Genomic DNA, 57671 nt, shown 5'->3' on the forward strand with positions numbered 1-57671 from the left:
CATCACGGAATATTACAGCAAGGTCAGGCCACATCAATATAACGGTGGTTTGACGCCAAATGAGTCAGAACGGTTATTCTGGAATGACTCTAAAACTGTGGCCAATTTTACTTGACCACTACAGTTTACTTCTTCTGAACCTTCTGCAATTCCCCCCACACCCGATCGGACTCTTTCTTGTTCGATTCCGTTAACCACTTCCCATAGACCTTGGCGACCATGGTGATGTCGGCGTGGCCCATTTGCTGCGCCAGGTAACTGACATTGACGTTCGCGTGGGTGATCATCCAGCTGGCGTACGTGTGCCGCAACTGGTACTGATTCCGGTGTGGAATGCCGGCCTTTTGGCAGAGGGCTTCCCAAACTTTGCCTAGCGCGCGTTTCCGTAATAGTCGTAGTCGCTGTAAATCTTTCTACAAGGGAAAAAGCGCCACTACTGCCCCTCATAATCAAAGCATTGCTGTTTCAGCCAGCGGCCCAGGGCGATGATTTCACGCTGTCTTGCCCGTGATTTTTTATAGGTGAAGTAGAGCTTGTCGCCAGTCGGCAATTCATGGGTGGGGATGCGCACCAGATGTTGCCGGTCCTGATCATTGAGGAAGTAGTCGTTGAGAAAGGCGATGCCTTGATGATATTTCGCAGCTTCCGCGGCGAGAACCATGTGACTGAAATAGCTCATGTTGGCACTCGCAGGGAGTTCGAACCCGCCCAGTTTACACCAGGCTTTCCAGTCGGCCCCTTGCTCTGAATTAAAGATAGAATGCACGGAGAGTAAAGGCTGTTGCCAGATGGCTTCCGGAAGCGGTTGATCCTGTATTTTCTGCCACAGCTTCTGGCTGCAGAACGGGTAGAGCGTTTCCTGATACAGGAACTCGGCGGTAAAGTTCTTACGGGGTGGGTGCGCCGTAACAAAGCAGTCCGCACACTGGTCGGTGAATTCCGGCTCTTCAGTGACCATTTTTAAGGTCAGCTCGATCTCCGGGTGAAGCTGACGGAAATTTTCCAGCCGCGGCACCAGCCATTTCACGGCAAGCGAGCTGTACAAGGCCAGCCGTAGCCGTCCACATTCACCCTCGCGGATCTGCTGGCTGGACTGAGAAATACACTGGAGCGAGTGGGAAATATCTTCAAAATAGCGCTCACCCAGCACCGTGAGGGAAAGTTTGCGTCCGCCGCGAATAAACAGGCTTTCACCCAGATATTCTTCCAACAGTCGCACCTGATGGCTGACGGCACTTTGGGTGACGTTCAGGGCAACAGCAGCTTGCGAGAAGCTGTTCAGTCGGGCCACGGCTTCAAAGCACTGCACGGCGCGAAGGGGCGGTAATTTCATTATTAGCTCAGCTCATAAATAACCAATAAATATCATTACCATCGATACTAACGTATCAACTAAGCTTCTGCCATTGGATGATTAAAAGGAAATGAGGACGGCTGATCCGTCCTCAATGGAGGAGTTATGCCAGTGATGTCTGTCGGGGTGGCGATGACCCTGCTGGTGGTGGGTAATTTGATCGCCGTTTTCTCGGATGCCCTGGTGAAAACGCTGGGGGAAGAAGTGGCGGTGTTTCAGTTTGTGTTTTTCCGCCAGATCACAGCCGTGATGATTTTACTGCCGTTTTGTCTTCACCACGGCAGGGCGGGTTTTACGGATGGTTTGAAGTGGCACACGCTGCGGGCCCATGTGTGGCTTTTGGGCGCGGTGTTTATGGTGGTGGCGATTAACGCTATGCCGCTAGCGACTGCCAATGCGATTTTCTATGCTGCGCCATTGCTGATGCTGCCGTTGGCCTACTTGTTGTACAAAGAGCAGTTGTCTCGCTATTCCATGCTGGCCGGATTGGTTGGCTTTGTCGGGGTACTGGTGATTATCCGTCCTACGCAAATTGACTGGGCGGCGATCGCTGCGTTGATCGTCGCGCTGACGCTGGCCGGGAATAACTTGCTGATCCGCAAATTGCCGCCGTATCAGAGCGTGCCCCAGACGCTGTTGCTGACCAATGCCGCAGGCATTCCGGTCTCGCTGTGTCTGGCCTTGTGGGAAGGAGAGCGTTGGGACTGGAACCTGCTGATGACAGCCGCGGGATCCAGCGCGTTTATTCTGGTCTATGCCGGGATTTGCGTGGCCACCTACCGGCGTGTGGAGAGCAACAAGATAGCCAGTGCCGAGTATACCGGTTTGCTTGGCGCGGTTGGGATCGGGCTGATCTGGTTTGATGAAATTCCGGACATGGCCATGCTGGCGGGAACCGCCCTGATTATTGTTCCGTTGATCTGGCTGGCCCGGGTAGAGAAGCAGAACAGTCGCAGGCTTCACGCCAGTCAGACGTCTGTGACCGAAAACTCACCCTGATGGGGCGCGGTGTTTTTGATGGCGGCACAATAACATGGATCCATAGATGATGTAGATCACGAAACCTGATATACTCCCCCGCGTTCACAAGGCAAAAGCTGTCGGTCCGGCAGCTTTTTTCATGCTTGTTAAATATATCAACATTGGAACAGTACATTGATTTCTACCGCAAATATCACAATGCAGTTTGGCGATAAGCCATTGTTTGAAAATATCTCAGTCAAGTTTGGTGAAGGCAACCGTTACGGCCTGATCGGCGCCAACGGCTGTGGTAAGTCGACGTTCATGAAAATTCTGGGCGGCGAGCTGGAGCCTTCTTCCGGTACTGTTTCCAAAGATCCGAACGAGCGTATGGCGAAACTGGGCCAGGATCAGTTTGCCTTTGAAGAGTACACGGTTGTCGACACGGTGATCATGGGTCACAAAGAGCTGTGGGCAATCAAAGAAGAGCGCGATCGTATCTACGCCATGGCGGAGATGTCTGAAGACGACGGCATGCGCGTTGCTGATCTGGAAGTTGAATTTGCGGAAATGGACGGCTATTCAGCCGAAGCCCGTGCCGGGGAGCTGCTGTTGGGCCTGGGGATTTCTGAGGACATGCACTTTGGTCTGATGAGCGCGGTTGCACCGGGCCTCAAAGTTCGGGTTCTGTTGGCGCAGGTGCTGTTTGCCAACCCGGACATCATGCTGCTCGACGAACCGACGAACAACCTGGACATTCACACCATTGCCTGGTTGGAGCGCGTGCTGCTGGAGCGTAACTGCACCATGATCATCATCTCGCACGACCGTCACTTCCTGAACAGTGTGTGTACTCACATGGCGGATCTTGACTACGGTGCGCTGCGCTTGTTCCCGGGCAACTACGATGAGTACATGGTTGCTGCAACCCAGGCGCGTGAGCGTCTGCTGGCGGACAATGCCAAGAAGAAAGCTCAGATCGCAGAACTGAATACCTTCGTCAGCCGTTTCTCGGCCAATGCCTCGAAAGCGAAGCAGGCGACTTCTCGTCAGAAACAAATTGATAAGATCCAGCTGGAAGAAGTGAAAGCGTCCAGCCGTCAGAACCCGTTCATCCGTTTCGAGCAGGAAAAAGAGCTGTTCCGTAACGCGCTGGAAGTGGAAGGTCTGAAGCAGGGCTACGGCGATAACATCCTGATCAACGGCGTCAAACTCATGGTTGAAGTCGGTGAGCGCATCGCGATTATCGGTGAAAACGGTATTGGTAAGTCTACGTTCCTGAATACTCTCGCTGGTGCCATGGACCCGATGGACGGGATGGTCAAGTGGTCTGAAAATGCCAATATCGGTTTCTATGCTCAGGACCACTCTGATGACTTCGACACAGACATGAATCTGATTGACTGGATGAGCCAGTGGAAGAACGATGGGGACGACGAGCAAACCGTTCGTGGCATCCTGGGTCGGATGCTGTTCTCGCAAAACGACATCAAGAAATCTGTGCGCGTGATTTCCGGTGGTGAGCAAGGCCGCATGCTGTTTGGTAAGCTGATCATGCAAAAACCAAACATCCTGCTGATGGATGAGCCAACCAACCACATGGACATGGAATCGATCGAATCCCTGAACCTGGCACTGGAAAACTACAAAGGCACTCTGATGTTTGTATCGCACGACCGTCAGTTTGTTTCTTCAATCGCCACGCGGATCATTGAGATCACCAAAGACGGCGTTGAAGATTTCCACGGCACGTACGATGAGTACCTGGCGAAGAAAGGTCTGGAAGGCTAAGGTCACAACGTCTGGTTGTTGAACCTTTGATGCTTTGAAATTCAGAAAGCCGCCGTCAAGGCGGCTTTCTTATACGAGAGAATAAACGATGAAGATTTGGGTAGACGCCGATGCGTGTCCGAATGTGATTAAAGAGATTTTATTCCGGGCTGCCAATCGGGTTGCGATTCCCGTGACACTGGTGGCCAACCATTTTGTCCGGGTACCGCCGTCACCGCATATCCGCTCGATTCAGGTCGAGTCGGGTTTTGATGTCGCAGACAACTACATTGTCCAGCAAGCGGAAGCCGGCGATTTGGTGATCACCGCAGATATCCCGCTGGCGGATGAGCTGATCACCAAAGGCGCTCACGCCCTGAACCCGCGCGGCGAACTGTATACCAAAGACACCATCAAACAGCGTCTGCAAATGCGCGATTTCATGGAAACCATGCGCAGCAGCGGCGTTCAAACCGGCGGCCCGGCGCCCCTGAATCAGGCCGACCGCCAGAACTTCGCCAACAAACTGGATACGATGCTGGCGAAGTACCATAAGAAATAAAACCGTCGCAGGATCTGAGCTTTAGCACGGTTATTGCTGTCTGGAGGAAACAGATATTCTGTCAGTGGGGATCTGAACGACTATACTTCGCCAGAGATTTGTCGCTATCCAGACGGCATCACCGGGGGATGGGGGTGTTATGTCGTTTTTAACTGCGTTCATGCCGCTGAGCACGAGAAGGGCAGTGGCTTAACGAATAAGAAGAGGTTGATACCCGATGAAGCATTAACGTATCCCCAGATAACGCGAGGGTAAAAGAATGACGAATAAACTCACAAAGTCCATGCTATTGCTCGGGCTCGGAGTAACGCTCAGTGGCTCTGTCCTGGCCAATCATGCCACCCCAAGATCAACCAATCTCTCCGCTGCACTGGACGGCTTTCAAGAAGTCCCCGCCGTCTACACGAAAGGCTCCGGGAGTTTCAGTGCTTGGTTAAGTTACGACAAGTTGTATTTTTCCTTCCGGTATAAGTATCTTGCCGGACCCATTAAATTTGCACATATCCATTTTGGTAAGCCCGGGACGAATGGGGGCGTGATTGCATTTATTTGTAGCAATGATGCGGCCAGCGCACCGGCGAATGTACCGTCTTGCCCGGAGCCCGGGGAAAGACTCCAAGGGATGATTACCAGCGATGATGTGGTGGAGAACGCAGCCCAGGGGATCAGTGCCGGTGATTTTTACGCGCTGAAACAGGCCATCATGAATGGCGCTGCGTACGTGAATGTCCACAGTGATGCGTTTCCTTCCGGAGAGCTTCGCGGCAACCTTGATTATCAAGCAAACAGTAGCGCGAAGACTCCTGAGAAGTCCGATAATTATTCCGAGAAGTCCGATGATTCATCCCAAACGTATAAGAAGTATCCGGACAACACGGATGACGATGAATCGTCCAAGGAGTCCCATCGCAAATACAAATAATGTTGTTCACCCTCGCGCCTGAAGAGGCGCGGGGATTTTCAGTACCTCAAGTTATCAAGCTATCAAGCTTTGTCACTGCCTGCGATCAGGTGCCAGATATCTCGGCGTCGCCGTGAAAGATTAGAGTTGAACCACGTTGACGGCAATGATGATGGGGAGTTCAGAGTCTGACGATAAGCTGTATATCGTATTGATCCCATTACTTTTCTCGGCGGATTTTTCTGCCCGATTGAATTTGATATTCCCAATCGTGAGGGCATCTGAGGTGGTCACCGCGTGTTCAATGGATGCTTTCACGCTCCCCAAGGCGGCCAATTCAACCGTCGGCTGATAAGCCACGATCAGTTCAGATACCCGGCAATGGAGTAGTCCGTTTGCCCCTAAGATGGCGTCCAGACTGGCTCCCCCCTGTAATCCAGGTTTGTTCTGTTTAATGAACGTCAATAAGCTGCTGTCGAACCAGCTCCCCGGGGTGATTTTGATGCGATTCCACGCCTGCGCGCTGATTTCCAGATAGTCGCTTTCGGTATGCAGCGGCAGTTCGAGCGGATTGGTGTGCCCTATTTTCAGCGAGATCGGGCTTTGTATCGGAATGCGAATGGTTTGGGGGTTCGATCCTTTGGTGATTTGTGCAACCCATTCGTCGGACCAAAGACTGACACTGTAGGCCGGAGTCCAGCGCAAAATGCCGGAGCCGTCTTTGGTTTTGGCCCAGCCTTGGGGCGCATCACCGTCGTTGGCAGGAGACTGGGTTGGTGGTGTGATTTTCTGCCGCGCATTGAGCAGAAGTTGCTTGGGATGAAAGCTGTTCTCATCTATTAAGTTCAGCAGCAGGCTGTAGCTGTTAAACAACCGCTCCGTACCAAATGCAAACGTACCGCTGGAGCATGAAGCCGGTAGGGTGTCACTGAAGTTGACCATACTTAGAGGCAAGGTTCCGGTTGTCGTCTGTTCCCAGGACCAGGTCTTACTGGGGATGAGCACCTGTCCCTGGATGGTCAGCACCGGGTCGGTGCTTTGGTTTTCATGGATTGTGAAAAAGGCCATCGTCAAAACCAACAATGTAAAAAACGTGAGGTATACGAGCGGGCTTTTCCTGACTGTGTGATTCAGCAATGTCATCGCTCTATGGGCTGAGTTCGGGGCAGCCAGGCTGCCCCGATGATGGTGAAGATTACACTTCTGCCAAATCTGCCGCAGATTTGGATTTGTTGGCGTTGGGGGAGACATTCCCTGGGAAGCTCACAACCACCCCTAGAATTACAGGATTTTCTGAGGTTGTTTCTCCTTCGAACGTATTATTTCCGGATGTACTGTGGACATACTCGCTTTCATGGCCACCATTGCCGCCAAAGTTAAATGGCCCAATACGGAAACCGCCACCGCCGTTGAACTTCTCGTAGTTCCGGTTGTAGGTCGCTTTACTCATGGTCACTTTAAAGCTTGGTTTGTAAGCGACGAGCAACTGAACAATACCGGTGGTCAGAATGCCGTACTGACCAAACAGTGAGCTGCTTCCTTGCGGACCATTCGCAACCCAAGGACTGACGATGGTAAATCCCTGGCCGGATTGGCCCTGCGTGGCATTCGCCAGTTCATTGAGGAAGCCGCCGTCGTACCAGTCGCCGGGTGAAACATCGACCAAGGTGCTGCTTTCGACTTTGATCTCCGCCTTGAGGCTGGAATCTTGTGAACTGAGATCAATTTTCTCCCAGCCGCCGCTGCCGTGTACGCCCCAGAAGAAGGTGCTGTAGCCCGCGCTCCCGCCAGCCCAGGAGTGATTCATGGCCGAAGACTGTTCACTGGCATCGAGCGTAATGGTAAATGCGCCCTGGCTGCCGTTGGTTAACTCGTTGCGCCAGTCCTGGCCGGACTTGCCAATCTTAAATTCCGGCTGCCATTCCAGGATGCCGCTGCCGTTCGGAACCTTGACCCATCCGCGCGGTGCAGTTGCTGAAGCGGGGTTGGATGTTGGCATGACCGTCGCCTCAATTGCATTTTGCAGGCTTTGCGGCATAAAGGCTTTTTCGAGTTGTAACTTAAATGCCAGCGCTTGATTGAACGCTGCCGTCGCATCCTTGACAGCTGTTTGATAGCTTTGCGCCTGGGGCGATGCTAGCCAATCGCTGATGGTGGGGTATTGTGCTTCAAAAATCACGCCGCCATTTTGCTTGGCGGCCAGGTAGGCTTGGTTCATATTACTTTCAGCCTGGACAATGGCATTTTGTTTTTGGGTCACCTGATTCGTCGCGTCTGTCACCGCTTGTTGCTGTTCCGGGCTGACTTTAAAAGTAACATGCGAGAAAATTTGTTTGTAGGCATCAAAAAAACGTGTGGCGGTGGGGGAGAAGTTACCCACGGGGGACCAGTTCGGCATCGCGCTAATCATTTGATAGGCTGTTGGATCCATTTGTCCCGTCGGCGCAACATTCCAGGTAAAGTTTTGTGGCGTACCGTTCATTTGCAAATACTCAATGCCGAGTTGAGTGCTGAGTTGCTGATATATCTGACTGAATAAATTCTCATTATTAGACATAAACCTTTTTCCTTGTTGGTGTTCAGGTGGTTAGTCGTCATTCATGACTGAAATAGCCTAATGAATATTTGAGTTTGAGTTCAGATACTGACTTGAACTTACTTTTCGTTCGTACTGCCGCGGAAAGTAGTTTAATCCTAGGGGATGCGAGGCGTTGTACAATTAATATATCGTGATATCTGATCCAGAATGAGATGTAAAAATGTAATTGCGATTTTTATTTTTAAAAGTTATTGAAAAGACAAAATAATAATTTCAATCGGCTTGAACGACAATGGTTGAGCTATTTTATATACATGGTGAAATTGTCCGTTCACTAAGCCTGGTTTTGTTGTTTAAATTATTAATAAAATAAGTTGAGTTTAAAACACAAGGGTTCTCAACGGATTGAATTCGTTGAATATGTTATTTCCTCGCGGGTGTTGTTTAAAAGTCCCTGAGTATCCGCCGTTTTGAGGCTATTGGATTTGATCTCGCTTAAAACGACGCCGAATAATCAGGGTACCAGTGAATTAAATCAGTAGCTTAAATTAGTGGCTTAGTCATAAAATGCAATTGCCCCTGTTCGGGGTAGTTCTCCAGGGTCATTTGACATTGATAGCCATGCTTCTCGTAAAACGGCCGCGCTTAGAAACTGAGGGTATCGACCAGCGCATGCTGACACCCCAGGGTAAGCGTTTTCACCGCTTGATGTTATCGCGGCAATTGTTCCCATTCTGATTTCAGGATCGCGAGGACAACCGTATCCCACCACTGGCCCTTGAAAAAGCGGTGCTGGTGAAAGTGTGCTTCCTGGCGCATCCCTAAGCGTCGGCACAGGTGAATTGCAGCTTTGTTTTCTCCGATGGTTTCGGCGTAGATGCGATGGATATTGAGCTCCTGAAACCCGAAGTCAGCCAGCGCCCGAGCAGCTTCTATCATCAGGTTCTGTCCCTGATGATGCCGGGACAAGCCGCAACCCATGGATGCCTGACGATTGTCTTCCAGACGCAAGCAGACCGTGCCGATGAATGCACCGGTCGCTTGATGTTCGATTGCCAATTGATAGCTCCGACGCGGTACTTCGTTGGCTTGCGCGATAAACAGCTGGGTCAGCTTCCGATATTTGTTCGGGTCACAATCGGATTCATCGTAAAAGCGCTGATACTTTTCATCCTGAGAAATCGCCACGAAAGCGTCCTCGTCTTCGGGACGCATATCGCGGATGAGCAAATGTTCGGTCTTGAGTTGAAACACAGACAGTCCTTATCTGTTGGGTGATCCCGGGTTCAGGATTCGTTGTTGATCAGCTTGTAGGTAATGGCATAGAGCTGATCGATATCCGGATAAATTTCACGGATCAGCGTTTTGAGTTTGGACAGCTCCAGCGCTTCCTGCTCGGCATGAAACTCGTTAATGTCGTCAAACTGGAGCGGCTCGACGGAGAGGATTTCGATGTCACAGACCTTCTCGTCGGTTTCCAGCGTAAAGACTTCAACCTGAGTGCCGGGAACATAGTGACTTTCAGATTCGTCCCGGATGGTGATGGTCTTTTTCCCCGAGACGATCAAAGGGGTCAGCATCTCGAAAAAGGTGATCTTGGTTGGGGGCGTTGTCATGGGGTATTTCCTTACAAGGCAGCGAATGAGCGCCGGTTGCGGGCGAAGCTTCAAGGTTGAACGACAGGGGACAATCAGAAATTGCCCGTAATCGTCATGAATACGCAGCAGTTTAATGGAGTTCCAGCACCAGCCGCAACATGTCTTTATGTTGAATGCCGTGCTCAAAAATAGCGTCCTCGTAATGCTCGATAAAGAAGTCTTTGATGACGCCATCGACCCGAAAGCCTAGCCGCTGGTAGAACGTCAGCTGATAACCGAATGTTCCGGTCCCTAAGACGATTTGTCGAAATCCGAGCGCTTTGACTTCAGCGATCACAAAACGGAGCAAAGCAGAGCCGACCCCTTGGCCTTGAGCGTTTGGGCTGACCGCAATATTGAAAAGCTCAATCCGTTCATCACTGTGCGCCTTTAACACGCATGCGCCGAGCGTTTCTTCAGCCTGACGGGCGATAAAACACAGTGAGCCGTGAAGATAGGTTGCGATTTGTTTTTCGCACGGATCAGCTTCGAGCAGCAATGCGATGGGGATGCACTCTGCGTTGGCTCTGCCCAGCAACAGTTCCGTCTCTAGCGTCATTGATAACTCAGTTCCAAGGTGATAATAATTCGTGAAATCATTGCGTTGGTCTGGTTTTTACAGCAGATGTTTTTATTGCGCAACCGCCATACGGAAAAGCTGTTAACTCAGCTTGTATTTATGTGTGCGGTTGCGCAATGTCGGGTTCTGCGGTCGAATTCGTGACTTAAATCCAGCGGCGGACTTTCTGGCAATAGGCGTCATACTCAGCACCAAAAGTGTTGCGCATCATTTGCTCTTCAAAAGCGATGTACCATCGGTCCGTGATCCACAGGAAGAGCGCGGTCAGCAGCAAGGCGATGATGGAGCCCCCAATGAGGATGGCGACACCGGTTAACGCGATGCAAAAGCCCAGGTACATCGGGTTTCGCGTGTATTGAAAAATGCCGTCGGTCACTAGAACATCCGGCTGCCCGAAGGTCATGATATTGGTGTTGCGCTGACGAAATACTTTTTTGCCTGTGGCAGCCAGAGCAAGTCCGCCGAGGAGGAGGGGCAGCCCGGCAACATGGTAAGGGGTTGGAATCAGGTGATTCATGCCAAGCGCCCAGCAGATCACGCACATGGCCGCAATAAACATCACAAACAGTATTGGTGGTAATAACTTTCTCATGGTGAGTCTCCTGTCAAAGGGGACTCAACCATAAAAGGAGATCACGATCGGTGCCTTAACCTATGTTAAGTCCCTGCGCGGTCAGGTTCATCTCCCGGCGGATCCTGGACAGGGTCACATCGGTGATCCCCAGGTACATGGCGACATGTCGCAGCGGGATCCGGACGCTATCTTCACCGAATTCATTCAGAAATTGCTCATAGCGCTGCCGTGCACTGAGCAGTAAAAAATCCGCTTCTCGTTTCTCTTTTTTCAACACCAACCGCTCATAGATCCGGCGCAGGAACACCGACCAGGTGTGATGTTGTTCGCTCAGTTCGATCAACGCAGGGTAGTTGATTGAGGCGACCGTGCAGTCGGTGATGGCTTGGGTATAAAACGGGCTGCCGTGGCCTTCGACCAGTGAAATGACACTGGCAAACGCTCCCCCTTTTCTGACTAAGGATTTGTTGCGCTCGGTACCGGAAGCATCGATATAGAAATAGCGGCCGATCCCGTCCAGTAAAAAGTGAATCTCACACACACGGTCCCCGGCTACGAAAATGTCAGTTTTGGGGGCGTAATGGCGGAAAGTAAACAGGGGCAGGGCTGCTTGAAACTCCGCCTGGCTCAACGGTGAAATGGCTGAAAAAGTGAGTTCTAACAGTGTTTGGTGATGACGGTCCATATGTATCCTTACCTGACGTTGTCATGCAAACTATTTCACGTGGTGGTCGGGTTTGCAAATGGCAACGGCTTCGATTCGACTGAGGGGGCGGATCCTTCGGGGCAGAACACGTCATTTTTATGAAAGTATGCGGAGAGATATGATATAAGGCGGCCTTTGCCGCCTTGAGGAGAAGCCGTGTGTTTAGCTCGCTTCGCTAAGTGCCGGCTCTTTGTTCATTTTGAGAGCCAGAACCAGGCTGGAAATCGAGACCAGGCTCAGGCCGATGAGGCCCCAGGCCGCGGACGTGCCGGCCTGAACCAAAAACCAGACACAGATCGCGGAGGCGACAGTTGCGGAAAGGGTTGCCAGGGGTTTCAGCTGAAACCAGGCGGTGATTGCGCAAGAAGCGGAAGCGAAAAGGAGGAAGTAGGCAATCCCGCCGATGTGATGACCGGCTTGGTATAACTGCACGCCCTTGAACATGCCGCCGAAGCCGCCGAAATCGATATAGGCTAAAGGCATGAACCAGAGGGCCATACCACTGAGACCCAGTAGGAAGCCGATGGTTTTTCTGTCCATTTTGTTTCTCTTTTCATGATTAAACAACAACGCAAATCCACAAGCCGGTTCAGAACGACGGTGATGATGTGATGATCGGATCATCATTGATGCGCGACTTGTAAATATGCGTTTCGGTTTATATCAAATTGTGTGACAAAAATCATGCGATTCATGAGGCCGATGAGAGATAACAGCATATTTTGTTATTCGTTTGGGCGATAAGCACACACAAAACAATGATAGGAGTGTGGTTAAGCAGCATAAAATCTCGATGGATTGTTATGGATTAATGTACTCAATGATCCAGGTATCGGTCGCCGCATCGTAGCAAGTATCGATAAAGGCCAAATCTCCGAGTTGAAAAACCAATCCGGACTCATTGGCGCGGGGCTGGTTGCCGCAAATGACGTTCATCATGGCATTGAGAAATGCACCGTGGGAGACCACGAGAGAAGCCCCGTCTCCCTGGCGAACCAGGTATTGTAGCTCCAGTGCTGCCCGGCAATACAATTCCGTGTAACTTTCGCCGTTCCCGGCACTGACCACATAAGGTTGAAAAGGCGTGACGACATCCGGCTTGGGATAGCGATGCCGGGATTCCGTGAAGGCTAAACCGGCGAGTATCCCGTTGTCGCGCTCCATGAGTCCGTTCCGGACGATGACGTCCAGGTTTAACTGTTTGGCAAGGATGTCGGCACAAGTTCTGGCGCGTTTCAGGGGGCTGGAAAACAGCCGATCAAATTGACGCCCTTGTGCATGCCAAGTTTCGGCGCGCTGGGTGGCTTGTTGCCGGCCCAAGGGCGTTAATGCGCTATCCAGGCGGCCTTCATGGACACCCAGCTCATCGGCCTCGGAGTGACCATGTCGGAGGAGTGTGATTCGGATCATCGTGATTCTTCCTTGTCTTTTGGCTTGATTTGCTTGCCCTTGCCCATGGACGCGTCCGGACGTGAATTGTGTGGGCTACTCCGGGTAGATGCATCCTGCCGACGGCGGCGTTTCAGGCGGATTTGTTTCTCAATTTCCGTCAGCGAAAAAACCGTGACGCCAATGGCCACGATGAGCAGGCCGTCCTGCCAGGGCACACTTTCGGTTTGAAAAACAGACTGTAACCAAGGTACATAGGTTATTGCGAATTGTCCGAGCGTGACGGCGAGAATCGCGGCCCAAATCACGCGGGTTCCGCGGATGGCTTTCCAGGTGAGTGAGGTGCCGTACATATTGCGGATAAAGAACAGGTGGAAAATCTCCAGCACCACCAGTGTATTCATCGCGATGGTGCGGGCCAGGTCTTCGGAATAGCCGCGTATCATGGCGTATTGATAGACTCCGAACACCCCGGCCAGAAACAGGCAGGCGACCAGCACAATCTGCCAGACCAACTCCCGGCTGAGCAGTGATTCATTCCGGTTGCGCGGTTGGCGTCGCATGGTGTTTGTTTCCGTTGGCTCAAAAGCGAGGGCGATCCCTAAGGTGACGGCGGTGATCATATTGACCCAAAGAATCTGGATGGGTGTGATGGGCAGGCTGATCCCGAGTAGTACCGCGACGATGATGGTCATGGCTTCACCGGCATTGGTCGGCAAGGTCCAGCTGATCACTTTTTTAATATTGTCGTAGACAGTTCTGCCTTCCCGGACGGCGGCGACAATGGTTGCGAAATGATCGTCAGTTAATACGATTTCGGCTGCTTCTTTGGCCGCCTCGCTCCCGTTTTTTCCCATCGCGATCCCCACTCCGGCTCGCTTCAGCGCAGGGGCGTCATTGACGCCGTCGCCGGTCATCGCGACCGTCATGCCGCGCGCTTGCAGGGCCATGACCAGGCGTAACTTGTGCTCCGGGCTGGTCCGGGCGAAGATCCCGGTGTCGCAGACGATGTGGTTGAGCGCGGCATCGTCCAGTTGATCCAGCTCGGCACCGGTCAAGACGGTGCGGTAGTTTGTCAATCCCAGTTGTTTCCCGATGGCCACGGCCGTGGCTGCATGATCGCCGGTGATCATTTTCACATCGATCCCCGCATGATGGCACTCGGCGATTGCCGTGATGGCTTCGGGGCGTGGTGGATCAATCAGCCCGGCGAGCCCGAGGAAGATTAATGCGTCAGCCATGTCGTGATGCTCGAGCACGGTATGTTCGGGGGGCACAGGTTTGATGGCGAAAGCCAAAACCCGTTGTCCCTGAGCGGCTATCTGATGCGCCTGTTGCAGCCAGAAATCACGATCGAGCAACTGGGCCTGGGCCGACGCGTGGGTGCCGCGTTCGAGGCTGCACAAGGCCAACAGGGTCTCCGGTGCGCCTTTGACAAAAATAAAGGCGTTGTTCTCATGGTTATGATTCAGGGTCGCCATATACTTGTGGCGGGTATCGAAGGGGATCACGTCTGTTCGGGTCCATTCCCGACGCGACCGGAAATGATCGCCTCCGATTTTTCCGGCCATGGCCAGTAATGCGACCTCCATCGGATCCCCATGACCGGTCCAGATATTTTCCTGGTGGCTGAGTTCGGCGTCATTGCACAAGGCTGCTGTTCGCGCCAGTTCAAGCAATATTGGATGTTCTGCGGCTGTGACCAATTTATCCTGAGTTCTGATTTCTCCGATGGGCTCATAGCCGATGCCGTTAATCTCAAATTGGATGTCACGGCTGATCAGTGAGACGACGTTCATTTCATTGCGGGTCAGGGTGCCGGTTTTGTCCGAGCAGATCACCGATACCGATCCCAGGGTTTCAATGGCCGGCAGGCGACGTACGATGGCGTTGTGTCTGGCCATGGTCTGAACCCCAACCGCCATGGTGATGGTTAGCACCGCGGGCAAGCCTTCGGGGATCGCGGCGACAGACAGCCCGACGACCGTCATGAAAATGGTCGTAAAGTCCTGCGTCTGGATCAGGTAACCAAAGAGAAACATCCCCGCGGCGATGGTCAGAATCGCGAGGGTCAGGCCCTTGGCAAAGATAGACATCTGGGTGAGCAACGGCGTATTCAGGGGCTGGACTTCGGACAGTAAACCGCTGATACGACCAATCTCTGTTTGTACGCCGGTGGCGACCACCACACCGATGCCTTGGCCCGTGGTCACGGTGGTACCGCTAAATCCCATGCAAGTGCAATCGCCCAGGGTGGTGTGCTCGGCAACGGCAGTCGGGTCTTTATCTACCGGCATCGACTCGCCGGTGAGCACGGCTTCCTGAACCTGAAGGCTGTAGGTGTTGAGCAAGCGTAGATCGGCCGGAATTTTGTCCCCGGCTTCAAGCAGGACAATATCCCCCGGAACGAGCACTTCGCCCATCACGGTTTGCCGCTTGCCATCGCGGATCACCGCCGCGCGCTGTGCCAGCATGTGGCGAATCGCGTCCATGGCTTTTTCTGCTTTACCTTCCTGGAGAAAGCCGATGACCGCATTGATGATCACGACAATCCCGATCACCAGCGTATCAGCGATGTGGCCCAGCATCAGGGTGATCAATGCCGCACCCAGCAGCACGTAGATGAGGATATTGTGAAAGTGAGCCAGAAAACGCAGCACCGGGTGCCGGCGGGGTGGGTGCGGCAGTTGGTTGGCACCGTATTGGCTGAGTCGTTGTCGGGCCTCGCCTTCACGGAGACCCGACAACGACGTGTTGAATGCACGTAAGGTTTGCTCAGGCGTTTTGCTATGGAAATGCTGCATGCGGTCTCCCTTTCCCTGTTTGCGCACAATACTGCTGTTTTTTCAACCGTTGGCGCACGTGATTCACCGTTCTGCTCTCTCATTGATATAGCAGCGTAGGGAGTGCCAGGGTATTGCAAGGTTGTGACAGGCTATCTGAGCCACATCACTTGAGCTTCCAGCAGTTCCAGGGTTTTTTGGAGTCCTGGATCGTTTGGAGTTCAGGGGATGAGGCGGGTCAGTCCTGCGGACCCGGGACCATGATCATCCAGGAAATGCCAAACTTGTCAGTGACCTGGCCGTACAGCGGAGACCAGAAGGTTTCAGCCAGCGGCATGTCGACCCGGCCGTTTTCTGATAACGCCTGAAAAGTCCGGTGGGCATCTTCTGCTGTCGGCACCGTGAGTGCCAGACTGAAACCGGTGAAAGTCTGGGCATCGCTGCACCCGTCAGAAGCCATGACGACCATATCCCCGATGGAAAACTCACAGTGCATGATTTTCTCTTCAAACCCCGGCTGAAGCATGCCCTCAGGTAAGGGATCGGGACTTTCGCTGAAACGCATGCGTAGCGAAACTTGGGCGCCCAGGTGCTGTTGGTAGAAAGCCAGCGCTTCGTCACAGCGTCCGCCGAAGAACAGGTAGGTATTTAAACGTGACTGCTGCATCGCGACGGACTGGCGGAGTTGCGCCTCTTGCTGTCTGATTTCACCCGTCGGATCTTCGGCAGCAAAGTCTTCTGCTTCGAACAATGGCCGGATCTCGATCTCCGAATATTCCGCCATCGGATTGGGACATTTTTTCACCCAGTCGATGGCTTCTTCGAGGGAGCGGACCTGCCAAATCCAGTAACCGGCGACCTGTTCTGAAGGGGGGCCGAATGGTCCGTGGTTGATACGACGTTCAGCGCCACTGAAGTGGATCCTAACCCCCTCCCGGCTGGGTTTGAGCCCTTCGCCGCTGAGCATCAAACCGGCGTTGACCAGGTCGCTGTTGAAATTGCCCATGGCAGTGAGCAGTGCCTGGTCGGGCATTTGTCCGGCTTCGGAGCCCGGTGTAGCTTTCACGATCACCATCACTTTCATACATTGCCTCCATTCCTGAGGGGGTTATCGTTCATGATGTGAGTTACACCATAGTTGAACTCCGGCGGCGGCGTGGGAAAATAATTAAAATTTGTTCGTCGCCGTAACGCAGAAAATGCTGATTGGGTTATAGTGAGCAAGCATATGCTGCGGAGTGCGTAACAAGGAGGCGCAAATGAGCAACATGTCCGAACAAAAAGCCGATCAAACATTGCGTGACAGTGCCGGCCAGGTTACCGAGCGTGATATCGAAACCGTGCTGACCAAAGAGCAGGAGATTAAACAGAAAGTCCGCGGCAGCGGGACGCTTCAGGTGTATTTTGATGCCGTGCTCAGCATGTATGCGTTGATCAAAGCCTACTGGCAGGGGGAATATCGGGAAATTCCCTGGTTTACCATTGCCGCGATTGTGGCGGCGCTCTTGTATGTGTTCAACCCGATGGATTTCTTCCCGGATATGCTGCCGGTGGTGGGGTTGATCGATGATGCGATGGTGATTGCCACTTGTGTGAAATTGGTGAAACAGGATTTGGCCAAGTTTGAGCGTTGGCAGCACAGCCCCGAATCACCCGCGGGTAGCCGTGATCCCGAGGCCTGAATTTTGGGGGACTGAAGCGCGCTTAAGCCCCCGGTTCAAGTGACCGATTCAGACGGTGCCTGGCGTAGCGAGATGGATGTAGGGCGTCGTCGTGGCAATTAATTGAAAGCCGTGCTTTTCGACAATCGGCCGGCTCATATCCGAGGCATCAATGGTGAGATATTGCTTGCCGCGCCGTTTGGCATCATTGATCCGCTGATGCAGCAGGGCAGAATAGTAGCCCCGGCCTCGGAAAGCTTCTAGGGTACTCCCACCCCAGATACCGGCAAACGGGCTCTCGTCGCGATAGATAATCCATGCCGAAGAAACGGGCTGACTTTGCTCATAGACCACATAGATGGCGATATCGTCCGGCGTTTGCTGCTTGGTTTGGATTAAGTGCGCCATCTGATGGCTGAAATCACCGCCCCAGACTTGCTCCTGAACCCGGATTGCGTCACGAATACCATCAATATCACTGACCTCGACCACACAGTCCGGTACCGGCATCTGGGCTTCTACGGTTTCCAACGGCAGCACCATGAAGGATTCAGAAGCCTCTCGGGTAAAGCCATGGGTAAGCAACGCTGCACCAAGGTCCGCGGGCTGGTCTGTGCTGTAGGTTTTCCACTCAAAAGATTGACCTAATCTGGCAAAGGCTGCGATCTCGTCGGCGATCCGCTCATTGGTTTCATCGGCAGAAAAACAGTAAAAACTGATAAAGCTGCCGGGGCCGTGTTGTGAAATAAATTTCACTAATTGTGGAGTTTCGACTTTGGTAAAGCCGGAGAACTGTGCGTCCTTGCGTTCATGCTGGTTGTAAGCATGCATCACTTCCGATGGTTTCAAATGGCGCTCCAATAAATTGATGTATGGTGCAAATTGTGGCGTATCGCAAGATTATTCACCAAATATGGCGTCGTTGGCAATTTTGCTGGGTCGCATTATTTATAAGATATTGATTTCAGTGCTATAGTTTCAGCTTGATTTGCGCACTGGTCGGTCGTGTGAGCGCGTGCCGGTGCCCTGTAAGTTTGATGTAGAAAGGAATAGGCGATGAAGTGCCCGAAATGTAAATCTGACTTTGAGCAACTGCATACCCCATTGGGCGACGTGGAGCGTTGCACCGACTGTAAGGGCTTATGGGTCGATATTTATGAATTGGAAGATGTAAAGCCGATTGCTGAAAGCCTGGATACCGGAGATGTCGAGGTCGGGAAAGAGTTTAACAAGATCGGTCACATTGATTGCCCGGTGTGTCCGAACAACCAATTGTTGCGGATGGTTGATCCAAAGCAGCCGCACATCTGGTTCGAAAGCTGCCCGACGTGTTATGGCCGTTTTTATGATGCCGGTGAGTTGATCGACCTGTCCGAGTATACCATCAGTGACTTTTTGAAAAAGTTCACGGTGGAAGAGCGCCATTAATCGAGGCATCGTGCCGCGCTTTATCTGAAGGAATGAAAAGACCGGGTCAATCGACCCGGTCTTTGCTCAATGGAATTGAATATGAATGTGAGAATCGCGACCGCAGATGATATTGAGGCGATTTGCCGCCTGGGCTATCAGATTAACCAACTGCATCATCAACATGTGCCGCATGTGTTCAGCAATCCGGCCCAAAGTGACAGCGGCAGTGCGTTTTGGCTTGAGTTGATGGCGGCAGACAATACGATTTTTTATGTCTCTGAAGTTGAGTCTCGGGTGAGCGGGTTTATCGTTGCGCGCCTCACGCAAAATACCGAGTTGAGTTTTCTGAATACAAACCGAATTTGTCGGGTGAATACCATTGTCGTGGACGAGGAGTGTCAGGGCCGTGGGATCGGTGATGCGTTGATGACGGCGGTAGAGCGGTGGGCTGTGGCAAATCAGGCGGATGAAATGCGGCTGGAGGTGATGGAATTTAACCACCAGGCCCAGCAGTTTTATGACCGCCAAGGGTTTGGGACCCAGTCACGGATCATGAGCAAGTTGCTGAAATATTAAGGAGAGCGGATGTTTGTCGTTTCATTGCACTATGTTTGCGAGCTGCAGGAAGTTGAACAGCACCTCGAAGCCCATGTGGCGTTTTTAGACCGGGAATATGCCAAAGGAACATTTCTGGCATCAGGGCGGAAAAATCCGAGAACCGGTGGCGTGATCCTGGCGCGGGCAGAGAGTCAGGTTCAGTTGGAGTCCATTCTGGCGCAAGACCCGTTTTATCAGCATGGTTTGGCCGAGTATGAGATTACTGAGTTTGTGCCGACCAGAACATCAGCTGAGTTGCGCTGCTTACTCGAAGCCTGACTGAGCGCCGTTTGGCTCGTTGGGCTGTTCCAATGTAAGGCAAAGTGACTTTGACAGGAGGACACGATGGATTTTCGACAACTATCCGAACAGGCGTTATGGGATATCGCCAACCCGCTGATGGATAACCTGATGCAAGGCTCGACCGATATCGATCATGCCCGGCATACCCGTGATTTTACCGAGCGGATGCGCCAAATCGTGATGCCGGAATACCTGGAGCAGATCTGTAAGCAATATCAGGCTGAAAAAGGCTTTTTCACGGCGCGAACCCCGGTGCGTGTGTTCAAGCGACCGGACTCTGCGGCCTTCGTCTGGCAGCAGGGCTTCAGTAAGGTTGAAGGCGAATATGTCGCGGAAATGGTTCTGGTCTATCAGGACGGGCGTTACCTGGTTGATCATGCGATGGTGTTTTGAACCACAATTTTAATTGGCAATGTAAAACTAGAAACTTCATGAAGTTAGATATTTATCAGGTCGATTCATTTACGACATCAGCCTTTGAAGGTAATCCGGCCGGGGTGTGTCTTACATCGTCGGCGTTAGAGCCGTCTCAGATGCGGGCGATTGCCGCCGAAATGGCAGTCTCGGAAACTGCGTTTCTCAACCTGAGCAATGACCAGTTGCGCTGGTTCACCCCGGAAGTCGAAGTCGCCCTGTGTGGGCATGGTACCCTGGCTGTCGCCCACGTGCTGAAAGAAACCGGCCGGGCCCGCGTGGGGGAGACCGTCACCTTTCGTACGTTATCAGGTGCGCTTGCGGTGAAGATCGCCGATACCGAGATCGAGATGGATTTTCCGGCGGCCAGCATTGCCCTGGATGTAGCGGTACAGCAGCCGCTCATCACACATTTGGGTCTGAATGACGATCAGCTGGTGGCTTACGGTGAATTCGACGGCAAAGTGCTGATTGAAGTCACCGATGCGTCGGTTGTCCGCTCGCTTACGCCCAACTTTGACGGTCTGAAACAACTGCCCGGACGCAGTGTGTTGGTGACCGCGCTTTCCGATGAACCGGGTGCTGACTGCATTTCCCGCTATTTTGCGCCCTGGGTTGGTGTGAATGAAGATCCGGTGACCGGCTCGGCGCACTGTGCGCTGGCGCCTTATTGGGCCGCCAAGCTTAACAAAACGGTGCTCAGAGGCTATCAGGCGTCGGCCCGGGGTGGATATGTGAAGATGGCGCTGCAATCGGATAACCGGGTCTTGCTTGCCGGGCAGGCGGTCACGGTGATTCAAGGGACGCTGTTGTTGCCTTCATGACAGGGGCTGGGAACTTAGGAAAACGCCGCGACATGGTGGCGGTAAAAGAACAAGGAGTAATGTGTGGAAATTAGGTTGGCACAACAGAAAGATTTGCCGGGTTTCTTTGAATATCTGGCGCAGCAGTTGAAAGAGAACGGGAGCGACAATACAGCGTTGTTTCATCCGCTATCCCGCGATCAGCTCGAACTCTCTGACGCGATGAAAAGCCGTTTTCGTGATGGCATGGATAAAGTTGTCGGCGAGAACGGCTGGCGTCAGATCTGGCTGGCCGTGGAAGGCGAGCAGATTTTGGGCCACATCGATCTGCGCCATCATGATGAGCCAAACACCCAGCACCGGGCGCTGTTGGGGATGGGCGTGAGTCGTCTGTGCCGGGGACAAGGGCTGGGCAAGCAACTGATCCGGTATGTCGTCGATTGGGCGGCGACCCACAGTGCGTTTGAACATCTTGATCTCTGGGTGCTGTCCACCAATGCCCCGGCTTGTCGTTTGTATGAGCGAGAAGGGTTTACCCAATGTGCTTCGATCTCGGACATGTATCGGATCGACGGACGCTCGGTCTCGTATTTGATGATGACACGGTCTCTACATCAGCCGGATTAAGCGCTCATCTTCATTCCGAAGGCCGATTGTCTGCGGAAGAGTCGTTCAGACTAAGAGTTGTTCAGACGGAGGCCTTGTCAGCTAACATCCAGGGAAGGATATGACATGTCGATTCGAAAATTATTCACAGTACTCCCGATTCTGTGGATGATCAGCCACGAGGTGGCTGCTGATTCTGACAACCCGCACGCGAGCCAGGAAGTAATGACTGTTCAATCTGAAACAGTAAAAATAGAGCAATTTGCTGAGATATACGCGTTGATGAAACGCGCTGAGTTTGATACGGCTGAGCAGGCGCTCGCGCTGCGTTATCAGCAGGACAAGCAAGTTCTGCCGCTGTGGGTGTCGTTGCTGACTGAACTGGAGCGCTTCGACATGCTGCGGGAACTGGTTGCGCAGGGGATCCTGCAGGCCAGCGACGATAGCGCCGTGCTGGCTCAGCTCTACCTTGATCATCCGGCCCCCGCGCTGGAATATCATGCGCCGTCCGGTGACATTCCACTGGAAAGCCATTTTCTGGTCACGTTGCCCCGCGTGGAAGTACAGATCAACGGTAAGACGTTTTACTTTGTGCTGGATACCGGCGCTTCGACCAATGTGATCACCCAGCGGGTTGCAGACAAACTGGGCATTGTCGCCGATCCGCAACACCAGGTTTCGATAGATACCGCCACCGACAATGAAGTGTTTGCCCAACTGACGATTTTGCCGTCTTTCCGGCTGGGGCCGACGGCGCTGCATCATCAGCCAGCGGTGATTGTGGAGAATGAATCGCTTGAGCAGCGGTTGCTGGGCATGAGCTGGTACCAGCTCGACGGGATCATTGGCTGGCCGGTACTGAAAAAGATGAACTTAACGTTTAACTTTGCCGATAAGCGGCTTCTGATTGAACGGCCGGTCAAAAAATCAGGCCCACAACCTAATTTGGTCTGGTTGTTTGATGATCCCATGGTGCTGACTCAGTCCTCGGAAAAAGGCAATTTGCTGTGGTTCTTAGATACCGGAGCGATGCGCAGCCAGGTGACGGAGCGTTATCTGACTCGTCATGCGATCGATGATCTGGACTGGAAGTCCAAGCAGTTCTCCGGACTGGGCGGCAAAGGTAAAGAAGAGAAAACCGCCAATCTGGAGGCGGTTGAATTTACTTTCCCATCCGCCACGGTGATGGTGGAAGACATTGAGGTCCGGGTCGAACATGAAGACTGTAAGCACAGCCTGTGCGACGGTCGGATTGGGATCGATACGGCGAAAAAACGCATCATGAATATCGATTTCTACAACGGCCGTTTTGATGTCCGGGAGATTGAATAGGAAACCCCGCGTCTGATGTTGCCAATCTGCATCTGACGTGAACCATGCGACACTGTTCGGTGTCATCGGGAGAAAAATAAGTAAGATGTATATTGGAGCCGTCGCCAAACAAACCGGGCTCTCGGTGAAAGCCATTCGCCTGTACGAGCAAAAAGGGTTAATTCAACCACCGGCGAGACACGGCCGCTATCGCGTGTATCGTGCTCAGGAGGTGGAAGCGCTGAAACTGATTGTGGAAGCCAAATCATTGGGCGTGACCCTGTCCCGCCTGAAGGATGTGATTGTTTACCAAAATGGCGAGCTGGACTGGCAGCGAATCGGCTTGTTCCTGGCTGAGGTCAAGCAATCGCTTGAGCTGGAAAAGCAGGCTCTGGAAGCGAAAATTGCTCAGGCCGAGCTATGTCTTCAGTCGCTCAATGCTTGTCCGAAAATGCTTGACTCTGCCCTTTAGGGCAGACCGTAGAATCATTGTCTCAACACCGACAGGAGAAAGAGACAATGAAAATAATGGTACTCAACGGCAACCCGAAAACAGACAGCCTAAGCCGTCACTTGGCCGATATTTATGAGGTGGAAGCCAGAGAAGTCGCCGAAGTTCGGCGTTTTAACCTGAGTCAGATGGCGTTCAACCCGAGCCTGGACATCGGATATGACTCGGATCAGCCACTGGAACCTTGCCTGGTTGAGTTTCAGAACGCGTTAACCTGGGCCGATCATCTGGTGATCGTCGCGCCGATCTGGTGGGGCGGCGTGCCCGCGAAACTGAAGGGATTGGTTGACCGGACGTTTCTGCCGGGCTTTGCTTTTCGTTATGCGTCGGGCTCTCCGGATCCGGTCCCGTTGCTGGCCGGTAAAACTGCGCGCCTGATCCTGACCATGGACGCCCCGGATACTTTCCTTGCTGAGCAAGCGGCGCCCGTATTGGCGCAGTTGGATCGCTATACGTTGCAGTTTAGCGGGATTGCCCCGGCTGAGGTCGATCTGTTTGGCTCAGTGATTATGGCGGATGAGGCGCAGCTTCAGCAGTGGGGAGAGACGGTCCGGGCGCATGGGGCCGCTTGTCGTTAACCTCTGACTCGTTTGGGGACGAATTGTCCCAGCTCGCAAAAGGCGCTTAGTCATGAGCGCCTTTTTGATTGTGCATACTGTCAGGAACCCAATCTTCTGAATAACGAGGGAATGGGAATTAACATCAATTTTTGCTTTGTTAACAACTGATTAGCACTACTGATGCGTCTTTTGATAGGATGTTGAAACAGTATCAGACAAGGAGCAGCCACATGACATGGACGAACATTCGTTATCCCCGGCCGTTGGCGCCGGGTGCCACCATTGCGGTCACAGCTTTTTCAGCGGGGGTGCCTGAGGCGTGCCACCCGCGGCTGGAGATTGTACTCGCTCATCTCAGAGCGCAGGGGTTTCGGGTGATTGAGGGTCGGTGCCTGCGCGAGAATATCATGCATGTCAGCGCCCCGAAGGAAATCCGCTCCCGGGAACTGATGCAATTTCTTTGTGACGACAGCATTGATGCCGTAATGCCACCCTGGGGCGGGGATTTTGCAATGGATATTTTGCCGTTGCTGGATTTTGAACGCTTGGCCGCTGCCAGGCCCAAATGGCTGATTGGCTTTTCTGATATCAGCACCTTGCAAATGGCTCTGACGACCCGGCTGGGTTGGGCCACAAGCCATACGGTGAATCTGATGCAGCTGCATCCCGAGGAGCCGGAACCGCTGACGCGTGGTGTGTTGGACTGCCTGAATCACGCAGCCGGTGAAAGTTTTGTCCAGCAGTCTTCGGCAGCGTACCAAATGGTAGGGGAGTCGTTTGCCGACAATCCGAACGCCGTGCTGTCCCTGACGGAACCGACTCGCTGGCAGGTGTTGGGAGAGACGGATACGGCCAAAGTTCAGGGGCGCCTGATCGGCGGGTGTCTGGATACCTTGTGTCATCTGGCTTCTACGCCATATTTAGACCTGGCCGCGTTTCATCGTGCATCCGATGAGAAGGGCGTGTTGCTCTATTTTGAAAATGCCGAAATGCCGCCGACTGTGTACTTACGCACATTGCTGGGGATGAAATATCAGGGCATTTTCAAAGGGCTGAACGGGATCATCATTGGTCGGAATGCTGTGCCGAAGGCACAAGGGAAGGACATCGACAGCGATGAAACGCTGTTGCAGGCATTGGCTGATTTACCCGTGCCGGTCATTTACGATGCGGATATCGGCCACTTGCCTCCGAATCTCACTTTAGTGAACGGTGCCTATGCGCAGCTGCGGGTCGAAGGCGGTCAGGCGACACTGAAGCTGACGCTTTGCTAAACCCCGGTGAGAGGTTCCCGGCTGATTCGCTGGCTGGTCAAGCAAATCATGAAACACTCCCCCCTGATAAGCACGTTTACATCTCGTTAACCACTATTGCGATTTTGTGTGACAAGCAAGCATTGAGTTTGATATGGTTCGGACGTCAACTCAGGTGTATCACCTGAGAAACGGATGGTAAGAGATTGATGATGAACCAGAAAAAAGTCGCAGTGATCACCGGTGCCAGCCGGGGGATCGGTGCAGAAACGGCCCTGCTGTTTGCCCGAATGGGCTACGCGGTTTGTGTGAACTACCGGACGGATCATGAGGCGGCCGAGCGGGTTGCCGACGAGATCCGTGCGATGGGCGGTCGGTGCATCACGGTCCAGGCTGATGTCTCGCAGGCCGATGACGTCGAAGCGCTGTTTGCCCGGGTCGATCAGGAACTGGGCACCTTAACGGTGCTGGTGAATAACGCCGCGATCTTGCAGCCCCAGTGTCGTCTGGATGAAATGACGGCCGAGCGGATCAATCATATTCTGACGGTCAATGTGACCAGCTGTTTCCTGTGCTGCAAAGCGGCGGTGCTGCGGATGTCAACACGTCACGGAGGTCAGGGCGGTACGATCGTGAACGTCTCTTCTGGCGCTGCGCGAAGCGGATCACCAAATGAATATATCGACTACGCTGCCTCGAAAGGGGCGATGGATACCCTGACCAAGGGACTGTCGCTGGAAGTGGCTGCGGAAGGGATCCGGGTCAATGGGGTACGTCCCGGGCTGATTTATACCGACATGCATGCTGCTGGCGGCGAGCCGGGCCGGGTGGATCGACTGAAATCGAAGATCCCGATGCAGCGGGGCGGCGAAGCTCATGAAATTGCCGAAGCGATCTACTGGCTGGCCTCTGAAAAATCTTCATTTTCGACCGGATCCTTTATTGATCTCGCTGGTGGGTTGTAACCCGAAACGATCCCATTGATCACAAGGAGTCACGATGACACCAGACGTTCAGGCCCTGGGGCTGGAAGGGCTGCCTTTACAGCAGGCGCTGGTCGCATCAGCAATCGACGCATTTTATCCGGATGAAGATGTCCTGGCGGCGGTTTTGGTTGGCTCTCTGGCGAAAGGACGCGGTGATCGGGTTTCCGATGCCGATATTATTGTCCTGACGACCCGGGATCGTCATCGCCGGGCGGATGATTTATTCCAAAAGTTTGAAGCCGATAAGGCGATCTTCTATACCCTGACAGGGGAGCACAACGGGACGGTGAGCTTTCGCAAATACCTGTTTGAGGATCTGACCAGTGCAGAAATTCATTGCCTCGATCTCGCTGAGCCGTTCTTGTTCTGTCAACCCTACCGGGTCTTGTTTGATAAAGCGGATCTGATCCGCCAGCGCTTAACCGATGATCCGGTACCCAAGCATGCAGATTTTCCGGCTTATACCTGCGGCGACGACGGCCTGATCTGGGAGCTGTTTGACTGTATCAAGTGGCTCAGTCGGGGCAATACGGATTTGGCGAAAGGTTATCTGAAAAAACTGGCGCACAAGCTGGATGAATAAGCCGGAAATGAATGGCGGCGCGTTGGCATCACATCGGGCGCTGTTGAAAAGTGCGGGGGTGGCCCTGACGGGCGCCGCACTGGGGCTGCTGAGCGGGATCCCGCTGGGCGAGTTGTTTGGTGCGGCGCTGGCGGTTGTCATCGCCAGACAGAGCACAGGGATGCCGACGAACCTTCCGGGGTGGGTCTTGATCGCCGTGCAGCTAATCCTGGGCGTCAGTGTCGGTGCCGTCGTGAAATTCGATCAGCTGGTCACCACCATGACCTGGCCGGCAGTGGTGGGGCTCGGCCTTTGCCTTATCTGTCAGATGGCGATCAATTACTGGTGGCTGTATGCCAAAGAAGGATGGACGCCGTTTGAATCTCTGCTCGGGGCTGTTCCAGGGGCAATGGCCGCGATTTTGATGGTCAGCGAAACGCATGCCAAGCCCTCGGCAAAAATCGTTTTTTCCCACTCGGTCCGATTCTTCATTTTGGTTGCCGTTGCTGCGGTCATTTCCTGGTGGCTGCCGATTGATTCGACGGCGGCTCAGGCACCGTCGGCAATCTTCTGGCCGGGACTGCTTGCGGTGCTGATCGCCAGTCTGCTGCTGGGGAAGCTGGTGGAACGGTTGGGCTTTCCGGCACCGTATATGGTCGCTGCGTTACTCTGTGCTGCGGTGTCGAATTCGCTGTTTCCGGACTGTGTGATCCATGTTCCGGCGATCATGCTGATCCTGGCCACAGCCATGTTGGGCGCGTTAATCGGTAGCCGTCTGGCGCAGACGACACTTCGTGAAGCGATTCGCTATGCCCGGGCCGGTTTGATTGTGACCTTGTTCGGTTTGCTGGTAACGGCCATTTTCGCCTGGGTGTGGTCGCATCTGATCGGAAGCAGTCCGGTGGTCCTGCTGCTGGCTTGGGTGCCGGGGAGTGTTGAAGCCATGACGGCCGTGGCGTTACTGCTGGGGCTGGAGCCGGTCTTTGTGATGGTCAATCATATTGTCAGACTCCTGATCCTCCACGCGCTGCCGGTAGTGCTGAAAACACAACTGGCGCGCGTGGCGAATCATTCATAGCCGAATATGCTCATCCGATTTGCAGGGGTGAACTAGTCAGTCGCCAGCAGGGCGCCGAAGGTCATGAGGCCGGCGCCGCAAACCTGATCGAAGCGCTTTTTGACTTTCTTCAGTCGGGACTGTAGCGGCGCAGAGGTAAACAGCAGGGCAACCAGCGCAAACCAGATCCCGTGCAGTGCCATCATATAGAGCCCGTAACCGATGGCCGTGAGCTGGCTGCTGTCATCCGGAGAGATCACCTGGCTGAAGATACTGAGGAAAAACAGCATGGTTTTGGGGTTGAGGACATTACACAGAAACCCTTGTGACAGGTAGCGTAGCCCGGCGACACGGGCAGTCTCGTTGGCTTGTGTATCCAGCGAATTGTTCGCAGTCAGAATGCCTTTCAAACCTAAATAAATCAGATAGGCCGAGCCGGCATAACGGATGGCGGTAAACAGCGCTTCATTCTGTGAAATAAGGTAACTGATCCCCAGTACGGAATAGCTGATATGGACGCTAATCGCCAGACTGATCCCCAACGCTGTCCATAGTCCGGCGGCTCTCCCTGCTCCGATGCTGTTTTTCAGAACCAAGACAAAATCGGCGCCGGGGCTCATGACAATGAGTAAGCCCAGCAGTGCAAATCCAAGTATCTCCATGAAATCTTCCTGTGATTGTATTGATTGAACGGTATGATTGTAACCAGCCCGGTCGCTCTTTATAATCGAAATTAACTCTCTTGATATGTGAGAAAAATTCACGGATGAGGCATCTCAAAGCATTTCATATTTTCCATGTTGCGGCCGGATCGACGAGTTTCACCGAAGCCGCCAATCGGCTGGCGATCACCCACGGTGCGGTGAGCAAGCAAATTAAGCTGCTGGAAGCGTATCTGTCACAGTCGTTATTTGAACGGCAGGGCAGGCATGTGGTGCTGACCGCCGCAGGAAAGCAGCTGCATCGCTATACGACACAGGCGTTTGAAGCATTGGAGTCCGGGGTCAGCGCGCTCGCACAAAGCAATGAGCGATGTCTGGAGGTTTCCTGTGAGCCGACACTGACCATGCGTTGGTTAATGACCCGGCTGTCTGATTTTTATCAGCAGCATCCCGGTACGGATATTCGTTTATCGACGGCGGGCGGGCCGGTCACGTTGGGCGCGACCGGGCTCTCCATGGCCATTCGCCGGGATGATTTTGATTTACGTGCTGATTATCTCAGCCAGTCCCTGGTGGAAGAGTGGGTGGGGCCGGTGTGTTCTCCGGCCTACTGGCAGTCGATGCAAACAACGCCACAGCACATCAAGTTGCTCCACAGCCAGACCCGGCCACAGGCATGGGCGGAATGGGCAACCAAATCGGGCGCTGGCTGGATTGAGCATCAGGCGCAGCAATCTTTCGCACACTTTTACTTTTCCTTACAGGCCGCCGTCGACGGGCTCGGGATGGCGATTGGCTCTTATCCCCTGGTGGTGGATGATGTGAAGCGGGGAAACCTGATCGCGCCGTTCGGGTTTATTCGTTCGGGGCATCGTTATGTATTGTTGAGCCTGCAAGCGCATCAGGACATCGTGCTGGAGCAGCAGTTTACGGCCTGGATACGGGGCCAGCTCACGGCCTGTGTGCCTGAAGCGCAGGAGTGCGGATCGGGCGACATGCTTGGTTCAGAGAATATATTCGGTTCAGGTAATATACTCGACTCAGGTAATAATCTCGGTTGATGCGTTGCATTAGGGCGCTTGTTCCGCTTTGCTCTTCGCAGCTTCCTTCGTGGCTTTTTCCTTGGTTTCGGCCTGCTCTTTTTCCAACAGACGCTTCGGTGTCGTTTTTTCTTTGAGCGCCCGGCGATAGGCCATGGCCTGATTAAAATCAGAGTTCTCGTCGTCAATCAGGGCTGCCAGTGCTTTGCTGTCAGCCTGGGTCAACTTGCCCATCGCTTTGGCCGTCAGGCCGGATTTGGCGACTTTGGTATCCTCATTTAGGTCGACCATTACGGTGGCCGCCTCCGCCAGTGCGGCGGCGTACTCATCCGGAACGTTGAAGTCATACTCACTAACGTTCATGTGCTTGCGGATTTCCTGGGCCCAGTGGTATTCGAAAAACGGGGGGGCATCGTCAGGTTTCTGATAGCTGATCCCATTAAGGAACTGTACTAGGGACAGGTATTTATCATGCTTGAGTTGCTTTCTGCCCAGGTATTCAGGGAGATCGTCTGGGCTGATTTCATTGCCTTTGGCGTTATACAGCCAGAGTTCATGGTCCTGATTCATCTCCGCCCAGAAATCATCCCCGGAGTCGATCAGGTTATGGGTGACTTTGACGGTCACCGGAACGCTGGTACCACCGTTGGGCATGTCCCAGAAGGTCGACAGCAGGTGATGACCCTTGGTGAGATATAGCAACCCGTCTTCCGAGCCAACCACAACAGTGTTAAGTACGTCTTCTGATTGCCCGGATTTCCCTGTACAGGTATAGGAATCCGGTTTGGTGGGCTTGGATTTTTTGGACCATTCTTTCACGCCTTTTGCGCCATTGGCGCGGCATAAATCGTCGTAGACCAGTTTCGGTTCGTTCTGGTATCGGTTGAGTCTGGCGTACTGCCAGTCATAACTGAGCACGGCTTGTGTCGGCAGTAGTTGGTCCAACGCGACAGTGACAACGTCACCTGCCTGGAGTTTTGCATAGGGGCTTTTTTCCTCATCGGCATGCGCCGGAAGCAGCACTAGACCCATGGTGATGATGAGGGGGTAGAAGCGGAAAAAGTCACGAAGACCTGGCATATCGCAGCACTCACAAAGACGAATCACATCATGAGTCTAGCAATCGATAGCGGCGGGATCGTGTTTAAGAAATAATAAACCCGAGTCACCTGCGATAGACAGGGCGACTCGGGTTTGTCGGGTGTGTTGCCTTCGGGCTGTCAGTTGGCGAGAAGGTTACAGGCCGAGTTCATCCAGCAGGTCGTAGTCAACGTCAACGGTTGCCGCGGTAGCCGTGGCTTTTTCAGCCTGAGCTTTTTTGGCGTTCTCGATAATGCTATCCGGATCGATGTCTTCATGTTGCTCGAAGTCTTCCAACTGGATGAACTCCGTTTTATCCATCGCCAGCTCCAGATAGAAAATGTTGCCTTTCTCGGTCGTAAAGCTCACCCGGCGTGCCTGAGGGCGATCCAGGTTGGTATCGACGGACAGCAGAATTTGCTTGTTCAGCGCCAGCATTTTCGGCTGGTTCTGCATAATCGAGATCCGCAGTTCACGACGGATCTTGCTGGTGAAGTCACCCACCACCTGGTTCATCAGCTCACCCAGGACATCGGCCACTTCGTCGGACGTGTGGTGAATGGCCAGGTCATCTTCGGGGATCCCCATTTTCAGCATGTAGTTCTGGTACAGCTCCAGCGCCGCTTGCTGGGAGAAGTTATTGACGACCAGGCCGGTAAAACCGCCGTCAAACAGAACGAAACAGCCGATATCAGGCTTGAGGCTGGTTTTGTTGATCTTCTGTACCATGGCCGAGTAGCCGACCTGGCTGTCTGTTGCCGTCGATAAGACCGATGCAATGGACTGGCAGAGTTTCAGCAGAATGTCGTCCGTCGTAATCGTTTTGGTTTTTTTCATTGTCTCAGATACCTAGCTAGCTTTGCCTGCAGTGTGCCATAGCGTGTATTCATGGCACAGGCAGGGATAATGCAAATTGATATAGCTCACTGTTTTGGTACATAAACGTGGGCGGGTGTGCCTGATGCGCCTTAGGCGAAGCGTTGTTCCAAATAACTGACGATATCGGCAGATTCATACATCCACTCGACTTCGCCATTGTCCTGCTCGATACGCAGGCATGGGACTTTACGTTTGCCGCCGCCGTTAATCAGTTCCTGCTCCCACATGGTTTGCTTAGCATCACGGGTTTCCAGCGGCAGGTTCAGGCGTTTCGCCGTTCGGCGGACTTTCACGCAAAACGGACACGCTTCAAATTGATACAGATGAATCTGACGCATTTCATCATTGATGCGTTGCTGCTGGGACGCTTCCCGTTTGACGGGTTTAGGTGAGAAAACAGCATTAAAGAGCAAAATCAGGCGTCCGAGGATCCAGCGGATAACTTGCATGGTGGGGCATGTCCTTGATGTGATGAGTTTGGGGAAGGATTGTATTACAAGCGGTTTGAATTGGTAACTAAAAAGTACCCAGTGTTACCGGTGCCCGATTTGATCATCGTTATGTCTAAGATGGGGCTGAATTGGCCGTGATTTTGGGGATATCTTCGCCGAAAAATGTCGTTCCGGGTCATGGTGGATTAGGTCACTCATCTATCAAAAAATGCGATATTGGTTCCCGAAAAGTCGATCCAGCTCACTTATTAAAACTATTTCATAGTGTCAAATTAGGAATATGGCATTGGTGGATTATGATTAGGGTGTCATTAAGAAGAGGGAACGGACGTCAGTGACTACAACGCATAACATTCTTATCTGTGACGACTCTCCGGTCGTGCACCGGGCGATGTCGCGGATCTTATCCGGGCAGCCCGCGGTGTCTCTGTTTTTTGCTGAAAACGGAAAAGAGGGTCTGGAGTGTCTTGCGAGCCAGGCCATTGACATTATGTTCCTTGATTTGACGATGCCGGTCATGGATGGCTTTGAGGTGCTCACAGCGTTATCGACCCAGGCTCACCAGACCAAAATCATCATTTTGTCGGCGGATGTTCAGCGACAGGCCATGGAACGATGTATTGCCCTGGGGGCGCACCAGTTTCTGCCGAAACCATTTGATCCGCTGCATTTAGTCTCCGTTCTGACCCCGCTGGGGATCAGCCTGCAGGAAGTGAAGACGAAGTATCCGGACTTTCCGAGCAGTGACGACTATTACATGCAGGCGTTCAAAGAGGTCGCCAATGTGGCACTCGGGCGGGGCGCGGCCATTATATCAGATCATTTCGGCGAATTTATCAGGATGCCGTTGCCCAATGTGGCGAGCTTAACGCCGGGCGAGTTGGAAATGACGATCGATGACATCCGGCAGCAAAGTGAGCTGGTGGCGATTGCGCAACGGTTTATCGGCGGCGGAATCCATGGCGAGGCCCTGGTCTGTCTGCGGGGTAAAGACGTCGAGAAATTCGGTGCCCGGTTGGGCTTCAGCCAGGTCGATGAGCATAAGAATGAAATTGTTATCGATATCGCGAATCTGATGGTGTCGTCATTTTTGGGCGCACTTTCGGAGCAGATGAATATTCCGTTTTCGGTTCGCCAGCCGATTTTGCTGGAAGACTATATGATTTGGGGGGATAGTGAATCTGTCTCAACCGAGTTGTTTACAGTGGAGTACACCTATCGTGCTGAATCGATGGATCTGGAATGCGACGTGCTGTTTATGATGGATAACAACTCAACCAAAGTCATCAAAAAAGTAATGGATACCTTACATTGAATCAAGTAACGCTTTCAGACTTTCACCTCACCATGCAGGTCTTGGACAATATTGATGCCGGGGTGGTGATCATTGATAAATCACATCAGGTGTGGGCGTGGAATTCATTCATGCAGGCTTACAGTGGTATCACCTCGGATCGCATCATTGGCAAGAACCTGTTTGAGGTTATGACGGATCTCCCGGTTGCCTGGCTGAAGCAGAAAATTGATTCGACGTTCAAGCTCAGAATGCGTTCTTTCAGCTGCTGGGAAGATCGACCCAGCATTTTCCATTTCAAGAACTTCAGTCCGGTGACCGGTGGTGCATCCCTGATGTATCAAAACATGACCCTGACGCCGCTCAAGTCGCTGAACGGGGAATTCAGTCATATCTGCCTGACCGTTACCGATGTCTCTGATATTGCGAAAAGTAAAACCCACCTCAGAGAATCCAACGAGCAACTGACGCATCTGAGCATGACCGACCGGCTGACTCAGCTCTATAACCGGGGACACTGGGAAGCTTGCCTGGCCGAAGAGTTCGAGCGCTGTCGGAACGCAAATATCCCGTCGACCCTGGTGATGTTTGATATTGACCATTTCAAAAAGGTCAATGATACCTTCGGTCATGTAGCCGGCGATGGGGTGATCCGCACCGTGGCCAGTATGTTGCGTCGGACCAAACGCCAAAGCGACATTGCCGGTCGCTATGGCGGGGAGGAGTTCGGGGTGATTTTGCCCGGCACGTCTGCGGAATTGGGCTTGTACTTTACCGAACGCCTGAGAAATAGGATTGAAGACGCGTCTGTCTCTGTGGATGTTCGTAGCATCAATGTCACGATCAGTCTCGGGATCTGTGAGTGGGCGCCCTGGATGCAAGGTTACGAACATTGGCTGGAGCTGTCGGACCGTGCTTTGTACCACTCGAAACAAAATGGTCGCAACCAGACCACAGTTTTCAGCAAGGAGCTGGGTGACGGGTGTACGCGCCACCTTAAGCAGCAAGGGTTCCGTTAACCCGGCTCAGTACCGGCGTGAAATGGAACCGGGCCAAGAGGGGCAAGTCATGAGTCAGGAAACACAAGCGATCCTTTCATTTTTAAAGCAAATTGGGCTCCCGTATGAGTTAGCGCCGCTGCAAGGGAAAACCTTTCTCCCTGGGGTTAAGCTGGTGGCGAGTCGGCTGGTGATTGATGAGGAACAGCTGTTGTATTCGGGTGATATTCTTCATGAAGCCGGGCATTACGCGGTTTGCGATCCCCACGAGCGCCATTTATTAGATGGTGATATCTACAAGAACGGCCTGACTCACGGCCGGAAGAAAGACCGAATGCATGGGGAGGAAATGGCGGCGATTGCCTGGTCGGTTGCGGCCATTCAGCACATTGGTCTGCCGCTTGAAGTCGTGTTACATGCGGATGGATACCGGGGAGCCAGTCAGAGTTTGATCAAGGCGTTTCGCGAAGGCGGCGGGTTTGGCTACCCGTTACTCAATGCCTGGGATATGACGTGTCCGGAGCAGGGGTTTCCCGTGATGCAGCGCTGGATCCGGGAGTTGTCCTGGACGGCGCCAGAGAGTTGAAACCGCGATCTTGCTGACGGTTTTCTGAGAAAGCGTGGTGTTTTAAGCAACTAGGTGACTATTTGGCGTGCTGTGATCACCATTTCTTTTGCGATCTTTTTCCGGAAGCGTCTGCAAGGGTGTTGTAATTTTGCAGAGACTTCTTAGAATTGAAGCAAATACATACTACTACTGCCGAAAAGTGTTATGGTTGTTGAGTCTGAAGGATATCACGCGCTGATAGAATACTTTACTGAGCATTTATCGTTGTTTGAGAATGCCAGTAAAGATGGGAGTAATGAGACAGTTGAAGATGTTGTCACTGATCTGATTGCGACCAATCTCATGGCGGTTTTTTCGCAAAATCCTGACTTGGAAGCGGAATTTCGTTTTAAGTTAATGCAAGAGGCCGATGCCGTGGTTGAGGACTTAAGCGAAGTTCTGGCGGGGGCGTGGCAGTGTTGCCCGACCAATGAGCAAATTTCATTTCTGGAAGATTATATTGGATTGGTGAAAAACCTGTTCGATAGTGCGATAAGTCAACAAGTTTGCCGAGGCTGATAGGCGGCATTCACTGGATTTCATGAAAAGAGAAGGCAGCTTTGGCTGCCTTCTCTTTTTTGCGTGTTTTCTCACAATTTCCTTTGCAACTTAGGTTACATCACGCGTCTTTGGTACAGATTCGTATGTTTTATCGCCGATTTTTCTCTGATTATGTCTCGGCGGCATGCTTTCATTGCAATCCTCATGCAAATCCCCCTGATCTAATTGATAAAAAGCATACTGTGAAATATTTTTGTCATAGTCCTCAAGTAGCTTAGCGGCCGAATCATTGGAACAAGATCACGGTTATGTGCCGGTGGTCTTGCGAGTCCGGCTGAACCATTTCTTCCTCTAATACAGTGGTTTATCGCTATTCAGCCTGATTCATAGCTTATTAAAACTGAAACCTTTGCCAGTAATAATAGCGCCAGGTAAATCAGGGACTTTACTCATGAAACAAACCAAGCTCGGCATATCCAGGCTATCAATTGTCGCTTATATCCAAATCGTATTTTTGCTGCTTGTCTGTATGGGCGGAATGCTGTCGTACTTCGGAAACAAGGGGCTGAATGATGTCTCGAGGGAGTTCGAGACGCTTAGTAAGCAGGCTTTGCCGGTCGCGATGAACAATGCTGAGATTGTTCAGGGTTCATTGCAAACGGCCCAGCGTTTAGCTGAAGTGATTAACAGTACCTCGATAGAGGAGCTGGAAGCGGCTGCGGAGCAGCTCAACCGCGATCAGCAAAGTGTGCTTGCTGCGGTGGATGACCTCGGTGCGCTTGCTGATCAGTATCAAATCGGCTGGCTGATGGAAGATGTGGTTCGGGTCAAGCAGGGTCTGAACCAATTGCGGATGATGTCGCGGACGCTGCGTGAATCTCAGCAGCAAATTCTGGAAACCAAGGTGCAAATTATCAGTGATAAAGCGATGATGAATTATGCGGTTTCCGGGGTTCGGGCCGAAATGAGCCGATTGGGGATGGACTTGTTTGCCGGCAACCCGACGGGCCTGAATCATGTCAATAACTTCGTCAATCATTCCCTGGAGATGGCTAGTAATCTGATCGCCTTGTTGATTGAAACCGATACCGCGAAAGCGGAAAAATTAGCGAAGGGGCTGAAGCGGACCAATCTGGCCGGGATGACCTATGCCTGGCGGGAAATGACGCGAATTGATGGTTCTATCGAAGAATATACCAGCGTCACCGTGCCGTTCGATATGGTGAAAGCTTTGTATGCCGAAGACGGGATTGTCGCGCGGCACCTGTATGTGTTGCAGCTGATGGAAGCGCAGGCGCTGAAAGTAGAAGAAGCGCGCGGACTTATCGCCTCGGTGATGAATGAAGTCGATACCCTAACCGATGGGGCCAATACGATGGTGAGCCAGGGCAAGCAAGGGGTCAGCCAGGCGAGTGAAAAGGCCATTACCTTGTTTGTCACCCTGAGTATTGCCGGACTGATCCTGGCGCTGGCCGCGAGTAGCTGGATCAGCCACACCGTCAGAAGCTCGCTGAAGAAAATTGACCGGGTGGTGAAAGCGACCAGCAACGGGGATTTGACGGTCCGGGCGACACAAAATGCGCCGAAGGAGTTTGCGGTCCTGGGCGGTTTGTTGAATCAGTCCAATATCAACAACAGCCGGATCCTGGGGAAATTGGTCGAAAACAGCAATAGCCTCAACACGGCGGCCGAGAGCAGCCAACAAGCCGCATCGGCTTCCCGGATCGCCCTGAAAGAGCAAAGTGATGAGCTGGCGACGATTGCCACGGCAATCAACCAGCTGGAGTGCTCGATCAAAGAGATTGTTTCCAGTACCTCGGAATCAGAAGCGGAAGCGGAGAAAGCGCATGAGTTGGCATTGCAAGGGGTCCGGATCATCGAACGCAGTACGTCCGGGCTGCGGTCGCTGGATCAGCAATTTATCGTCAACGAGCAACGCATGGCTGAGCTGGGCAACCATGTCAATAAGATCACCGAGGTGGTGGAGCTGATCAGCTCGATTGCCGATAACACCAACCTGCTGGCTCTGAATGCGGCGATTGAGGCTGCCCGGGCCGGTGAGCAGGGGCGCGGTTTTGCCGTGGTTGCGGATGAAGTCCGGAAACTGGCCAGCCAGACCAACCAGCAAACCGAATCGATCCGCAAGACCATTGCTGAGCTGCACCGGGCGGCGAAAGATGCCAACGAAGCCATGGTGGTCAGCCGCTCGGAAATGACCGCCTCGATTGACCTGAGCAGCGAAGTGCAGATTGCCATCGATCAGATCCAGAAAATGATCGCATCGATCAACGACAAGGTGATCACCATTGCTGCCGCGACCCAGCAGCAGGAAAATGCGTCGGTTGAAGTCGGCCGCAGTGTCGAGCAGGTGGCGAACCAGGCGAAAACCAACAGCCGCCAGTTGAAAACCCTGGTGAAAGAAGCCAGTACCGTAGCGGAAGTGGCGCATCAGCAACAGGATCTGTTGTCGAATTATCAGCTGCAATCGGCTTAACCGCGCAGAAGTTTTCATTGCAACCCCGTGAAGCGCCAGTACAATGCTGGCGTTTTTCGTTTAAGCGTTTCTTGTGAGGGGGAGAGCAGCAATGCGAATCCACGCGGTCCACCATTTATATCAGGGGCGTCTGGCACGCTCGACCCGTCCGTATCGGGCGCGCGGCTGCAGCGTTGAGCGTTGCAGCTACTGCATGTTGCGCCCGCATTTATGCATTTGTGACGACAAACCGCACATTGACTCGCAGGCGGCGTTTCTGCTGCTGATGTATGATGACGAGATCCTGAAACCGAGCAATACCGGCCGGCTGATTGCCGATCTGTTTGAGGACACCTTTGCCTATATCTGGTCCCGGACCGAGCCGGATCCGGCGATGTTGGCCCTGCTTGACGATCCGCAATGGCAGCCTTTTGTTGTGTTCCCGGCGGAATACGCAGCGCCTGAGCGGGTCGCTGAAACCGTCGCAATCGCCCCGGGTAAGCGGCCGCTGTTTATTCTGCTTGACGGCAGTTGGGCCGAGGCCAAAAAGATGTTTCGCAAGAGCCCGTATCTGAACGAATTCCCGGTCCTGTCGATTCAGGCCGATCAGCCGTCGCGTTATCAGGTTCGTGAAGCTGCCAAAGTCGGTCAGTTGGGGACGGCGGAAGTGGCGGCGAGAATTATCGATTTATATGGCGAGTCCCAGAATGCCGAAATGCTGGACCTCTGGTTTGATGTGTTTCGCGAGCATTACCTGACCGGCAAGCTGAACCGGCAGTTGCCGGAAGCGTCTGCGATGAAACAGCTTCAGGCCTTTGTGACCACCTGATTTCTGTAATTTTAGAACAGCTTAAGGGCTTTTTATGCAACATCTTGTTGTTTCTTTCGGCAAACGCGAGTCAACTCGATAGGGCGGCTGACTAAATTTGTGGTGTATCACAGTCTGTAGGTGTAGAACTGTGGATAATTTTTTCAGTTTTATGTTTTAGTGATTTGATTGCGGAGTGTGCAGGATGTACTACGGCTTTGATGTGGGTGGAACCAAGATTGAGTTTGGTGCCTTTGATGAAAAACTGGAGCGCGTAGCCACCGAGCGGGTGCCGACGCCGGGTGACGACTATGACAAGCTGGTGAATACACTGGTTGAGATCATTGAGAAAGCCGATCAGACCTTTGGTTGCGAAGGCCATATCGGGATCGGGATCCCGGGGATGGAAAATCCCGAAGACGGGACCGTTCTGACCTCCAACGTTCCTGCCGCCAAGGGCCGCACACTGCGTAAAGATCTGGAACAACGTCTGGGCCGCAGCGTGACCATTGATAACGATGCCAACTGTTTTGCCCTGTCCGAAGCCTGGGATGAAGATCTGCAAGGTGAGAAATCAGTACTGGGCCTGATCCTGGGCACCGGTTTTGGTGGCGGCCTGGTGTTTGATGGCCAGGTGTTCTCCGGCAAAAACCATGTTGCCGGTGAAGTCGGTCATACCCGGATGCCGATTGATGGCTGGTTTCATCTGGGTGAGAACGCCCCGCTGTTTGCTTGCGGCTGCGAAAAGAAAGGCTGTATTGATAACTACCTCTCCGGCCGTGGTTTCGAGCAACTCTATGCCCACTATTACGGCGAGCCGGTGAAGGCCGTTGAGGTCATCCAGCGCTATGAAGCGGGGGATGACAAAGCGGCTGAGCACGTGGATCGTTTCCTGGAACTGGTGGCAATCTGCTTTGCGAATCTGTTCACCGCCCTGGATCCGCATGTTGTGGTACTGGGTGGCGGCCTGTCGAATTTCGAGCTGCTGTATACCGAGCTGCCGAAGCGTCTGCCGAAGCACTTGCTGTCGGTCGCACGCGTACCGAAGATTGTGAAGGCGAAGTACGGTGATGCCGGTGGCGTTCGCGGTGCGGCGTTCCTGAATATCAAGTAAGCCAAGCCAAGCGAGCCACCGCGATATCCGGCGTGGCAACCGATGCGAGAAGGGAGCGAAAAGCTCCCTTTTTTTGATCGGAATCTGTTAGAATCCGCGCCTGAATTTAAGATGTGGAACCACAAAATGTCCTTTCATGCCCTGGGGCTGCAAAGCCAACTCGTTGATACTGTCACCCGATTAGGTTTCGAAACCCCGACGCCTGTTCAGCAACAAGCCATTCCTGAAGTCCTGGCCGGGCATGATATTCTGGCGGGCGCCCAAACCGGTACCGGTAAGACCGCTGCGTTTGGATTGCCGTTGCTGCATCGCCTGATGGAAACCCATCGCGACACCCCGGCGCAAGCGGATGAATCCGTAGGTAATCCGGCCCGGGTGCGGGCGTTGATCCTGACTCCGACCCGGGAGTTGGCCCAGCAGGTCTTTGACAATATCACGGCCTACAGCGAAGGCACCGGCGTGAAAACCGTGGTCGCTTATGGCGGAACCAGTATGAAAATGCAGGTCGCGGCGTTACGTCAGGGGGTGGATATTCTGATTGCAACGCCTGGTCGTTTGTTGGATCACGCCCACGTTCGCACCATCGACTTGGCAGATGTGCAAACTCTGGTGTTGGATGAAGCGGATCGGATGCTGGATATGGGCTTCATTGATGATATCAAGCGCATTATTCGACGGATGAAATCAGTGACGCGTCAAACCCTGTTTTTCTCGGCAACCTTTGCTGGCCCGGTGAAAAAGCTGGCCTACAGTATTTTGCAAGACCCGAAGCTGATTGAAGTCACGCCATCGAACAGTACCGCCGTGACGGTGGAGCAGATGGTGTATCCGGTGGATAAGCATCGCAAACAGGAGTTACTGGCGTATCTGATTGGCTCGCGAAACTGGCAGCAGGTGCTGGTGTTTACCAAAACCAAACAAGGTGCGGAGGCGCTGGCGAAAGAGCTCAAGCTTGATGGCATCAAGGCGGTGTCGATTCATGGCGATAAAAGCCAGGGGGCGAGACAGCGGTCACTCGAGGAGTTCAAAGACGGCAAAGCCAGGGTGCTGGTGGCGACGGATGTTGCAGCCCGGGGCATTGATATCGAACAGCTGGAGCATGTGGTGAACTTTGATATGCCGTTTAAGGCGGAAGACTATGTGCACCGGATTGGCCGAACCGGGCGAGCCGGTAAGCCGGGCTATGCCGTGTCCCTGATGAGCCAGGATGAAGAGTGGGCACTGCGGGCCATTGAAGAGTTGCTGGATACGCGTTTGCCGCAACAGTGGCTGGAAGGCTATGAGCCGGATCCGACCATTGAGCCGCCGGAACATCAGCGTCGGGGACGTTCTGCGGATAAGCGCCGGGCCAAAGCACGGTCGAAAGTCCATCAGGGCCGGGGTCGCCAGCGCCGCGCTTGATGGCCGTGATGCTGATGTCCGGCGTCGCGTTGACAGGGGCAAAATGCTGCTCTAAGGTCATGAATAATCAAAAAGGAATTGCGTATGGTGGAAGCAGTGAAGCGTTGTCCCTGGGTGGACGAAAGCAAGCCCGATTATGTGGCTTATCACGATCTGGAGTGGGGTGTCCCGGTGTATGACGACCAGAAAATCTTTGAGTTTCTGGTCCTGGAATCGGCACAGGCCGGTTTGAGCTGGTACACGATTTTGAAAAAACGCGCTAACTATCGTGATGCGTTCGCAGAATTCGACCCCAAACGCGTGGCTACATTTACGGATGACGATGTCGAACGCCTGATGAATAATCCGGGAATTGTCCGGAACCGGCGCAAGATTGAAGCGGCGATCAACAACGCCCGCTGCTTTCTGGCGGTCCAGGAAGCATTTGGGACCTTTGCCGATTATATCTGGTCCTTTGTTGAAGGCGGACCGAAAACAAGCGCACTGCGTGGATTGTCGGATTATCCGGCGACAACCCCGGAATCGGATCGGTTGGCCAAGGATATGAAGAAGCGGGGGTTTAAGTTCCTCGGCTCGACCACCTTGTACGCCCATATGCAGGCGACCGGCATGGTGAATGATCACAGTCTGGACTGTTTTCGCCGGGCCGAACTGCTCGCTGATCAACCAGAATATTAAACATGATGAAAAGCGGCTGACAAGCCGCTTTTTTAATGGCAAGGAGTTGCCCAATGGAGACGGTGAAACAAATTCTGGCCCTGACCCCATTTACGTTTTTAAACCATTTCAGCCGGGTGATCCTGACTATTGTGCTGGCGCGACTGATGGGGCCGGAACATTACGGGACATTCGCGGCCATGCTGGTCCTCAGCGAGGTGTTGCTGCTGCCGGCCAGCCTGGGGTTTTCCGTGTCCGTTGTTCGGCTGGCGTATCCGATGTGGCAAACCGAACAGGTGTCCATGCTGCGGGGGTTACGCCTGGTGTTTCTGGCCTCGATTGCAATTCTGGGCACCCTGATCGTTGCCGGGGTATTGACCGGATATGCGTTTATGTCGCCGCACCAGCTGGCGGAACAACATCTGATGTACCTGTTGCTGATTGTCCCGTTAGGGGCGCTGATGCAAACCCAGTCCTCCTTGCTGCTGGTGTTTGAACGTCAAAAACATGCGCTGCTGAGCAAGCAGTGCTTGCTGGAGTGTCTGGTGCTGGCATTCTGTCTGGTGGTCTATTGGCTGGAAGATGAAGTGCTCCTGGCGCGGATCTGCCAGGTAATGATCGTGGCACTGCTCATCGTGGTGATCGGCCAGCATCGGCTGATCGCCCCGGCACTGGCCGGTCATGGAAAGGCGTTTCAGATGAAGCAGTGGTATCGTCAGTCGCTGACGGCTTTGGCCAGCGGGGCCGGGGTCGTGCTGGTGGCTAAGCTGGATGTCTTGCTGGTGCATCATTGGCTCGGTGCCCATGCCGTGAGCGTGTTCTATCCGGTGATTGTGATTGCCGGATTCATGGCGATTCTCTCCAATGCCGTCGGGACATTTCTGAAACCTGTGCTGTTACAGGCCCAGTCCGATCCGGGTTCACTGGCAACTCAGTCCACGGTCTGCCACGCCATCCGAACATTCTGGGGCATGAACAGCCTGCTGATTTTGCTCCTGTCGCTGGCGGCCCATCCGCTCTTGACCCTCTATGGTGAAACTCAGGTTGAACTGGGCCACGAGTTGCTGTTGATCATGCTGGCCGGACAGCTGCTGCTACCGCTTCGGGTGGTTACGGCCAACATGATCAGCTTGATGTCGAATCCGATCCAAAATTTGTATGTGCTGTTAGGCGTGTCGGGACTGACGGTGTGGCTGGCTTATGTGCTGCAACAGGAGTATCAGTTGCTCGGGGTGACGATCGCGTTCAGCGTCGGATTTGTGGTGGGAACCCTCATCCGGGCAATCATTGTGGTGAAAACGCTCGGCGTTTCCTGGCGGGTACTCTGCGGGTTTCCGATGCAACTGCCGCCGGGTGAACAATGGGATACCTCCGGCTCCTCATCGTGAGCCGGAGTCATCAGCCGTCGTTAAACGTTGCTTTGTTTTTGCTGGCAGTGAGCGATGGCTTTGGCCAGGATCTCGGTCGCCGTTTGATCGCAGGCAGGTAGTTCGGCATCGGAGGTCGCGACCGGAGTGGTGCGCTGTCCCCATTTGATGAGGCTGGCTCCCCAGGTCAGTCCGGCACCGAATGCGGCGGATAGGATGGTGCTGCCCGGCTGAACCCTTCCGCTTTCAACAGCTTCACACAAAGCAATCGGCACGGTGGCTGCCGAGGTATTGCCATACTTCTGAATATTGACGAAAGCTTTCTCGAGCGGGATCCCGGCATGGTCGCAGAGGGCTTCGATAATGCGTTTGTTCGCCTGATGCGGAATGACGATATCGATCCCCTGGCTGTCGAGCCCGGAACGCTCAAGCACCATATTGGCCGCGGCGCCCATGCCTCGAACCGCCCGGCGGAAGATCTCCCGGCCCACGAAATCGAATGCAAAGTGACCGGCATCCGGGTTAAAGCGATCCATATGGGTGCCGAAATCCGGGATGGCCAGTACGTCACGTCCTTCCGGATCGCAACCCAGTTGCGCTTCTAGCAGTCCGGATTCTTGCTCGGTGCGGCTCAGGACCACAGCACCGGCACCATCTCCAAACAGTACGGCTGTATCGCGTTTGCTCCAGTCGAGGTACCAGGACAGGTGCTCGGCACCAATGACCAGTGCATGGCGGTAATTACCGGCCTGGATCATTCGGGTGGCTGTTTCCAGTCCGTACAAAAATCCGGTACAGGCCGCATTCATATCAAAAGCGGCGGCTTTACCTGCGCCCAGCTCGAGCTGGACCTTCGAGGCAATGTTGGGGATCAGGGTGTCTGGCGAGCAGGTGGCGATAATAATCAGATCCAATTCGCTGGCTTCAATCCCGGCGGCAGCCAGTGCGCGCGCACCGGCGACACGGGCCATATCTGAGGTATCGACATGGCTGATATGGCGGGATTCAATACCGGTTCGGGTGCGGATCCACTCATCGGAGGTATCGACAAACTGGCTTAACTCTTCATTGCTCAGGACTGTCGGGGGCAGACACTTCCCCCAACCGGTAATTTCGGCGTAGTACATAAGATTCTCTTTTTCGTTGTTATCTGGCCATTGATACAGAAGGCCAACTTTCCAGATATTTCAGATTGGGCGAAAGGAGAAAAGTCGGCTCAAAGGCAGTTAACGCTAATGTAACAAAGGGGCTGAGGGAGGAACAGCGAATTCCATCAAGAGTTTAAGCCTTATCAACATGCCGGGTGAAGATGGGGAACTATTGGTGTGAAAATAGCCGGTTACTTGTCGCAGTGGCCGGATCATGGCCGCTTTCTCGGCCTGATCTTGGTACGCGGCCATGATCTGTTATGATGATGTTTCCGCAAATTTAAACAGAAATGGTAACCATAATGATCCGTTTTGGTGTGATTGGGACGAACTGGATCACTGACAGCTTTATTGAAGCTGCTTTGAAAACCGGACAGTACCAGCTGACCGCCGTTTACTCCCGTAAACTGGACAATGCGAAGGCCTTCGCTGAGAAATACGGGGTGAACTTTTGCTTTGATGATTTGGATGCGATGGCGCAAAGCCCTGAGCTGGACGCTGTCTATATTGCCAGCCCGAACTCACTGCATGCCCCGCAGGCGATGCAATTTATCCGGCAGGGCAAGCATGTGATTGGTGAAAAGCCGCTGGCCTCGCATCACGCTGAAATCGAGGCGCTGATCACCACCGCCGAACAGCAGGGCGTGGTGTTGTTTGAAGCGATGAAAACGACCTACACCCCAAATTTTCAGCGTATCCGGGAATGCCTGCCGAAACTGGGCAAGTTGAGAAAGGTTTACCTTTCATACTGTCAGTTGTCGTCTCGCTACGGCAAGTACCTGAACGGCGAAAACCCGAATACCTTTAATCCGGCTTTCTCGAATGGCTCGATCATGGATATCGGGATTTATCCGCTCAGTGCGGCGATCGGACTGTTTGGTGAGCCGAACAGCTTCACGGCCCAAGGCGTGCTGCTGGATTCCGGTGTCGATGCCCACGGCACCTTGGTGCTGCATTATTCGGACTTTGATGTGGTGGTCAGCCACTCTAAAGTCAGCGATGGCCTGATCCCGAGCGAGTTTCAGGGCGAGCAGGGCACACTGCTGGTCGAGAGCATTTCCGAGTGTCGCTCAGTAACATTGCATCGTTCGGGAGAGCCGCCACTGAGCTTGGGCGTCGTGCAGGAAGAGAATGTGATGTACTACGAAGCGTTGGAATTTGCACGGTTGATCGACTTGCAGCAGGTCTCGCATCCGGGACTGGCACGCACGCAAATTGTCAGTGCGATTATGACCAAGGCACGCGAGGTGATCGGTGTCCGTTTCCCGGCGGATGAGCAAAGTCTGTAAAGGCTCGGCTTGGGACAGCGGAAAGTGCTCAAAAAAAAGGTGGCCGATTCGGCCACCAAATAAAGGGATGTTGTTGTCGTTATTCAGGAAAATTGGTTGTTACCATGGTCCGTAACGCGTGGTCTCGTGCAATTACCAGAACAGGTACGCAATGACGGACAGCACAGCGATACAAACCAGGTTGAGGTAAATACCAGCTTTCATCATTTCAGACTGCTTGATATGGCCGGAACCGAAGACAATCGCGTTTGGTGGTGTGGCGACCGGCAGCATGAAGGCACAAGATGCAGACACGGCAATCAGCGTCGACAGAATGACCGGCGAGACACCCAATGCTTCAGCAACTGTCGCAAATACCGGGACCAGCAGTGCCGCACTGGCGGTGTTACTGGCAAACTCTGTCAGGAAGACCACGAATGCAGCCACGACCAGAATCGTAAAGAACATACCCGCTTGATCCAGGAAGGTGCTCAGACCTTCTGCCAGGAAGACACTGGTGCCTGTAGCTTTCAGCACGTTACTCAGACAGATACCACCCCCGAACAGCAGCAATACGCCCCAGTCGGTTGATTTTTCAATATCTTTCCACTGAACGACACGAGATGCACCCAGCAGAACAATTGCAGTCAGGGCAACCAGCGTATCGAATTTGCTGAATCCACCCAGCATCGCATTGACGGGTTTGCTGAAAATCCACAGGAAAACGGTCAGGGCAAAAATGGCTAGGGTGATCAGTTTCCCGTTGTCCCACTGAACCGGTTTGTGGTCGAGTTCGAAAGTGTGCTTCAGATTTGGTTTCAGCAAGAAGTACAGCAGCGTCACGGTGAGTGGCAGCAGTACAATTGTTGTCGGCAGGCCGAATGCCATCCATTCTGTGAAGCTCAGACCGACTTCCGCGGCCGCAATGGCGTTTGGTGGACTCCCGACAACCGTTGCGATCCCGCCGATACTGGCACAGTAGGCGATGCCCAGCAGCACGAATACATAGGTGTTGCGCTCGCTTTTGGCATTAACCTTGTTCAGGACACCCAGAACCAGCGGCAGCATCAGTGCTGTTGTTGCGGTGTTACTAATCCACATCGACAGACCGGCAGTGACCCCAAACAGCATGAAGACAGCAACCGACATGCGGCCTTTCGCCAGAAGCAGAACTTTATCGGCGATCGCTTTATCCAGTTCCTGCTTGTGCATCGCAGCAGCCAGGGCGAACCCTCCCAGGAACAGGAAGATAATCGGGTTGGCGAAGTTACTCAGGGCTTGTGGTGTTTTAAAAATACCGAATCCAATGGCCAGGAGCGGCACCAGGATAGCGGTAATGCTGACATGAACGGCTTCGGTCAGCCATAACACGGCCACAAAGGCCAGGATACTCAGACCGATTACGACGTCCTTTTCGTAAGGTAGGATGTTCATTAAAAAGGTAAAAAGGGCGATGTCTGCCAGTAGAATGATGCTATTCCTGTCAAACAGCCACTTTTTCAGTGTCAGGGTTAAGGCTGTCATATGCTTTCCTTTAGCTATGTTATTACGGTTCATACAACTTCATGCACCTAGGTGTCATATGAGGCAAATGTTACATGTTATTTTCGAGTTGTTAATTGCTTGCTGCGTGATTATTAGGCGTTTGGGTGGGTAATTATGTGTTTTGTGAGGTTATTGCTAAATAATGTGTGGGATTGTACCCATTAATTACTCGGCTAGTTAATCATGCTATTGATGCTTATCGAAAATGTCATTTTCAGCCGAATTTGCTGCTATTGATGTGGATCATTTTTTTTACATTGAGATAGCCTTTGCGGTGGGGTCTGAAGCGATATCACAGGCGGCAAGAATGCGGCGGTCGCATCTTCGCTCTTCAGGTCAATAAATATGCATCATTGAACTGTCTCGGAAGTGCTGATTAATGCTTCATCATCTATCTAGTTGTGATGTGACATAAGTCACAGTTGAGGTTCCGGGATCCGCAAAGGTGTTTCAGCAATTCTATGCCTTGGGTATCATAATTGCTAAGGGATGTTATCAGTAATAAAAATAAGGCTAGGTTGTTATGAGCGCAAAAACGCAAGGGTTGCGTAAGCGTGTTCGTGCTGAGGCACAAGCGCATTTGAAAGGAGTCCGTGAAAAGTTTCTGCAGTCCTATATTGTGAAGGCATCAAAAGAAAAGGTGGGTTGACCCTTGTTTTCTTTTTACTTTTCAAACAGAACAAAAAGCCATGCACTCAATGCATGGCTTTGTTTTTTCAGGCAGGCGGAAGGGGCGCATCGGCGATTTCCGGCCCTTCAAATTCAGGCGGAGCGGTTTCTATCGGCTCTTTCGGGCCAAGAAAACGTGGCTTGATGTCGAGCAGATACACATCGGCGATGGCTTTAAGCCGCGCCAGAACTTCCCGCATTCGGATCTTAAACCCGGCGAGCCCACCTGGCTCGGGTACTGCCAGGCAGATGGCATCAATATTGTTATTCTTGGCAATGAATAACGCGCGTTCGCAGTGAAACTTCTGCGTAATAATCACAAAGTGATTAACTTCAAAGACCCGTTTGGCGCGAACCACGGAGTCCAGGGTACGGAAACCGGCATAGTCGAGTACAATATCATGTTCAGGGATCCCCGCCTTGAGCAAATCCCGTTTCATGGTCCAGGGTTCATTGTACGAGCGGTGTGCATTGTCGCCGCTGAGCAGCAGGATGTTGATTTTGCCGAGTTTATACAGCTGTTGCGCCGCTTCCATGCGGTATTCGTAATACGGGTTCAACGCTTTCGCAATGAATTTGCTGGTCCCCAGCACCAATCCGATAGCCCGGTTTGGTACCTGAGCCGGATCGGTAAAGATCCGATCCGCCGCTGAAGCCGCTACCCAGCGATCAGCCAGCAAGCTCATCCCAATGACGAGAAGACTTATGACAGCAAACAGGCGGATGACGTTGAGCGGTTTCATATAATTCCGTGGAGCATTAAAAATCGTATCATACCAAACTGATAACTAATCTGTTGATAACGCAGTGTAAAATACCTGTCAAATAATACTGGAAGGCAGCTAGCCAACGTCAATTGATTCAGATTGATTGAATAGTATGTGGCAGTAGATAGGTTTGGCAACGGCAAGATCAAAAAAAAGCCCGCGTATGCGGGCTTATATAGGCATGGCAGACTGATTAGAAAGACGTTCGCTTGTAGCGGCGATACTCTGATTGCCAGAAGTTGGCTTCAATCTTCTCTTTAATCCGCTCATCGGTATTCTTTGGTGCTTTTTGTTGCTCGACGGCTTTTTTCGCCACGGCAAAAGCGATGTGACGGGACACTTCCTGAATATCTTCCAGAGGCGGCAGCAGGTCGCCATTGCCGTATTTCGCCATTGGCGAGCATTCAGCGAGGGCACGGCTACTGGCCATCAGCATTTCATCGGTGACACGACGGGCGCCGACGGCCAGGACACCCAGACCGATCCCCGGGAAGATGTAACTGTTGTTACATTGGGCGATGGTGTAGGTTTTGCCTTCGTGAACCACAGGCTCGAACGGTGAGCCGGTCGCAACCAGTGCCTTGCCGTTCGTCCAACGGATCAGATCGGCCGGCGTCGCTTCAACGCGGCTGGTCGGGTTGGACAGCGGGAAGATAATCGGACGCTCGCAATGCTGATTCATTTCGCGGATCACTTCCTCGCTGAACAGGCCCGGCACACCGGACACCCCGATCAACACGGTCGGCTTCGCGTTACGCATCACATCCAACAGCGAGATGTTGTTATCTTCGGTATCCCACAGGTTGATTTCATTGCGCGGCTGAACCAGTTTCTTCTGGAAGTTGAGCAGGTTCGGCATATCGTCGACCAGCAGACCCCAGCGATCGACCATAAATACCTGGCTGCGCGCTTGTTGCTCGGAGATCCCTTCAGAAACCATTTGCGCGATGATTGCTTCAGCAATACCGCAACCGGCTGAGCCGGCACCCAGGAAGGTGACGCGTTGCTCGGACAGTTTGCTCCCCGCCGCTTTACAGGCAGCCAGCAGCGAGCCAACGGTCACTGCCGCGGTGCCTTGGATGTCATCGTTGAAGCAGCAGACCTTGTTCTTGTAACGCTCCAGTAATGGCATGGCATTTTTCTGGGCAAAATCTTCGAACTGGATCAGGGCATCCGGCCAACGTCGCTTCACGGACTGGATAAACTCATCGACAAAGTCTTCATATTCCTGACCGGTGATCCGCGTGTGACGCCAGCCCATGTACATTGGATCGGACAGTCGCTGCGGGTTGTTGGTCCCGACATCCAGGACAACCGGTAGGGTGTAAGCCGGGCTGATCCCGCCACACGCGGTGTACAGTGACAGTTTACCAATTGGGATCCCCATGCCACCGATCCCTTGGTCGCCCAGACCCAGGATTCGTTCACCATCTGTTACAACAATGACTTTCACGTTGTGACGTGATGCGTTGTTCAGCATGTCTTCAATCCGATCGCGGTTCGGATAGGAGATGAACAGGCCACGGCCACGACGGTAGATGCTGGAAAAGTTCTCACAGGCAGCACCAACGGTCGGGGTGTAGATGATCGGCATCATCTCGGTAATGTGATTTTCGACCAGGCGGTAGAAGAGCGTTTCGTTGGTATCCTGGATGTTACGAAGGTAGATGTGGCGGTCAATATCATTATCAAATTTTTGATATTGCTGATAAGCACGCTCAGCTTGTTCTTCAATCGTTTCAATTGCTTCAGGAAGGAGACCTTCAAGGTTGAAGAACATGCGTTCTTCGACGCTGAACGCACTTCCTTTGTTTAACAGGGGTGTTTCAAGTAACGCAGGGCCTGCGTAGGGGATATATAGGGGTCTTTTATCGTTTTTCATGCAATTGACTTTGGTAATAGGTTAGGTCGGAGTCAATGAAAATTGCATACATCATTTTCATTCAGTGCTAATCCTATGCCTATAAATCGTTTATTTCAAAGGCTGAACACCACTTTTTTGCGAAATTGATCAAGTTTCCCGCCATCTTTTTACAGTAATTAACATTAATCAGACTGCAATGTTTCAATCTAAGGTTTAATGTTTCAAGTTGAGGTTGAATTTGTGTATTAAATGTTTATTTATAGTTTTGTCTATGTTGTGATCTGCGTTGTGATTTTTGTATAGAAAATCGCAGAGAGGAATGGGAGAGGTCGTGTTTGTTTTTTGTTAAACTTGATCGGTTTTTGTTTGATTTGTGTTGAGCCTTGTTGGCTGTCGAAGTGCGACACCTTGAATGACGGAGCTGCTGGGAGATAACGATTCAGCCCGGCGATAGAAAGCCGGGCTGAGTGGTGTTGGCAGTGCCAACGGGCAAAAACGTGTCTGAAAGCTGAATCGATCTGCGAGACCTAATAATGCCAAGGGAAGCGACTGAAATCCTGATCGCGTTTTTCCAGAAACGCATCCCGACCTTCTTGTGCTTCATCTGTGCCATAGGCAAGGCGCGTCGCTTCACCGGCAAACAGTTGCTGGCCGACCAAGCCGTCATCCGGCAGGTTAAAGCCGTATTTCAGCATCCGCATAGCGGTCGGTGATTTACTGTTAATGGCTTGGCCCCAACGCAATGCCTCTTCTTCCAGCTCAAAATGGTCGACGACTTTATTCACCATCCCCATCTCAAAGGCTTCCTGAGCACTGTAATCAAAGCCACAGAAGAAGATCTCCCGCGCGCGTTTCTGGCCGATCATTTTCGCCAGGTAAGCCGAGCCGTAGCCGGAATCAAACGAAGCCACATCCGGATCGGTTTGCTTAAAGACTGCGTGCTCTTTCGAGGCCAGGGTTAAGTCGCACACCACGTGCAGACTGTGCCCGCCGCCAACGGCCCAACCGGGTACAACGGCGATCACGACTTTCGGCATAAAGCGGATCATCCGCTGAACTTCGAGAATGTGCAGGCGTCCCATGCGGGCCAGGTCGGCGGTACCGGCTTCCGCGCCTTCATACTTATAGCCATCCTTGCCACGAATACGTTGGTCACCACCGGAAGAGAACGACCACTGGCCTTTGTGTGACGGCCCATTGCCGGTTAACAGGACACAGCCAACATCTGACCATTGACGGGCATGATCCAAAGCAGTGAACAGCTCATCGACGGTTTTGGGACGAAAAGCATTGAGACAATCCGGGCGGTTAATCGCAATCCGGACCGTCCCCTGATCTTTCGCGCGGTGGTAAGTAATATCTTCAAATTCGAAGCCTGGGACTTCATCCCACAGTGCCGGGTTAAAAATTTCTTTGCGGGTCATGATGACGAACCTCTAGAACTGGATGCATGCATAGAGCTCTAGGCTAGGGGCTTGCGGCCAAATGTCAATGATTTCTATAGGGAAATTAAGGTTTTGGTTGCATAAGCGGCAGGTGGCGGTTTGGCTCGTGAAATTGGCTACCGGCTTGGTGATGAAGGAAGTGCCGGATGGTACCAGAGATATTGCTGTTGATACCGTGTACTTAACTGAAATCACTTTTGCCCCACGTCCTTGGCTTACAGCTCTTTGATACCAGTAATTGGCAGTCATACAGGCTCAAACACCATGGTGCGAGGCGTAGTATTAGCCAGCTTTCCAACTGGCGAGTAGAGACCGCATTGTTTTCTTTTACTATTGAGCTACTTACAACAAAGATTTGAAGAACATCTTTTGCTAAATCAACGCAGGTGATAGTAATATGATTCATCAACTTGCTTCTTAATTGTTCGGCCCAACAACAAGAAGTGTATGACGGTTGAAGGTAGGTCGGAGCCTAAGTATCTGTTAGCCTCACAAATCAGAGATCGAATATGGAAGAAACTTGGGCGTCCGGCTCATTAGAATTGCTAAGACATGCTGATTCTCACATTCAGCTCGATACCGCTTTTGATAGCAGAATTGCTTTCATTAGTGTTGATAATTCAGTTGAGACCTCCATCAGAACCTTTCTATCTCTTCCGGAAAAAATATCGGGCATAAAATTCCAACGAAGGGAAGTTGAAGAAGCCGGAAACAGCTTTCCTAAAATGGTTGATCTGCTGTTTAGTAAAGCCCGGTCAAAACTAGCTGGTTTAGACGATGGTGATATCGAGCATTATCATCGCATCAGAAATCAGCTATATCACAATGGAACTGGCTTGGGCGTTGATCGACGATACTTGGATGCTTATCGGCAAATAGCAGCTGTTCTTTTGAATAACTTATTTGGTGTAAAAGCTGACCCGAAAGCTGCAGAGGTCACGCTGGAGAACCTTATATTACTCTTTAACGAAGTTGAGACATTGGTTCGCAAAACATTCGAAGATTCTGGTGTGGACACAGGCCATACCTTCAAATGGGAAATGGCAGTGCGTGAAGGGGCTTTGGAAATGGAAGATATCAATCAGCTTACAGAATTGCGCATGATTAGAAATACCCAAGTACATTCTACCGCTGAAAATATCGACAAGAAGCGTATCGAATTGGGTGTTGAAATAGCCGAAACATTAATCAAAAAACTAAAAGGCTAACAAGGCGTTGCACCGGCCCAGTCAGTGAACACTGCGTTATACATCTGAGGGATAATCCAAGTGGATATAAAAGTAATCGTCGCACTCATTGGTATTACTGGTATTTTACTTAGTGCCTTTGTTCAATACTTTTTAGGCAGTAAATCAGAACTAAGAAAGAAATCAATTGAACTCAGAGCGCAATCGTATGTTGATTTGATTGATGCGGTAGCCGCTATTGCATCCAGGGTGAGAGCGTGAGTTAACAAATTGTAAAATCACCACATGTAAGGCACGTTGGGATCTACAAATAGAGGGATTTTTAACCATCTGCCCCAGGTGTGAAATGCATGAGGTGTCTAATAATCACTCAACCAGCCCGAGGGAATTCACAGCTGTTCAAAAAGTAAACACATGTGATCTCACCCTGCTATTGCATCAACTAAAAGCAGAAGTCAGGAGCAATTGGAAAAGTTGAATCAATCTAAGACACGAGTAGTCTTGATGGCTAGTGATGGAGTTGTATTAGCGGTAGAAGCATTTTGGAGTGAACACGGAACATTGTCTTCTTCTCGTTCTCATGCTGCTTTCTCTAAGATAATTAATGCTATGCGCGCTGATTTAAATGGTCAAAGCTCTGTAGCACTCGATGTTCTACAGAGAAGCTTGTTCGGTGGTAGCAATGCATGACCAGCGTATTAAGATCAGGCGGCCAACAGTTGGCTACCGTGCGTTCCTAACTAATTTTAGTCAATTGTTTCTCACTGCTTGTGCGCGCATAACGTGTAATAGGGGACTCTGTGGCTATAAATCAGCATAAAATATTGAGAGAAGCTGTTAGATTTAGGCAGTTGATTCAGTCCTGTGAACCTGAAAAAACCGCATTAGTGACAGAACATTTTCCAGTGATGAATTGCAAACTAACGTCAATGATTCTTGTCTATCACTTTCTCAAACTCTATCCCGAGTTGGAAATTAGAGGTATTGGTGGTGTACGCCCAAAAAATGGATTAATCACGCATTATTGGATAGAAATTGAAGGTGTTGTAATTGATATTACTGGAGATCAATACAACTTAATCGAAGACGATCAATTAGATGACTTTCTTGTTGCTCTCAGACCATATTCTCCGATCCATGTGGCGAAAGTAGAAGACAGCTTTTTGTACGATGTTTTTGAAATATCGTATGTTGATACGTTTACTGTTGGTCTACCGGGTATAAGCGAGTCTTTCATTGAAAGTTTAGAGTTCTCATATACTCAATTGACCTCTACCGAAAAATGCACATAGCAATTGACTATGACGTCAATAAATAAGTTTGCGTTGTTTTTTTCAGCCAGAAGTCGTTGATAGGTGCTGTTGAATACCGGGTTACATTGAATGGCCGACAACGTGGCCACTGTAGGTATGACAAGGCGACTGATTCTTGTCACAATAGCGCTCCTGAGATCACAGTATAAGCATTGTTCATGTCACCGTCGTTACCCATTGATTCTTTAAAAGATACTTTTCTGTCGCAACTGAAATCCCATCACCTGGTGGTTGAAGCGGAGACCGGCTCCGGGAAGTCGACTCGTCTGCCGATTTGGGCAGCGCAACAAGGTCGGGTGCTGGTGGTTGAGCCGCGGCGGGTGGCCTGTACCGCGTTGGCGGAATATGTCGCGCAGCTTCGTGGCGATCAGCTTGGTGAAGGCGTGGGCTATGCCATCCGGTTTGATAACCGATTTAACGACCAAAGTCAGATTGTGTTTGTCACTCCTGGGGTGGCTTTGCGCTGGCTCAGTGACGATCATTTGGCGACTTTTGACACGGTGATGATTGATGAATTTCATGAACGCCGCTGGGATACCGACTTGCTATTGGCGTTGCTGAAACAAAAGCAGACGCACCGACTGGTAGCGACCTCAGCCACCATGGACAGCCTGAGACTGGCGGAATACCTCGGTGCCGAGCGACTGCAGGCGACTGGACGAAATTATACGGTTGAAGTGAGTCACATGGCTTCAGACAGCCGCAATATGCCGGATATTCGAGGGATCGAGAAGAAAGTGGCGGAGGCGATTTTACCGCTGCACCAACAGCATCAGGATATTCTGGTGTTTCTGCCGGGCCGTAAAGAGATCGCCCAGTGCGCGGCACACTTAAAGCAAGTGTTTTCTGCGGCCATCACCGATCACCAAATGGATGTCATTGCCCTGCATGCCTCGGTCAGTGATGACGAGCGCCATCGGGCGCTGACGAAAAGTGATCGGCAGCGGATCATTCTGGCGACCAACGTGGCAGAAACGTCGCTGACCATCCCCGGTGTCACCCTGATTATCGACACCGGACTGGAGCGGCGCACGCACCAGCGCAATGGCCGGACAGTGCTGGGTCTGCATGCGATCTCCCATGCCAGTGCCGAACAGCGCAAGGGGCGGGCCGGGCGGATCAGCGCCGGGCAGTGCATCCGGCTTTATGGCAAAGCCGCGCCGCTGGAGCGGTTGACCCCACCGGAATTACAGCGGGAAGAGCTGGTCGAGCCGATGCTGGCCGCGGCGAGCTGTGGCGCACGTCTGGATGCGTTGCAGTTTGCCGATCCGGTGCCGGAGAAGTCCCTGATGCTGGCGCGGGACAAGTTGCTGCAAATGCAGGCGATTGACCCGAACGGGCAAATCACCGCGCACGGTCAGCTGTTGTACCCGCTGCCGATTGATACCTTGTTTGCCCATTTGATCACGGCGATGCCAGATAAGGCCAGCCGGGAAGCGATGGTTGATCTGGCCGCCGGGCTGAGTGTTTATCAGCGCGTATGGCAAATGCCGAATGGAGAAGAAAACCGGGAAAAACTGGCGCAGTGGGAGCCGAACCATTGTGACGCAATGGCGCTGGTGAAGCTGCTGCGTGGCACGGTTCCGGAATGGCTGACCATTGATCGTGATGTACTGGCCGAAGCGCGCCAGTTGTCGCGACAAATGCGCGAGGCGCTGCAATTGCCGGATCTGGATGCGGCGTCATCCGTGAAACGCGAGCCATGGCTGAACGCTGTGATGAGCGCCGTCCCGGAACTGGTGTATGTCCGGCGGGAAAAGCGCCGCCAAGCGCTCGGAAACGGGTACGCTGAAGTCAGTATCGGCCGGGACAGCCGCTTTCCGGAACAGGCCGAGGCGGCGGTGGTTTTCGATCAGTTTGCCTTGCCGGGCAAAGGGGTTAAACAGAATCTGGTGCTGGCCACGTGTATGGCGCCGGTTACTTTTGCCCAGCTCAATCAACTGGACATGGGAACCGAGGAGTTGGGGGAGGCGGAAGTGACCGAAGCAGGCTGTCGGGTGGCCCATCGCCGGGTTTATGCCGGCCGGGTGATCGAGACCCGCTGGCAGGCGCCTCAGGGAGAGTCGGCGTTGGCGGCGTTGGTCGAGATGGTGCTTGACGGTGTGCTGGTCGATGGGCTGGCCGAGCAGGTTCGCGTGGATATCCACCAGTGGAACCTGTACCTGGCGTTGGGGCGCTATCAGGCTGAAACCTGTACGCGGGCACCGGAGCCTGTTGAGGCCCGCGATTGGCTGAACACGCAATTGGCAGCGCTGGGGGTGGAATCGGCCGAAGATCTGGCGTTATTCGGGGCTGACGATTTTCCGTTCGATGGCATTCCGACGTGGGAGCGGGAAGCGTTTGACCGCGAGTTTCCTTATCAGGTACTGCTGACCGATTTGACATTGAATATTGAATACCGGGTCGGCGGTAAGAAAGTGCTGGCGGTGTATGCCGGCGGCAACCGTAAAACGGACCCGAAGCGCTGGGAGTTGCCCCGCTGGCAAGGGTGGAAAATTCAGTACCGCAAAGCCAGCCGGACGATTGATATCAAATAGGTGGTTAGGTCGGTTGGGCCGAGATTTTGGCACGGATGAAATCGCTGTGGCTGACATAGATCAGCTCAGAGACCTGGCGGATCACCGCTTCTTCCAGCGGGTCAATCACACCATCGGCGTAGGCGACTTGCCACATCGCTTGGATTAACTGATAGCGCTGCTCTGCGGTCAGGCTGCGCAGCTTGTTGGTGAAGTCATAGAGCGAGACCGATTGCAGCGTCTGAGCACTGGCTTTATCGATGAGAAAGGTCGCTTCCTCTTCGTGAATATCCAGCAGTTTGCTCAGCAAGTGAACTTTCGCCTGCTGCTCTTTGGGATCGATAATGTGATCGGCGGCGGAGACTTCACACAGGAGCGCGGCCATGGCGAGCTGGAGACTGGGCGTATCTACGGCGCCACTGGCGTCGCCTTCATACATCACCTGACGCAGCAGGGTGCGTAGCTGTTTGAACATCGTGGGCTCTCTTTTTTCTCTGACGTCAATAAGACCGCAGGAATGGCCGGGGGTTCCGGTGAATGTCTGTCTGGAGCGAGCAAGCCGAAGAGTAAAAAGGGTAAAGGATAAAAAGGGGAAAAGGAGCCACGACGGGCTCCTTCAGCAATCCAGAATCAGATTAGAATCGGGCGTTGATGATCGGAAAGACTGGAATGTCCTGGCCGATGAAGGTGCCTGATTTGTCGTAGTTGATCAGACCAATCTGAACACCTTTTTCGATACGGTCCGTGGCATTGATAAAGCCGAACTGTAGCCCGGTCAGGCGGCCGGTGTAGTTGAACGCACCCATTTGCAGGCCGGTAAACTGACC

The 57671-nt window shown here is 52.6% G+C and carries 60 protein-coding genes and 1 pseudogene (1 of these 61 running past the window's edge); 35 read left to right on the forward strand and 26 right to left on the reverse strand.

Annotation, left to right across the window (positions count from 1 at the left end):
• Window positions 1–125: 125 nt before the first annotated feature.
• Window positions 126–335: an integrase gene (locus VV869_RS18730; protein ID WP_337736561.1), complete on the reverse strand. Its 210-nt coding sequence runs from the start codon at window positions 333–335 to the stop codon at window positions 126–128.
• 98 nt (window positions 336–433) lie between these two features.
• Window positions 434–1333, reverse strand: coding sequence for a LysR substrate-binding domain-containing protein (locus tag VV869_RS18735; RefSeq protein WP_337736441.1), 900 nt, complete (start codon window positions 1331–1333; stop codon window positions 434–436).
• Window positions 1334–1459: 126 nt separating this feature from the next.
• Between VV869_RS18735 and VV869_RS18740 the strand changes: the two genes are divergently transcribed.
• From VV869_RS18740 to VV869_RS18755, 4 genes are all read left to right on the forward strand, one after another.
• Complete coding sequence (locus VV869_RS18740) at window positions 1460–2353, forward strand: DMT family transporter (protein WP_337736442.1); 894 nt, start codon at window positions 1460–1462, stop codon at window positions 2351–2353.
• 156 nt (window positions 2354–2509) lie between these two features.
• On the forward strand, window positions 2510–4105 hold the full coding sequence (locus VV869_RS18745; protein WP_337736443.1) for an ABC-F family ATPase: 1596 nt from the start codon (window positions 2510–2512) through the stop codon (window positions 4103–4105).
• A gap of 88 nt (window positions 4106–4193) precedes the next feature.
• The gene (locus VV869_RS18750) at window positions 4194–4646 is read left to right on the forward strand and encodes a YaiI/YqxD family protein (RefSeq protein ID WP_337736444.1); all 453 of its coding nucleotides are present in this window, start codon (window positions 4194–4196) and stop codon (window positions 4644–4646) included.
• Window positions 4647–4905: 259 nt separating this feature from the next.
• Complete coding sequence (locus VV869_RS18755) at window positions 4906–5568, forward strand: CHRD domain-containing protein (RefSeq protein ID WP_337736445.1); 663 nt, start codon at window positions 4906–4908, stop codon at window positions 5566–5568.
• Window positions 5569–5688: 120 nt separating this feature from the next.
• On the opposite strand, the gene VV869_RS18760 is transcribed toward VV869_RS18755, so the two are convergent.
• The 12 genes and pseudogenes from VV869_RS18760 to VV869_RS18815 all read right to left on the reverse strand — a co-directional run bounded on the left by VV869_RS18760 (window position 5689) and on the right by VV869_RS18815 (window position 16839).
• Window positions 5689–6615 carry a hypothetical protein gene (locus VV869_RS18760; RefSeq protein ID WP_337736446.1) on the reverse strand — a complete coding sequence of 309 codons (927 nt, stop codon included), beginning with the start codon at window positions 6613–6615 and terminating at the stop codon, window positions 5689–5691.
• 127 nt (window positions 6616–6742) lie between these two features.
• A complete protein-coding gene (locus VV869_RS18765) occupies window positions 6743–8104 on the reverse strand; it encodes a hypothetical protein (protein ID WP_337736447.1) in 1362 nt (453 codons plus the stop codon).
• A gap of 525 nt (window positions 8105–8629) precedes the next feature.
• Window positions 8630–8770: pseudogene (locus VV869_RS18770) on the reverse strand (GNAT family N-acetyltransferase); the annotation flags it as partial.
• A 27-nt stretch (window positions 8771–8797) separates the two neighbouring features.
• Window positions 8798–9340 carry a GNAT family N-acetyltransferase gene (locus VV869_RS18775; protein ID WP_337736448.1) on the reverse strand — a complete coding sequence of 181 codons (543 nt, stop codon included), beginning with the start codon at window positions 9338–9340 and terminating at the stop codon, window positions 8798–8800.
• Window positions 9341–9372: 32 nt separating this feature from the next.
• Window positions 9373–9702, reverse strand: coding sequence for a N(4)-acetylcytidine aminohydrolase (gene yqfB, locus VV869_RS18780; protein WP_337736449.1), 330 nt, complete (start codon window positions 9700–9702; stop codon window positions 9373–9375).
• A 112-nt stretch (window positions 9703–9814) separates the two neighbouring features.
• Entirely contained in the window at window positions 9815–10282 is a 468-nt protein-coding gene (locus tag VV869_RS18785) for a GNAT family N-acetyltransferase (RefSeq protein ID WP_337736450.1), read from the reverse strand.
• Between the two features lie 166 nt (window positions 10283–10448).
• The gene (locus VV869_RS18790) at window positions 10449–10895 is read right to left on the reverse strand and encodes a methyltransferase family protein (protein WP_337736451.1); all 447 of its coding nucleotides are present in this window, start codon (window positions 10893–10895) and stop codon (window positions 10449–10451) included.
• Window positions 10896–10950: 55 nt separating this feature from the next.
• On the reverse strand, window positions 10951–11562 hold the full coding sequence (locus VV869_RS18795) for a Crp/Fnr family transcriptional regulator (protein ID WP_337736452.1): 612 nt from the start codon (window positions 11560–11562) through the stop codon (window positions 10951–10953).
• A gap of 183 nt (window positions 11563–11745) precedes the next feature.
• Window positions 11746–12123 (reverse strand): hypothetical protein, encoded by a 378-nt coding sequence (locus VV869_RS18800; protein ID WP_337736453.1) that lies wholly within the window; start codon window positions 12121–12123, stop codon window positions 11746–11748.
• Between the two features lie 261 nt (window positions 12124–12384).
• Window positions 12385–12993 (reverse strand): histidine phosphatase family protein, encoded by a 609-nt coding sequence (locus VV869_RS18805; protein ID WP_337736454.1) that lies wholly within the window; start codon window positions 12991–12993, stop codon window positions 12385–12387.
• Entirely contained in the window at window positions 12990–15776 is a 2787-nt protein-coding gene (locus VV869_RS18810; protein WP_337736455.1) for a cation-translocating P-type ATPase, read from the reverse strand. The genes VV869_RS18805 and VV869_RS18810 overlap by 4 nt, the downstream gene beginning before the upstream one ends.
• A 217-nt stretch (window positions 15777–15993) precedes the next feature.
• The gene (locus VV869_RS18815; RefSeq protein WP_337736456.1) at window positions 15994–16839 is read right to left on the reverse strand and encodes a VOC family protein; all 846 of its coding nucleotides are present in this window, start codon (window positions 16837–16839) and stop codon (window positions 15994–15996) included.
• 175 nt (window positions 16840–17014) lie between these two features.
• On the opposite strand from VV869_RS18815, the gene VV869_RS18820 reads away from it, so the two are divergent.
• The gene (locus VV869_RS18820) at window positions 17015–17437 is read left to right on the forward strand and encodes a YkvA family protein (protein ID WP_337736457.1); all 423 of its coding nucleotides are present in this window, start codon (window positions 17015–17017) and stop codon (window positions 17435–17437) included.
• 48 nt (window positions 17438–17485) lie between these two features.
• On the opposite strand, the gene VV869_RS18825 is transcribed toward VV869_RS18820, so the two are convergent.
• Window positions 17486–18265, reverse strand: coding sequence for a GNAT family N-acetyltransferase (locus VV869_RS18825; protein ID WP_337736458.1), 780 nt, complete (start codon window positions 18263–18265; stop codon window positions 17486–17488).
• A gap of 207 nt (window positions 18266–18472) precedes the next feature.
• On the opposite strand from VV869_RS18825, the gene VV869_RS18830 reads away from it, so the two are divergent.
• The 13 genes from VV869_RS18830 (at window position 18473) to VV869_RS18890 (ending at window position 27810) form a co-directional block, all read left to right on the forward strand.
• Window positions 18473–18844, forward strand: coding sequence for a TFIIB-type zinc ribbon-containing protein (locus VV869_RS18830; protein WP_337736459.1), 372 nt, complete (start codon window positions 18473–18475; stop codon window positions 18842–18844).
• An 81-nt stretch (window positions 18845–18925) separates the two neighbouring features.
• The gene (locus tag VV869_RS18835) at window positions 18926–19402 is read left to right on the forward strand and encodes a GNAT family N-acetyltransferase (RefSeq protein WP_337736460.1); all 477 of its coding nucleotides are present in this window, start codon (window positions 18926–18928) and stop codon (window positions 19400–19402) included.
• Window positions 19403–19411: 9 nt separating this feature from the next.
• Window positions 19412–19702: a YciI family protein gene (locus tag VV869_RS18840; RefSeq protein ID WP_337736461.1), complete on the forward strand. Its 291-nt coding sequence runs from the start codon at window positions 19412–19414 to the stop codon at window positions 19700–19702.
• Window positions 19703–19768: 66 nt separating this feature from the next.
• On the forward strand, window positions 19769–20119 hold the full coding sequence (locus VV869_RS18845) for a hypothetical protein (protein ID WP_337736462.1): 351 nt from the start codon (window positions 19769–19771) through the stop codon (window positions 20117–20119).
• 38 nt (window positions 20120–20157) lie between these two features.
• On the forward strand, window positions 20158–20964 hold the full coding sequence (locus VV869_RS18850; protein ID WP_337736463.1) for a PhzF family phenazine biosynthesis protein: 807 nt from the start codon (window positions 20158–20160) through the stop codon (window positions 20962–20964).
• 63 nt (window positions 20965–21027) lie between these two features.
• Window positions 21028–21570, forward strand: a complete 543-nt coding sequence (locus tag VV869_RS18855) for a GNAT family N-acetyltransferase (RefSeq protein ID WP_337736464.1) — start codon at window positions 21028–21030, stop codon at window positions 21568–21570.
• A 105-nt stretch (window positions 21571–21675) separates the two neighbouring features.
• Complete coding sequence (locus VV869_RS18860; RefSeq protein ID WP_337736465.1) at window positions 21676–22881, forward strand: retropepsin-like aspartic protease family protein; 1206 nt, start codon at window positions 21676–21678, stop codon at window positions 22879–22881.
• Between the two features lie 85 nt (window positions 22882–22966).
• Window positions 22967–23332 (forward strand): MerR family transcriptional regulator, encoded by a 366-nt coding sequence (locus tag VV869_RS18865; protein ID WP_337736467.1) that lies wholly within the window; start codon window positions 22967–22969, stop codon window positions 23330–23332.
• 47 nt (window positions 23333–23379) lie between these two features.
• On the forward strand, window positions 23380–23949 hold the full coding sequence (locus tag VV869_RS18870; RefSeq protein ID WP_337736468.1) for an NAD(P)H-dependent oxidoreductase: 570 nt from the start codon (window positions 23380–23382) through the stop codon (window positions 23947–23949).
• 212 nt (window positions 23950–24161) lie between these two features.
• Window positions 24162–25205: a S66 family peptidase gene (locus tag VV869_RS18875; RefSeq protein WP_337736469.1), complete on the forward strand. Its 1044-nt coding sequence runs from the start codon at window positions 24162–24164 to the stop codon at window positions 25203–25205.
• Window positions 25206–25396: 191 nt separating this feature from the next.
• The gene (locus tag VV869_RS18880) at window positions 25397–26149 is read left to right on the forward strand and encodes an SDR family oxidoreductase (RefSeq protein WP_261602859.1); all 753 of its coding nucleotides are present in this window, start codon (window positions 25397–25399) and stop codon (window positions 26147–26149) included.
• A 34-nt stretch (window positions 26150–26183) separates the two neighbouring features.
• A complete protein-coding gene (locus VV869_RS18885) occupies window positions 26184–26753 on the forward strand; it encodes a nucleotidyltransferase domain-containing protein (protein ID WP_337736470.1) in 570 nt (189 codons plus the stop codon).
• A 7-nt stretch (window positions 26754–26760) separates the two neighbouring features.
• Window positions 26761–27810 carry an AbrB family transcriptional regulator gene (locus VV869_RS18890; protein ID WP_443147342.1) on the forward strand — a complete coding sequence of 350 codons (1050 nt, stop codon included), beginning with the start codon at window positions 26761–26763 and terminating at the stop codon, window positions 27808–27810.
• Between the two features lie 32 nt (window positions 27811–27842).
• Here the strand turns inward: VV869_RS18890 and VV869_RS18895 are convergent, their stop codons facing one another.
• Window positions 27843–28451, reverse strand: a complete 609-nt coding sequence (locus VV869_RS18895; RefSeq protein WP_337736473.1) for a LysE family translocator — start codon at window positions 28449–28451, stop codon at window positions 27843–27845.
• Between the two features lie 104 nt (window positions 28452–28555).
• On the opposite strand from VV869_RS18895, the gene VV869_RS18900 reads away from it, so the two are divergent.
• Window positions 28556–29512: a LysR family transcriptional regulator gene (locus tag VV869_RS18900; RefSeq protein ID WP_337736474.1), complete on the forward strand. Its 957-nt coding sequence runs from the start codon at window positions 28556–28558 to the stop codon at window positions 29510–29512.
• Between the two features lie 9 nt (window positions 29513–29521).
• On the opposite strand, the gene VV869_RS18905 is transcribed toward VV869_RS18900, so the two are convergent.
• From VV869_RS18905 to VV869_RS18915, 3 genes are all read right to left on the reverse strand, one after another.
• The gene (locus VV869_RS18905) at window positions 29522–30571 is read right to left on the reverse strand and encodes a ParB/Srx family N-terminal domain-containing protein (RefSeq protein WP_337736475.1); all 1050 of its coding nucleotides are present in this window, start codon (window positions 30569–30571) and stop codon (window positions 29522–29524) included.
• Window positions 30572–30727: 156 nt separating this feature from the next.
• Complete coding sequence (locus VV869_RS18910; protein ID WP_337736476.1) at window positions 30728–31408, reverse strand: DUF3334 family protein; 681 nt, start codon at window positions 31406–31408, stop codon at window positions 30728–30730.
• Between the two features lie 131 nt (window positions 31409–31539).
• Complete coding sequence (locus VV869_RS18915) at window positions 31540–31899, reverse strand: glutathione S-transferase N-terminal domain-containing protein (protein WP_337736477.1); 360 nt, start codon at window positions 31897–31899, stop codon at window positions 31540–31542.
• A gap of 337 nt (window positions 31900–32236) precedes the next feature.
• On the opposite strand from VV869_RS18915, the gene VV869_RS18920 reads away from it, so the two are divergent.
• From VV869_RS18920 to VV869_RS18965, 10 genes are all read left to right on the forward strand, one after another.
• On the forward strand, window positions 32237–33217 hold the full coding sequence (locus VV869_RS18920; protein WP_337736478.1) for a response regulator: 981 nt from the start codon (window positions 32237–32239) through the stop codon (window positions 33215–33217).
• Window positions 33214–34215: a sensor domain-containing diguanylate cyclase gene (locus VV869_RS18925; RefSeq protein ID WP_337736479.1), complete on the forward strand. Its 1002-nt coding sequence runs from the start codon at window positions 33214–33216 to the stop codon at window positions 34213–34215. The genes VV869_RS18920 and VV869_RS18925 overlap by 4 nt, the downstream gene beginning before the upstream one ends.
• Window positions 34216–34264: 49 nt before the next feature.
• Entirely contained in the window at window positions 34265–34780 is a 516-nt protein-coding gene (locus VV869_RS18930) for a hypothetical protein (protein ID WP_337736480.1), read from the forward strand.
• 186 nt (window positions 34781–34966) lie between these two features.
• Window positions 34967–35320 carry a DUF3802 family protein gene (locus VV869_RS18935; protein ID WP_337736481.1) on the forward strand — a complete coding sequence of 118 codons (354 nt, stop codon included), beginning with the start codon at window positions 34967–34969 and terminating at the stop codon, window positions 35318–35320.
• Window positions 35321–35753: 433 nt separating this feature from the next.
• Window positions 35754–37796, forward strand: a complete 2043-nt coding sequence (locus VV869_RS18940) for a methyl-accepting chemotaxis protein (RefSeq protein ID WP_337736482.1) — start codon at window positions 35754–35756, stop codon at window positions 37794–37796.
• Window positions 37797–37887: 91 nt separating this feature from the next.
• A complete protein-coding gene (locus VV869_RS18945) occupies window positions 37888–38604 on the forward strand; it encodes a tRNA-uridine aminocarboxypropyltransferase (RefSeq protein WP_337736484.1) in 717 nt (238 codons plus the stop codon).
• A 184-nt stretch (window positions 38605–38788) separates the two neighbouring features.
• Window positions 38789–39697 carry an N-acetylglucosamine kinase gene (nagK, locus tag VV869_RS18950; RefSeq protein ID WP_337736485.1) on the forward strand — a complete coding sequence of 303 codons (909 nt, stop codon included), beginning with the start codon at window positions 38789–38791 and terminating at the stop codon, window positions 39695–39697.
• A gap of 111 nt (window positions 39698–39808) precedes the next feature.
• Entirely contained in the window at window positions 39809–41098 is a 1290-nt protein-coding gene (locus tag VV869_RS18955; RefSeq protein WP_443147341.1) for a DEAD/DEAH box helicase, read from the forward strand.
• Between the two features lie 96 nt (window positions 41099–41194).
• Window positions 41195–41776, forward strand: a complete 582-nt coding sequence (locus VV869_RS18960) for a DNA-3-methyladenine glycosylase I (protein WP_337736562.1) — start codon at window positions 41195–41197, stop codon at window positions 41774–41776.
• A 53-nt stretch (window positions 41777–41829) separates the two neighbouring features.
• A complete protein-coding gene (locus VV869_RS18965; RefSeq protein WP_337736487.1) occupies window positions 41830–43143 on the forward strand; it encodes a lipopolysaccharide biosynthesis protein in 1314 nt (437 codons plus the stop codon).
• Window positions 43144–43163: 20 nt separating this feature from the next.
• On the opposite strand, the gene VV869_RS18970 is transcribed toward VV869_RS18965, so the two are convergent.
• Entirely contained in the window at window positions 43164–44249 is a 1086-nt protein-coding gene (locus tag VV869_RS18970; RefSeq protein ID WP_337736488.1) for a ketoacyl-ACP synthase III, read from the reverse strand.
• 323 nt (window positions 44250–44572) lie between these two features.
• Between VV869_RS18970 and VV869_RS18975 the strand changes: the two genes are divergently transcribed.
• Window positions 44573–45559, forward strand: coding sequence for a Gfo/Idh/MocA family protein (locus VV869_RS18975; RefSeq protein WP_337736489.1), 987 nt, complete (start codon window positions 44573–44575; stop codon window positions 45557–45559).
• Between the two features lie 132 nt (window positions 45560–45691).
• Here the strand turns inward: VV869_RS18975 and VV869_RS18980 are convergent, their stop codons facing one another.
• The 4 genes from VV869_RS18980 to VV869_RS18995 form a co-directional block, all read right to left on the reverse strand.
• The gene (locus VV869_RS18980) at window positions 45692–47062 is read right to left on the reverse strand and encodes an SLC13 family permease (RefSeq protein ID WP_337736490.1); all 1371 of its coding nucleotides are present in this window, start codon (window positions 47060–47062) and stop codon (window positions 45692–45694) included.
• A 737-nt stretch (window positions 47063–47799) separates the two neighbouring features.
• Window positions 47800–48495 carry a SanA/YdcF family protein gene (locus VV869_RS18985; RefSeq protein WP_337736491.1) on the reverse strand — a complete coding sequence of 232 codons (696 nt, stop codon included), beginning with the start codon at window positions 48493–48495 and terminating at the stop codon, window positions 47800–47802.
• Window positions 48496–48712: 217 nt separating this feature from the next.
• The gene (locus VV869_RS18990; protein ID WP_337736492.1) at window positions 48713–50401 is read right to left on the reverse strand and encodes an NAD-dependent malic enzyme; all 1689 of its coding nucleotides are present in this window, start codon (window positions 50399–50401) and stop codon (window positions 48713–48715) included.
• 509 nt (window positions 50402–50910) lie between these two features.
• A complete protein-coding gene (locus VV869_RS18995; RefSeq protein ID WP_337736493.1) occupies window positions 50911–51807 on the reverse strand; it encodes a 1,4-dihydroxy-2-naphthoyl-CoA synthase in 897 nt (298 codons plus the stop codon).
• A 530-nt stretch (window positions 51808–52337) separates the two neighbouring features.
• Here VV869_RS18995 and VV869_RS19000 point away from each other — a divergent pair.
• From VV869_RS19000 to VV869_RS19020, 5 genes are all read left to right on the forward strand, one after another.
• On the forward strand, window positions 52338–53036 hold the full coding sequence (locus VV869_RS19000; protein ID WP_337736494.1) for a hypothetical protein: 699 nt from the start codon (window positions 52338–52340) through the stop codon (window positions 53034–53036).
• Between the two features lie 60 nt (window positions 53037–53096).
• Window positions 53097–53276: a hypothetical protein gene (locus VV869_RS19005; protein ID WP_337736495.1), complete on the forward strand. Its 180-nt coding sequence runs from the start codon at window positions 53097–53099 to the stop codon at window positions 53274–53276.
• Between the two features lie 204 nt (window positions 53277–53480).
• Complete coding sequence (locus VV869_RS19010) at window positions 53481–53705, forward strand: hypothetical protein (RefSeq protein ID WP_337736496.1); 225 nt, start codon at window positions 53481–53483, stop codon at window positions 53703–53705.
• Window positions 53706–53815: 110 nt separating this feature from the next.
• Window positions 53816–54307 (forward strand): hypothetical protein, encoded by a 492-nt coding sequence (locus VV869_RS19015; RefSeq protein WP_337736497.1) that lies wholly within the window; start codon window positions 53816–53818, stop codon window positions 54305–54307.
• Between the two features lie 179 nt (window positions 54308–54486).
• Window positions 54487–56865: a helicase-related protein gene (locus VV869_RS19020; protein WP_337736498.1), complete on the forward strand. Its 2379-nt coding sequence runs from the start codon at window positions 54487–54489 to the stop codon at window positions 56863–56865.
• Window positions 56866–56869: 4 nt separating this feature from the next.
• Here the strand turns inward: VV869_RS19020 and VV869_RS19025 are convergent, their stop codons facing one another.
• Entirely contained in the window at window positions 56870–57319 is a 450-nt protein-coding gene (locus VV869_RS19025) for a tellurite resistance TerB family protein (protein WP_337736499.1), read from the reverse strand.
• A 160-nt stretch (window positions 57320–57479) separates the two neighbouring features.
• Window positions 57480–57671, reverse strand: partial view of a hypothetical protein gene (locus VV869_RS19030; RefSeq protein WP_337736500.1) — the 3' portion only. The gene runs 342 nt beyond the window's last position; only the last 192 of its 534 coding nucleotides appear in the window; the start codon falls outside the window, past its right edge; it ends in the stop codon at window positions 57480–57482.

The organism is Photobacterium sp. MCCC 1A19761 (genome assembly GCF_037389125.1).
GTDB lineage: Bacteria > Pseudomonadota > Gammaproteobacteria > Enterobacterales > Vibrionaceae > Photobacterium.

Bases quoted from the DNA above. Each gene is read 5' to 3' on its own strand.
- VV869_RS18735 (WP_337736441.1), bottom strand. From the start codon at position 1,333: ATGAAATTACCGCCCCTTCGCGCCGTGCAGTGCTTTGAAGCCGTGGCC.
- VV869_RS18740 (WP_337736442.1), top strand. From the start codon at position 1,460: ATGCCAGTGATGTCTGTCGGGGTGGCGATGACCCTGCTGGTGGTGGGT.
- VV869_RS18750 (WP_337736444.1), top strand. From the start codon at position 4,194: ATGAAGATTTGGGTAGACGCCGATGCGTGTCCGAATGTGATTAAAGAG.
- VV869_RS18755 (WP_337736445.1), top strand. From the start codon at position 4,906: ATGACGAATAAACTCACAAAGTCCATGCTATTGCTCGGGCTCGGAGTA.
- VV869_RS18760 (WP_337736446.1), bottom strand. From the start codon at position 6,615: ATGGCCTTTTTCACAATCCATGAAAACCAAAGCACCGACCCGGTGCTG.
- VV869_RS18765 (WP_337736447.1), bottom strand. From the start codon at position 8,104: ATGTCTAATAATGAGAATTTATTCAGTCAGATATATCAGCAACTCAGC.
- yqfB (WP_337736449.1), bottom strand. From the start codon at position 9,702: ATGACAACGCCCCCAACCAAGATCACCTTTTTCGAGATGCTGACCCCT.
- VV869_RS18785 (WP_337736450.1), bottom strand. From the start codon at position 10,282: ATGACGCTAGAGACGGAACTGTTGCTGGGCAGAGCCAACGCAGAGTGC.
- VV869_RS18790 (WP_337736451.1), bottom strand. From the start codon at position 10,895: ATGAGAAAGTTATTACCACCAATACTGTTTGTGATGTTTATTGCGGCC.
- VV869_RS18795 (WP_337736452.1), bottom strand. From the start codon at position 11,562: ATGGACCGTCATCACCAAACACTGTTAGAACTCACTTTTTCAGCCATT.
- VV869_RS18800 (WP_337736453.1), bottom strand. From the start codon at position 12,123: ATGGACAGAAAAACCATCGGCTTCCTACTGGGTCTCAGTGGTATGGCC.
- VV869_RS18805 (WP_337736454.1), bottom strand. From the start codon at position 12,993: ATGATCCGAATCACACTCCTCCGACATGGTCACTCCGAGGCCGATGAG.
- VV869_RS18810 (WP_337736455.1), bottom strand. From the start codon at position 15,776: ATGCAGCATTTCCATAGCAAAACGCCTGAGCAAACCTTACGTGCATTC.
- VV869_RS18815 (WP_337736456.1), bottom strand. From the start codon at position 16,839: ATGAAAGTGATGGTGATCGTGAAAGCTACACCGGGCTCCGAAGCCGGA.
- VV869_RS18820 (WP_337736457.1), top strand. From the start codon at position 17,015: ATGAGCAACATGTCCGAACAAAAAGCCGATCAAACATTGCGTGACAGT.
- VV869_RS18830 (WP_337736459.1), top strand. From the start codon at position 18,473: ATGAAGTGCCCGAAATGTAAATCTGACTTTGAGCAACTGCATACCCCA.
- VV869_RS18835 (WP_337736460.1), top strand. From the start codon at position 18,926: ATGAATGTGAGAATCGCGACCGCAGATGATATTGAGGCGATTTGCCGC.
- VV869_RS18840 (WP_337736461.1), top strand. From the start codon at position 19,412: ATGTTTGTCGTTTCATTGCACTATGTTTGCGAGCTGCAGGAAGTTGAA.
- VV869_RS18845 (WP_337736462.1), top strand. From the start codon at position 19,769: ATGGATTTTCGACAACTATCCGAACAGGCGTTATGGGATATCGCCAAC.
- VV869_RS18850 (WP_337736463.1), top strand. From the start codon at position 20,158: ATGAAGTTAGATATTTATCAGGTCGATTCATTTACGACATCAGCCTTT.
- VV869_RS18860 (WP_337736465.1), top strand. From the start codon at position 21,676: ATGTCGATTCGAAAATTATTCACAGTACTCCCGATTCTGTGGATGATC.
- VV869_RS18865 (WP_337736467.1), top strand. From the start codon at position 22,967: ATGTATATTGGAGCCGTCGCCAAACAAACCGGGCTCTCGGTGAAAGCC.
- VV869_RS18870 (WP_337736468.1), top strand. From the start codon at position 23,380: ATGAAAATAATGGTACTCAACGGCAACCCGAAAACAGACAGCCTAAGC.
- VV869_RS18875 (WP_337736469.1), top strand. From the start codon at position 24,162: ATGACATGGACGAACATTCGTTATCCCCGGCCGTTGGCGCCGGGTGCC.
- VV869_RS18880 (WP_261602859.1), top strand. From the start codon at position 25,397: ATGAACCAGAAAAAAGTCGCAGTGATCACCGGTGCCAGCCGGGGGATC.
- VV869_RS18885 (WP_337736470.1), top strand. From the start codon at position 26,184: ATGACACCAGACGTTCAGGCCCTGGGGCTGGAAGGGCTGCCTTTACAG.
- VV869_RS18890 (WP_443147342.1), top strand. From the start codon at position 26,761: ATGAATGGCGGCGCGTTGGCATCACATCGGGCGCTGTTGAAAAGTGCG.
- VV869_RS18895 (WP_337736473.1), bottom strand. From the start codon at position 28,451: ATGGAGATACTTGGATTTGCACTGCTGGGCTTACTCATTGTCATGAGC.
- VV869_RS18900 (WP_337736474.1), top strand. From the start codon at position 28,556: ATGAGGCATCTCAAAGCATTTCATATTTTCCATGTTGCGGCCGGATCG.
- VV869_RS18905 (WP_337736475.1), bottom strand. From the start codon at position 30,571: ATGCCAGGTCTTCGTGACTTTTTCCGCTTCTACCCCCTCATCATCACC.
- VV869_RS18910 (WP_337736476.1), bottom strand. From the start codon at position 31,408: ATGAAAAAAACCAAAACGATTACGACGGACGACATTCTGCTGAAACTC.
- VV869_RS18915 (WP_337736477.1), bottom strand. From the start codon at position 31,899: ATGCAAGTTATCCGCTGGATCCTCGGACGCCTGATTTTGCTCTTTAAT.
- VV869_RS18930 (WP_337736480.1), top strand. From the start codon at position 34,265: ATGAGTCAGGAAACACAAGCGATCCTTTCATTTTTAAAGCAAATTGGG.
- VV869_RS18935 (WP_337736481.1), top strand. From the start codon at position 34,967: ATGGTTGTTGAGTCTGAAGGATATCACGCGCTGATAGAATACTTTACT.
- VV869_RS18940 (WP_337736482.1), top strand. From the start codon at position 35,754: ATGAAACAAACCAAGCTCGGCATATCCAGGCTATCAATTGTCGCTTAT.
- VV869_RS18945 (WP_337736484.1), top strand. From the start codon at position 37,888: ATGCGAATCCACGCGGTCCACCATTTATATCAGGGGCGTCTGGCACGC.
- nagK (WP_337736485.1), top strand. From the start codon at position 38,789: ATGTACTACGGCTTTGATGTGGGTGGAACCAAGATTGAGTTTGGTGCC.
- VV869_RS18955 (WP_443147341.1), top strand. From the start codon at position 39,809: ATGTGGAACCACAAAATGTCCTTTCATGCCCTGGGGCTGCAAAGCCAA.
- VV869_RS18965 (WP_337736487.1), top strand. From the start codon at position 41,830: ATGGAGACGGTGAAACAAATTCTGGCCCTGACCCCATTTACGTTTTTA.
- VV869_RS18970 (WP_337736488.1), bottom strand. From the start codon at position 44,249: ATGTACTACGCCGAAATTACCGGTTGGGGGAAGTGTCTGCCCCCGACA.
- VV869_RS18975 (WP_337736489.1), top strand. From the start codon at position 44,573: ATGATCCGTTTTGGTGTGATTGGGACGAACTGGATCACTGACAGCTTT.
- VV869_RS18980 (WP_337736490.1), bottom strand. From the start codon at position 47,062: ATGACAGCCTTAACCCTGACACTGAAAAAGTGGCTGTTTGACAGGAAT.
- VV869_RS18985 (WP_337736491.1), bottom strand. From the start codon at position 48,495: ATGAAACCGCTCAACGTCATCCGCCTGTTTGCTGTCATAAGTCTTCTC.
- VV869_RS18990 (WP_337736492.1), bottom strand. From the start codon at position 50,401: ATGAAAAACGATAAAAGACCCCTATATATCCCCTACGCAGGCCCTGCG.
- VV869_RS18995 (WP_337736493.1), bottom strand. From the start codon at position 51,807: ATGACCCGCAAAGAAATTTTTAACCCGGCACTGTGGGATGAAGTCCCA.
- VV869_RS19000 (WP_337736494.1), top strand. From the start codon at position 52,338: ATGGAAGAAACTTGGGCGTCCGGCTCATTAGAATTGCTAAGACATGCT.
- VV869_RS19020 (WP_337736498.1), top strand. From the start codon at position 54,487: ATGTCACCGTCGTTACCCATTGATTCTTTAAAAGATACTTTTCTGTCG.
- VV869_RS19025 (WP_337736499.1), bottom strand. From the start codon at position 57,319: ATGTTCAAACAGCTACGCACCCTGCTGCGTCAGGTGATGTATGAAGGC.